Source organism: Arthrobacter psychrolactophilus (assembly GCF_003219795.1).
GTDB lineage: Bacteria > Actinomycetota > Actinomycetes > Actinomycetales > Micrococcaceae > Specibacter > Specibacter psychrolactophilus.
Map to the genome: position 1 here is coordinate 1 of NZ_QJVC01000015.1, position 57,671 is coordinate 57,671.

Sequence of the window (57,671 nt, forward strand, 5' to 3'; positions counted from 1 at the left end):
CGGGAGGGATAACGCCCTGGAAACGGGAAGCGACAGTAGTCACGAGAATTGCTCCAAAATTGTTTGTATTGAGTAGATAACTGCTGGGCCCGGGCTGTTGCTGGGGCTAGTGCGGCAGCAACAGCCCGGGACGAAAAGGGGATTAGATATGAAGCAGTGACGGCGCAGCGCCGAGAAGCTTCTTCGTGTAATCGTTGGTGGGATTGTCGAAGATCTGCTCAGCCGAACCCTGTTCCACGATCTGGCCGTAGTACATGACGCAGATACGGTCTGAAACGTAGCGAACAGTCTGGATGTCATGGCTGATGAAAACCATGCCCAGGTTCAGTTCCTTCTTCAGATCCGAGAGCAGGTTCAGCACCTGGGCGCGGACGGAAACGTCTAACGCGGAGGTAGGCTCATCAGCCACCATGATGTCCGGGCCCAAAGCCAGTGCGCGGGCAATAGCCACACGCTGGCGCTGTCCACCGGAAACCTGCGACGGCGTGACCTCGGCGGCCGACTGCGGCAAACCAACCAGCGCCAACAGATCGGCGACCTTGGCCAGGCGGGAAGCGCCGTTGCCAATGCCGTGAACAACCAGCGGGTCCAGGAGGATGTCCTGAATGGTCATGCGCGGGTTCAGCGCCGTCGACGGGTCCTGGAAGACCACGGAGACGGAGCGACCGAATTCCTTACGCATGGCTGCGTTGCGCTTGATGGCGGGCTTGCCATGGAACAACACCTGACCGGAGGTGGGTTCCTGCAGGCCGACCAAAACCGATGCCAGCGTGGACTTGCCACAACCGGATTCGCCCACGATGCCGACTGTTTCGCCACGGCTGATGGTGAAGTCAACGCCATTGACGGCCTTGACATAGCTGGGCTTGAACAGGCTACCGGCGCGGGTTCGGTGATGGACGTGCAAGTCCTTCAGCTCGATGACCGGGGCGCTGCCTTCAGTGGCGGCTGCTGTGTGCTTGCTCATGCTGCACCTTCCGTATCTGCTCCAGCGGAAACCGCCTGAGCATCTTCACGTTTGTAGCTGGCCCAGAAGTGATCCGTCGTCACGCCATCACGGGTGATAGGAACAAAAGCCAGCTTCTGGTTTGGATCAGCGTCGGGACGCTGCGAGCGGCTAGCGAATCGGTCACCGAAAGCGAATTCGCGCGGCGAGGGAACCGTGCCGGGAATCTGGTGCAGACGAACGGCGTCGGACTCGATGGAGAGCACGGCACCGAGCAGGCCACGGGTGTATTCGTGGGTCGGGTGGGTGAGGAGTTCGGCAGCCTGCGCGGACTCGACAACCTGGCCGGCGTACATGACGGTGATCTTGTGAGCCAAGGAGGCCACGAGGGCCAAGTCGTGGCTGACGAAGACCATCGCGAAGCCGAGCTGCTCGCGCAGTTCGTTCAGCAGGTCAACAACCTGCTTCTGAACTGTCACGTCCAAAGCGGTGGTGGGCTCATCGGCTACCACAATCTTCGGCGAGCGGGACAGGGCCATAGCGATCAATACGCGCTGACGCTGACCGCCGGAGAGCTCGTGCGGGTAGCTGTTGAGCGTACGTACAGGATCAAGCTTGACCATTTCCAACAACTCGGCCGGGGTCTTACGTCCGTTGCGGCGGGTCAGCTGCAACATCTGATCCTTGATCAACATGGAGGGGTTCAGGGAGCTCAAGGCATCCTGGTACACCATGGCGATCTGTTCGCCGCGCAAACCTTCGTAAGCCTTGACCGAGCTGTGCTTGGTGACAGGGTCCAGAAGTTCCTTGCCATCGAACTTGATGGATCCGGTGACAACAGCAGTCTTGGGCAGCAAGCCCATGATGGCTAGGGAGGTGATGGACTTGCCACAACCGGATTCACCCACGAGGCCCATGGTTTCGCCTTCGCGAACCGTGAAGGAGACATTCTCGACGATCGGGGTGTTATCGAAGCGAGCCGGGAAGCGGATGGAAAGATTCTTCACTTCCAAGATCACGCGGGCCTCGGGGCCCACCTGATCGAGACGATCCGTGCGGGTCTTTTCCACTGCCTGGAGCAGGCGCAACTCCTGATCGAGAGCCGCAAAGGGATCCTCGATGGCGGCGCGAGCGGCGGCATCAGCCTTGGCGAGTTCCAGAGCGGCAGCTGCCGAACCGTCGTCGTCCTTCACAGGAGCGGCACGCTTGAGCTTCGGGTTGACCATGGCATCGGTCAGGCCTTCAGCCAAGATGTTTAGTGAGAGCACCGTCAGGAGGATGACCAGACCAGCGAAGGTCGTTGCCCACCAGCCACCGGAGAGCACCAGGTTACGTCCGTAGGAGATGACGTTGCCCCAGCTGGGATCGGGATCCTGGATACCGGCGCCCAAGAAGGACAGCGAGGCTTCCAAGATGATGGCGTCGGCCACCATGACCGTTGCGAACACGAGCACGGGGGCTGCAGTGTTGCGCACAATGTGCTTGAGCATGATGTACAGGCGGCCGGCGCCGATGACGCGCTCAGCGCGGACGTAATCTTCACCGTACTGCGAGAGCACGTTGGCGCGAACCACGCGAGCAAGCTGCGGGGTGTAAATGATGCCGATGGCCAAGATGATGGTGGGAACCGAGTTACCAAAAGCCGTCAACAAGACAGCGGCGAGGGCGATACCGGGGAAGGCCATCAAGATGTCCATGATGCGCATGATGACTTCATTGACAGACTTCGACGACGTCGCGGCGAGAGCACCGAGGGTGGCACCGACAACGATGGCCAAAGCCACGGCGCCGAGGCCGATCATCAAGGAGGCCTGGGCGCCGTACATCAGACGAGACATGACGTCGCGGCCAATACGGTCGGTACCAAACCAGTGAGCTGCGCTGGGGGCAGTGGCGGGATCGCCGGTCTCCAGCGGGTCGTGAGGGGCAATCCAGGGAGCCAGGATGGCCACAATCACGATGAAGAGCAGGAAGATCAGGGCCAGCTTGGAACCCAGATTCAGGGCCTTGAAGCGCAGGCCTGGCGCGCTTAGCCGTTCGGCAAGTTTGCTTCGCATGACTTAGACCGTCCTGATTCGGGGGTTGATGAGCAGGTAAATAAGGTCAACCAAGATGTTCACAATCACGAACGTCACGGCGATGACCAAGACAACGCCCTGGACCAGGTTGGTATCAGAGTTCGTGATGCCGTTGAGGATCTGCTGACCCATGCCCGGCAGGGAGAAAATCATTTCAATCACGACGGCACCGCCGAGCAGGTAGCCAATGCGCAGACCCAGCACGGTCACCGGGGTGACAAGGGCGTTACGCAGGACGTTGCGGGAAACAACTGTGGTGTAGGGGACTCCGTTGCCGATGGCGGTACGGACGTAGTCCCGATCAAGCTCTTCCACCATGGAGGTACGGACTACGCGGATCAGCGACGCCGAGACCGGGATAGCCAGAGCCAAGGCGGGCAGGGCCATGGAGCTAATCCAGCCGACAAAACCTTCACCCTCGGTCAAGCCCCCTGAGGGGAACCAGGAGTTGTCGCCTAGGGCGAACCACTGGATGAGCAAGATACCCAGCCAGAAGGACGGGGTGGCAATAGCTGCAACCGAGAACACGCGGATGAGCTGATCAACCCAGGTGTCGCGGTAGAGAGCGGCCAGAACACCGAAGAGCAAAGAGATAATAACTGCGATGATCACGCCGACGAAGGTCAGCTGCAAGGTCACGGGGAACGCGCTGGAAATAACCTCAAGGATGGGCTTTTCCGGCGGGAGGGTGTTACCAAAGTTGCCCGTAATGAGCCGGCCTAGGTACTGGAAATACTGAATGAAGAGGGGATCGTTGAGGCCGTTGACCTGGCGGTACTGTTCCAGTGCCTCAGGCGAGGCTCCTTCACCAAGTGCGGCAACGGCACGGTCGCCAGGAGCGAACTGCAACACGACGAAGACGAGAAGGGTGACGCCCAATATCATCAACGGCAGTGCTGCGAGCCTGCGTCCAAGCAGTCGCAAGAAATTTGCCAATGTACTTACTCCGGTTCTAATTGCAGCTTCTGGTTAGCATGAAACTGTGTGCTGCGTCATAGGGATTGTGGTGTGACACCTGAGGGCTGCGGCCAACTGGCCACAGCCCCCGAGGTGTGTGTCATGCAAGGTAAAGCGGTACTTCAATCAAAAAGGTGAAGCTACTCGGTGCGACCGACGCCCACGAAAGATACGCCAGTGGTCGGCAGCGGCTGGAAGCCATTGAGCTTCTTGGGGTCCCATGCGGTGGGCAGCTTGCGGTGGAAGATCGGGTACAACGGAGCTTCCTCGGCGATGATGTTGATGATCTCGCTGTAGAGCTTCTTTGCATCAGCTTCCGGGGCGGCCAGAGCTGCATTGAGCTTGGTCTGAACTTCCTTGTACTCCGGGGTTTCGTTCCATGCGAAGCGGTTCTTGGCCCAAGTATCTCCGCGGAAGAACCAGCTGAGGAGGATGTCAGCGTCGTTACCGAAGACGGACGGATCGCCGGGGGCGGCGACGACGTCGTAGTTCAGGCCGCCAACCTTCTCGGGTGCGTAAACAGCCGAGGAAGCCAAGGGCTCCAAGGTTGTCGAAACGCCAACAGCATCCCAGTTCTTCTTGATGAGCGGGATAACGTCCTTGACCCATGCGGTATCCGTGCTGGTCAGCGTCAGCTTCAAGCCCGATACGCCCGCTGCCGACAGCAGCGACTTGGCCTTCTCGGCGTCGTAGGCGTAAACCGTGGAAGCCTTCTGGTAGTTCGGGCTGCCTTCCTGGAAGTAGGAAGTGGCCGCGGCGCCGTTGCCCAAGAGAGCCGTCTTGATGATGGCTTCCTTGTCGAGTGCGTAATGCAGCGCCTGACGAACTTCCTTCTTATCAAAGGGAGCCTTGGTCAGGTTGAACATCAAGAACATGAGGCCGAATGACTGAACCGACTCGACGGTGACCTTGCCCTTGAGCGAGTCAACATCCAAGTAGGGAACATCTTCAATGGCCTGAACGCGGCCGGACTGCATAGCCGTGACGCGCGCGCTGGCATCAGAGAGCAGGTACCAGGTCATGTCCTTAGCCAAGGCGGGCTTGGGGCCGTTGTAGTCGTCGTTGCGAGCGAAGACGATCTTGTCGTCCTTGGCTGCGGAAACGAACTTGTACGGGCCGGAACCGATCGGCTTAGCGTCAAAGGCCTTCTGGTCTGCGGAAGCAACGGCCTTGGGGACAACCTTGACGACGGAGATGCGGGGACCGAAACCACTGAACGGGGTCTTGAGCTTGAACTCAACGGTCTTCTCATCGACAACCTTGACGGAATCGATGAAGAAGATGAACTGTGCGAACAAGGCCTTGTTGGCCGGGTCCAGCACGCGCTCGAAGGAGTAGGCAACATCCTCGGTGGTGACAGGGGTGCCGTCATGGAACTTGGCGCCGTCGCGGATGGTGACCTGGTAGGTCGTGTCGTCGATCTTCTTGGGATCTTCCTTGGCAAGTGCGTTGTACGGTTCACGCGTTGCCGGGTGGAGTTCCACAAGGCCTTCGAAGATGTGAAGATTTGCAGCCAGCGGGGTTGCACCCGAGGAGCTCATGGGATCGAAACCAGTAGAGAGGGAGTATGAAATGCCCGCTTCAATGGAGAGATCCTTGTTGACTGCAGCAGCGGAGCCGCTGGTCTCGGTGCCCTTGTCGGACGAACCGCAGGCTGCGAGGCTTGCGGTGAAAGCAGTTGCTGCCCCAAGGACGCCAGCGGCCTTGAGGAACGTGCGCCGTGATGCGGTGCTGGAAGGCAGGTTCTGAAGAGAATTGCTCATTCTGTTGACTCACCATTTCGTCTAAGTAGTTATCGGATGTAGGACGTCCGATGCTTATGGTAAAACTGTAATAGCCATCACAGCGATTGGTCAAGTATGGCTTTGGTCTCAATTTGATATCGGCGCCCATCGGGAAGAATGTCCCTCTGTGGGGTGGTCCCTATTGCTAGATTTAACGCGGCCGGCAGCGTGCCAAACTTAACTGCTTGTAGGCAAGTGGTCGGACATCCGATATTCTATGTTTCACATCACGTTGGTGGGATTTGGGTAGTTTACCAAAACCCGCGAGGCGAGGTGAGCTTGAACGACATGATGCACAGGTGCCTTCGATTCTGTTTACGCCACTAAAGTGAGAAAAGCGGAGTAGCTGCGCCACATAATTTCTGAGGAGTTTTGTTGTCCAACTCGACGGTAACGCCGAAGGCACGGTTCAGTGCCCAGGTAAGGCTTCGCGCACTTCAAGCTGACATCATGGAGCTCATTTTGAGCCGTGACCTTGACGCCGGCGACCCCATGCCCACAGAAAATGAACTCTGTGAAGTTCTCGGCGTTGGCCGAAATACCTTGCGAGAGTCCTTGAAGGTCTTGCAGGCACTGGGCGTCATTGAGATCCGCCATGGTTTTGGCATGTTTGTAGCGCCGAGCAACTTTGATGCCTTGGCGGATGGGTTGACCTTCCGGGGCCGCCTGTCGTTGCGCCACGAGGGTCTAGAGGCGCTGCAGCTGGTGGATATTCGCCAAGCTCTCGAAGCCGGCCTCATGGGTGCTTCCATCGCTCAAATGTCGGATGAGCACCTGGTGCTTATTGGGACTGCCGTTGCCAAGATGGAAGATGCGGCCAACCGCGGGGAGTCCTTCGCTGAAGCGGATGCAGAATTCCACCGACTACTCTTTGAGCCCTTGGGGAATGATCTCCTCATGAACCTCATGAGTGTGTTTTGGAAGGTTTATCGCAAGATTCACGTTCAAGTCGGCACTGGCGGAACGGACCTCCTGCACACAGCGAGCGAACATCGGAGCATTTACGAGGCTGTTGTTGCCAAAGATGCACTCACGGCCGCGGCGCTGCTCAACTCGCACTTTAATGGCATCCGGACCAAGATCAAGGTCTTTGTCGATCCGAACCAGCCTCAGAACCTAGCTCCTTAAAGGAGTCACATCCAGCTCGGCACATAGTGCTGGCTAAGTCGGAAGGAACTCTGACGGTATGAGTGTGCGCTCGATGTTGGTGGGAGAGCACGAAGTTGTCGTCACAGACACCGAGCAGGCTGCCCCGCGGACCTTTCTCTTGGTGCATGGCATTGGCATGGGGGCCTCGTACTTTGCGCAACTGAGTGAAGAGCTGGTTCGCTATGGTCGCGTTGTGGCGATAGACCTGCCCGGATTTGGTGAGGCACCCGAGTCGCTTACCGTGCTCTCGATGGCCCAAACAGGAGCGCTACTGATTGACTTCGTGGAGCTGGCAGGGTTAGAGCAAGCCATTCTTGTGGGACATTCCATGGGAACTCAGGTTGTTGCGGAAGCTGCCGCTCAACGCCCAGACCTTTTTCCGAATTGGTTCTCGTGGCTCCCACCGTCAATCGTCAAGAACGTACCATCGCCCGGCAGACGTGGCGCATGATCCAGGACCTCTTGGGGGAGAGTCCCCGAGTAATCTTCATTGGCGCCCAGAACTATGCCAAGACTGGACCTCGTTGGTTCATTAAAAAGCTGCGACACATGATGGACCACTCCCTCGAGGACATCCTGCCAAGCATCAGCGCTCGCACCCTCGTGATTCGCGGCAATCGAGATCGGGTGTGTCCGAGTGCTTGGGTGGCGGAGGTGACCGCACTGATCCCTGATGCGACCATGGTGGAGGTTCCCGGACGCGGGCACGAGACGATGGTCAAGGATGGCGTTTGCGTAGCCGAACGCATCATGAAACACCTTGGTGTTGCGGCCTAAAGATTCAACTCTTAAACGAAAAAGTCCCAAACGCAATGTTTGGGACTTTTTCTTGAAGTGCGCGCGAAGGGATTCGAACCCCCAACCTTCTGATCCGTAGTCAGATGCTCTATCCGTTGAGCTACGCACGCATATTTAGTTTCATTTTCTTCATTGGCCCGTAGGCCGTCAACAACTATAACCTATGCCTACCCGAATGCACTAATTGGCCAAAGTTCGCGCCAATATTGGGGCATTTCATGCCTGCGAGTCGTGGGTGATACCGGGAAGGTAGGGCTCGTCGTTCGAATGAATGTTAAACGAAAAAGTCCCAAACGCAATGTTTGGGACTTTTCCTTGAAGTGCGCGCGAAGGGATTCGAACCCCCAACCTTCTGATCCGTAGTCAGATGCTCTATCCGTTGAGCTACGCACGCATATTCTGTTTCTTTGTTGGCCCTTGAGCCGTGAATAACTATAGCCCAGGAATGATCTAGGGGACAAATTGAAAGGGGTGGATTACGGAATGTTCTGCACCACTATACCGGACTAGGTGATGTGGCTCACAAAAGTGACCCATAACAAAGTTGAGAAACCCCGGAAAATCAGGGTTTTTCAACTCGTGACTTGGGGTACATCCCATGTCCGGTGCTCAAAAGGCCCTGATTTTCGGTCATAGCATTTAGACACCACCTACCACCCAATGAAGGGAAACACGATGGGCCACGCGCCAGTGCAGGAACACGTCGAGCAGGCAATGACCACCCACGAGGGCTTGGCCTCCTGGGTGGCAGAGGTTGCGGCTCTAACCTTGCCGGATACGATCCGCTGGGTAGACGGGTCTGCGCAGGAGTATGCCGAACTGACCGATCAGCTCGTTGCTGACGGAACTCTGACACGGTTGAACCCAGAGCTGTTCCCCCAGTCCTTCGCAGCTTTCTCGGACCCCAAAGATGTGGCCCGAGTCGAAGGACGCACCTTCATCTGCTCCGAAAAGGAGCGCGACGCCGGATTCACCAATAACTGGATGGAACCGACGGAGATGAAGGCGATCTTGAACGAGAAGTTCGCCGGCTCCATGCGCGGTCGCACCATGTACGTCATTCCCTTCGTCATGGGCCCCCTTGACGCACAGGATCCCAAGTTTGGCGTGGAGATCACCGACTCCGCCTACGTTGTGACCTCCATGCGCATCATGGCCAACATCGGCGCCGAGGTGCTGCGGGCGATCGAGGAACGCCAGGCGTTCTTCGTGCCTGCCCTGCACTCCGTGGGTGCGCCTCTGGCGCCCGGCGAGAAGGATGTTGCATGGCCGTGCAATGAAGAGAAGTGGATCGTGCACTTCCCCGAGGAACGCTCCATCTTCTCCTTCGGCTCCGGCTACGGCGGAAATGCCTTGTTGGGCAAGAAGTGCTTTGCCTTGCGCATCGCCTCGGTCATGGCTCGTGACGAAGGCTGGCTTGCCGAGCACATGCTGATCTTGAAGCTCACCAGCCCGGAGAACAAGGACTACCACGTCGTTGCCGCGTTCCCTTCGGCCTGTGGCAAGACCAACCTTGCCCTGCTCGAGCCCACCATCCCCGGCTGGAAGGCCCAGACCCTGGGCGATGACATCAACTGGATGCGTTTCGGCAAGGACGGCGAGCTGCGTGCCGTCAATCCCGAGGCCGGCCTCTTTGGTGTGGCTCCCGGAACTGGCTGGTCCACGAACCCGAACGCCATGGCCGCCATTGCGAAGGGCAATTCCATTTTCACCAACGTTGCCCTCACGGATGACGGCGGTGTCTGGTGGGAGGGCATGACCGATGAGGTGCCCGCTCACCTGACCGATTGGCAGGGCAATAGTTGGACTCCCGATTCGGAGACCCCCGCTGCTCACCCCAACTCACGCTTCTGCACCCCCATCGACCAGGTGGACATGCTCTCCCCGGACTACTTCTCCCCGGAGGGTGTTGAAATCAACGCCATCTTGTTCGGTGGACGCCGTAAGACCACGATTCCCCTGGTGACCCAGGCCCGGGATTGGAGCCACGGCATCTTCATGGGATCAACACTTTCCTCGGAGACCACGGCGGCCGCAACGGGTGCCGTTGGTGTGGTTCGCCGCGATCCCATGGCCATGTTGCCGTTCATCGGTTACGACGCAGGGGACTACCTCAAGCACTGGATCGACCTCTCTGCCCAGGGTGACCAGGCACGTTTGCCGCAGATCTTCCTGGTCAACTGGTTCCGCCGCAACTCAAGTGGCGGATTCGCCTGGCCTGGCTTCGGCGAGAACAGCCGCGTCCTGAAGTGGATTATCGAGCGCATCGAAGGCACCGCCGCAGCCGTGGAGACACCTATTGGCTTCGTGCCTGCCGAAGGGTCGCTGGATCTGAACGGATTGGACGTCGCCGCATCGGATCTGGAGGACGCACTCAAGGTGGACGCCACCGAGTGGGAAAGTGAATTGGCTGGAATTGACGAATGGTACGAGCGCTTCGGCGATTCTCTGCCGGCTGAAATGTCTGCCGAGTTGAGCAGCCTCAAGGCCCGCTTCTCTGCCTAATGACAAAAGTGCGAGCCGCGGTTCCCTCTACAAGGGAACCGCGGCTCGCACTTTTCCGTAGCTCTTAGTTGGTGCCGGCGAGCCACAGGTCCGGGCCGAAAACCTCGTAGTGGATCTTCGTGGACGGAATGCCCGCCTCGATGGCTTGATTGCGCATGGCCTTCATGAACGGCAGCGGCCCACACACATACATAGAGGCGTCGGTTGGAAGGTCCAGACCCTCCAGCGACATGAATCCCGTATGGAAACCGGCGGTGGGCTCCTCGAGCCACAGCTGCAGCCGCGCACCATCGATGGACTCGATATCGGCGGTCATCTGATCGCGCAGGGCCCACGCCTCGAGATTCTTCTCGGCGTGCAGCACCAGAACCTCGCGGTCTTCACCCGCCGTGACCAATGCACGCAGTGCCGATGCAGAGGGGGTGCAACCAATTCCTGCCGTGGCAAACACAACAGGACCTGCGCCGTCGAGCGTCACATCCCCATAAGGATTGGAAAGTTCGACGGCGTCCCCCACCTTCACATCTCGATGCAGGACCGGCGAAACCTCGCCACCGTCGTCGCGCTTGGTGGTGAAAATGCGACGAGAGATCGACTCAACGTCGGCGCTGAGTGAGTACTGACGGCACTGGAGCAAGCCGTCGGGGAGCGCCACACGGACGCTGACGAACTGTCCGGGACGGGCGATCGTGACGGCGGTGTCGTCAGCCGGTTCCAAGACAAAGGTGATGGAATCCGTGCCGGCCTGGTTCTTCTCAACAACCGTCCACGGCATCCAGATCTTGTCATTGGCCTGAAATGCGTAGAGGCCCTTCTCAATTTTGATGAGGGCGTTGGCCATGAGCCAGTAGACCTCGCTCCAAGCCTCGGCGATTTCGGCCGTGATGACATCGGCAAGTTCTTCGGCGATGGCATCGAAGAGGTGCCTGTAAACCACCTGGTATTGATCTTCGGTGATGCCCAAAGAGGTGTGCTTGTGGGCGATGCGGCTGAGCATCTGCTCGGGAAGCAGTTCCGGGTGGGCAACCAGAGCCGTGGCAAAACCCGCAATGGATCCTGCCAGGGCCTTCTGCTGCTCGCCATTACTTTGGTTGGCACGGCTGAAAAGACCGTTCAAGAGTTCGGGGTGCGCGGCGAACAAGCGACGGTAAAAGTTCGGGGTGATAGCACCCAGCCGCGAGCCCACCAAAGGGAGGGTGGCAACGATGAGAGGCCGTGATTTTTCCGAAAGCATCTTTACTCCTTGGATCAAAGTCATGGTGACAATCCAAAAGTAGCATTTCAAATGCCACATTTAAGCGACAGGTAGACACTAAGTTCTACATCTTGTAGAAAATTGTGCGGAATGCCGCGTATTAGTTCGCGGGGCGGGTGCTTAAGGTCACAGAGACAGGCCCGCCTTGTGGCTTCTTACTGAGGCTGTCAAGGGAGACATCGTCCAGAGAAGCGTAAAAAGCTTCCCGTGCCTGGTTGAGCGCGCCGCGCAGCCCGCAGCCATGGGCCAGCGGGCATTCGCCGGCAGCAGTTTCGCAGGCGGCGACGTCACTGTGGTCGTCCAAAACGCGCAAAACACCACCCACCGTGGCATTTCTGCCAGCGAGGGTGATGCGCACGCCACCGCCGCGGCCACGGATCGCTTCAATCAGACCCATCTGCCGCAGCTTGAGAGCAGCCTTACTGACGTGGTTGTAGGGCGTCCCCACGGTCTCGGCCAGCTCGCGCGTCGTCGGCAATTCCTCGCCCGACGCCGCGCACAAGACCATCAGGAGACGCAGGCTCACATCAGAGAAGCTGGTGATACGCACTAAGCAGGCCAGATGACTTTCTCGCCGGCTTCCAGGAAAGGCTCGCTGAATTCCCAGCCTTCGGCACCCTGACGGTATGGGCGAACGGCGGAGACCGCAACACCTGTGCTGTGCTCGGCCATGACGTGGATGGCATCCGTGGCATCTTCCGGCAGGTGAATGTCACAGACGACGGCGGCCGCCCGGTTTTGCTCGCGCTGTTGGCCTAGCGCTTCAAACAAGTCAGCGACCATGGCGTCCGCGTCAAGGTCGCTTTCCTCTTCGCCATCCACAGTATTGGGTGCGACAGCCACCATGTTGAGTTCGTCGTCGTGCGTGAGAATGAGGCCAACCGGGAGGAAGGCTCCGTGAGCCTCCAACTGCTCGGCTGCGACGCCCAAGGCGGTGCCGAGCAGCTTGTTCAAATCGTCCTGAACGAGTTTGTCATTCTCGGACTGTTCCGGCTGCGGTGTTTGCGGTGTTGCGAGATCCATGGGGGCTCCTGCGGGTGTTATTTGCGGATGAGGTTCAGGACGGTGTCGCGCAGGGTGGTCAGGGTGGTGGTGTTGAGGGCTTCGGCGTTCAGGCGCAGGAAGGGCTCGGTGTTGGAGGCTCGGAGGTTGAACCACCAGTCGCCGTTGGTGGCGGTGAAGGTGAGTCCGTCGAGTTCATCGATGGTGACGTCGGGGCGGGTGTAGGCGTCGCGGACGCGGGCCACGGCGGCCGGGACATCCTCGAGCTGGGAGTTGATCTCGCCGCTGGAGACGTAGGGCTCGTATTCGCGGCCGAGCTCGGACAGCGGGCCTTCTTGCTCGCCGAGGGCGGCGAGGACGTGCATGGCGGCGAGCATGCCGGTGTCCGCGTTGAAGAAGTCACGGAAGTAGTAGTGCGCGGAGTGCTCTCCGCCGAAGACGGCGCCTTCTTCTGCCATGGTGGTCTTGATGAAGGAGTGGCCCACGCGGGTGCGGACGGCGCGGGCGCCGTCGTGTGTGATGAGTTCGGGGACGGCGCGGGAGGTGATCAGGTTGTGGATCACGGTGGGCCGTTCCTCGCCGGCGGCCTTGGCGCGGGAGATCTCGCGGCGGGCCACGAGTGCGGTGACGGCCGAGGGGGAGACGGGGCCGCCGAGCTCGTCGATGACAAAGCAGCGGTCCGCGTCGCCGTCGAAGGCCAGGCCAATATCGGCGCCGTGCTTGATAACGGCGGCCTGCAGATCCAGCAGATTGGCCGGTTCTAGCGGGTTGGCCGGGTGGTTCGGGAAGGTGCCGTCGAGCTCGAAGTAGAGCGGAACGATGTCGAAGGGCAGGCCCGGAAGGAGGGCATCACCGAGGACGGCGGGGGTGGTCATGCCGGCCATGCCGTTACCGGCGTCGACCACGATCTTGAGGGGGCGTGAGCCGGTGAGGTCTACGAGTTTGCGCAGGAACTCGGCATAGTCCTGCAAGACATCTGCTTCGCCGATCGTGCCGGGGGTGTCCACGGCGGCGGGGAGGCCATTATCTAGGTAGGACTGGGCGAGGTCACGGATCTCGGCGAGACCGGTCTCGGAGGACAGGGGCACGGCGCCAGCCTTGGTCATTTTCATGCCGTTGTACTGGGCAGGGTTGTGGCTGGCGGTAAAGACCACGCCGGCGGCGTTGAGGATTCCCGAGGCGAAGTACAGCTCGTCGGTGGAGATCAGGCCCAGAAGTTTCACGTTCGCGCCACGGCTGGACGCGCCTGCTGCGAAGGCTTGAGAGAACTCGGGGGAGGAGGGGCGCATATCGCCACCGATCAACACGGTTTCTCCCGCGAGGCCAAGGACTTCTACGAACGCGGCACCAACGGCTTGCACCGAGGCAGCGGTGATGGTGTCGCCCACGAGGCCGCGGACGTCATAGGCCTTAAACGAATCGGATAGATTAACCGGCGAAATTTCTTCAGTAGTCACCCCACCATGCTACCGCCGCTGTTCCATGGCAATGCCGCAACGGTGTCGTTCGGAGGTTATCCACAGCCATTTCAGGGTGGAGCGTCAGTTGTCAGAGGACGCTGGAATACTGGGAGACATGACAACGTACCCAGCACAAGGAACTTCCTCCGCCGTTTCCTCCGGAGACCCGGACGGGCAGGGGACCTCGTCGAGCACTCGAGACCAGGCGCTTGCCGTACTCCGGGCGCTCGTGGGTCGGCCCGACGCGGTGTTCCACGACGGCCAGTTCGAAGCCATCGAGGCACTCGTCGATTCCAACCGTCGAGCCTTGGTGGTGCAACGCACCGGTTGGGGAAAGTCTGCCGTGTACTTCGTGGCCTCCTTGTTGTTGCGGGCCAGGGGTGCCGGCCCCACCCTGATTGTTTCGCCCCTGCTGGCATTGATGCGTGACCAGGTTGCCGCGGCCGAGCGTGCCGGGGTCCGGGCCATGGCCATCAACTCCGCCAACGCCACGGAATGGGATTTAGTCTCCGCCGCCTTGGCCGCCGATGAGGTGGATGTGTTGCTCGTGTCACCGGAGCGGCTGACCAATCCGTCCTTCCGTGAAAACCAACTGCCGTCCCTGATCCAACGCACGGGTCTTCTGGTGGTTGATGAGGCGCACTGTATTTCTGACTGGGGCCATGATTTCCGCCCTGACTACCGCCGCATTGCCGATCTGATTGCCCAGCTACCTGCCACGGTACCTGTCCTGGCCACCACGGCCACGGCAAATTCGCGTGTGGTGGCCGATATTGAAGAGCAATTGGGCACGAATGTGTTCACGATCCGCGGTCCTCTGGCACGAAAGTCTTTGCGCCTTGGTGTCCTGCGATTGGCCGATTCCCGCGACAGGCTGGGGTGGCTATTGACGCATCTGGCCGAGCTGCCCGGCAGCGGCATCATCTACACCTTGACGGTGTCCGCGGCGGAAGACACCGCGCGACTGTTGGCCGAGGCCGGACATGTGGTGAAGGCGTACACGGGACGTACCGACACCATGGAACGCGAGTCGCTCGAAGAGGCCCTGAAGAACAATCAGGTCAAGGCGCTCGTGGCGACAAGTGCTTTGGGTATGGGGTTCGACAAGCCTGACCTGGGCTTTGTTGTGCACTTGGGGGCGCCATCGTCTCCCGTTGCTTACTATCAGCAGGTAGGCCGTGCCGGTCGTGGCAGTGCCAACGCCGATGTGTTGTTGCTGCCGGGCAGCGAAGACGCCGAGATTTGGCGGTATTTTGCCACGGCCTCCATGCCCGATCGGGACAAGGCCATGGCTGTGTTGACGGCGCTGGGGGAGTCCGTCAAACCCATGTCTACCCCGGCGTTGGAGGCGCGCGTAGATCTGCGACGCACCCCGCTGGAGCTTCTCCTGAAGGTCCTTGCCGTTGATGGTGCCGTGCGGCGAGTGTCCGGTGGTTGGGAGTCCACCGGGCAGCCATGGAGTTATGACGAGGAACGATACCGGCGCATTGCCCAGGCCCGGGTGGACGAGCAGCAGTCCATGATCGAGTACGAGCGGATGTCCGGGTGCCGCATGGAATACCTGGCCTCAGCCTTGGATGACGCCACGGCAGAGCCTTGCGGTCGGTGCGATAACTGCACGGGCCGTTGGTTCAATGCCGAGGTAGCGTCCGGGGCGGCCGACGCCGCGGGTGATGCGCTGCGGCATGCCGGACTTCCGCTGGATCCTCGGGCCATGTGGCCTACAGGAATGGACCGGCTGGGTGTTCCTGTTAAGGGCAAGCTGAAGGCCGATGAACTGGTCTCATCAGGAAGGGCCCTGGCCAGGCTCACGGACCTCGGGTGGGGTAATGCGCTGCGGGCCATGTTCGCCTCGGGCGCCCCCGATGCTCCCATTGATCCGGCCATGGCGCATGCCGTTGTGGCAGTGTTGCGCGAATGGGGCCAAAGCGGCTGGGAAGGCGCGGGACGGCCGATCGCTGTTGTCTCGATGCCGTCACGGACTAAACCGCTGCTGATGCGTTCCTTTGCGCAGGCCATCTGCGAGATTGGGCGCCTGCCATATCTGGGCGAGATGTCCCTTGAATTTGGTGGCCCCACGGGTTCCCGCGGAGGAAATAGCGCTTACCGCCTGGCGGGGGTGTGGGAACGATTTGCCGTTGGCTCCGAGCTGCAGGCACTTCTTGCATCTGGCCCCAACGGTCCGATTCTGTTGCTCGATGACCTGGTGGACAGCCGGTGGTCCTTGACCGTGGCAGGACGCGCCCTGCGCCAAGCAGGTGCGGATCAGGTGCTCCCGCTCGTTCTGGCCCAAGCAGGCTAGCCCTCCTCCAACGCGGCATCACTTTCGGGCGTGTTTTCGCCAACGCCGCATCACTTTCCGGCGAATCTTCGTGCAGCTTCTTCGCCTTCAATTGAGCGAAACGGGAGCAACCCCCGAAAGTGATGCCGCGTCAGAGGAAAACGGCCGGAAAGTGGTGCGGCGTTGGGGAGGTTAACCGACGGGACGCAGGCGCAGGGCCTGCATGCCGCCATCAACAGCGATGGAGGTTCCGGTGGTTGAACCGGACAGCGGGCTGGCCAGGTAGGCCACGGCACCGGCAACCTCTTCGGCTGTTACGAGGCGACCGTGCGGCTGGCGGGCATTCAAGGCTGCGCGTTCCGCGGCCGGATCGTCGGCCTGGGACAGGAGTCGGCCAACCCACGGGGTGTCGGCCGTGCCGGGGTTGACGCAGTTGACGCGAACGCCTTCACGCAGATGGTCGGCTGCCATGGCCTGCGTCAATGAGAGCACGGCGCCCTTCGTGGCTGAGTACAGTGCACGCTGGGGCAGGCCCGCGGTGGCCGCGATGGAACAGATGTTCACGATCGCTGCTCCGCTGGACTGGCGCAGATGGGGCAGTGCCGCACGGGAAACCCGGACCATACCCACCACATTGATGTTCCAGACGCGCGCCCATTCGGCGTCGTCATTGTCTTCCACCGAACCGATGGCGCCAATGCCGGCGTTGTTGACCACAATATCCACGCCACCAAAGGCAGCGACGGTGCCGTCGATCGCGGCCTTGACGGAGGCGTCGTCGGACACATCGCAGGCAAAGCCGAGCTGGCCCTCGGGGAGATCCTGCGGGTTCAGGTCAAGCACGGCAAGCTGCGCGCCCAGGCCCTGTAATTTTGCGGCGATGGCGGCACCAATGCCGGATGCACCGCCGGTCACGACGGCTGTGAAGCCTGAAAGTTCCTGGCTCATTTAGACCCCTTGGTTGTTGGTGCCGGCGGTGGTGATGCCTGCGCGGAAGAACTCCTGGCGCTGGCGGCCTAGTCCGGCAATTTCAACTTCCACAACGTCGCCGTCTTGGATGTAAGGGAAACGGCCGGACAAGGCGACGCCCTCTGGAGTTCCTGTCAGCACCACATCGCCCGCTTCCAGCACCATGTACTGGCTCAGATGGTGAACGATCGTGGGGACGTCAAAAATGAGGTCTGCCGTGTTGGAGTCCTGACGAGGTTCGCCATTGACCCAACTCCTGAGCTGCAGATTATTAGCGTCCGTGTCTTCCTTCGGGACGAACCACGGGCCCAACGGGGTGGACTTCGGCAGAGACTTGCCCTTAGTCCACTGACCTGCGGCACCGGGAATCTGGTATTCGCGCTCAGAAAGGTCATTGGCAATGACATAACCGGCGACGGCGTCGGCGGCCTCCTCGAGCGTGGAGAGGTAGTTGACCTCACGGCCGATGACCACCCCGAGCTCCACTTCCCAGTCGTACTTGGCGGCTAGCGGCGGGATCGGCGCAGCGTCAAAGGGGCCGGCAACGGTGTTGTTTGGTTTGAGGAAGACCACGGGGATCTCAGGTGGCAGGGCGCCGGATTCTGCTGCGTGGGCGGCGTAGTTCATGCCGATGCAGATGACGTTATTGGGTCGGGCAATGGGGGATCCGATGCGTAGCTCGTCGGCGTTCTCCAAGACAGACAAGGTGCCGTTGTCCAAGGCATCGCGCAGGGCGGCGAGTCCGCCGCCGGCCAAGAATGCCCCGTCGATGGTGGCCGTGACCGGGCGGGCGTCGTAGCTAATTTCGGTTCCAGCGGAGTCGGCGGCAATGACAACGGGAATCTCCCGTCCCAGCTCGCCAAGGCGTGCAATCTTCATGAAATTCTGACCTCTAACGTGCGGTGCGATTTTGGTATGAGGGCCCTCCAGAGGACCCTAACATCTGAGCTTTAGAGTAACTTTATCCAAACCTTACGGCTATTTCCGTCCTATCTCTAATATTGACACAGAAAACATCCGATGTTTAGCTGTGTGTAGCTTTTTAGACTTCCCATCCCCAGCCAGGAGTAGCCCGTGAGCACCATCATTGCCGTCGAGACCAGCGACGTCCGTTTTCCCACGTCGCGTGATCTAGATGGTTCTGACGCCATGAATCCGGACCCGGATTACTCGGCGGCGTACCTGCGGGTTGTGACGGACAGCGGCGACGGGCATGAGGGTCACGGCTTCGTTTTCACCATCGGCCGCGGCAATGACGTGGAAACGGCAGCCATCAAGGCATTGACCCCTTACCTGTTGGGACGCAACGCGGAGGAACTCCTGGACGACATGGGTGGCACATGGCGCGAACTTGCCCATGATTCGCAGCTCCGCTGGCTCGGGCCGGAAAAGGGTGTCATGCACATGGCCATCGGCGCCGTGATCAACGCACTGTGGGACCTCAAATCCAAACGTGCCGGTCTGCCACTGTGGCAGCTGTTGGCAGAAATGAGTCCCGAGGAACTCGTTGACCTGGTTGACTTCCGGTACCTCACCGACGCCCTGACCCGTGAGGAGGCCCTCGAGATCCTGCGCAAGGCAGAAGCGGGTCGCGGCGCACGCACGGCCACCTTGTTGGCCGAGGGCTACCCGGGCTACACCACAACACCTGGCTGGTTGGGCTACTCCGATGAGAAGCTGACGCGACTAGCTCACGAAGCTGTTGCCAGTGGTTTCAAGCAGATCAAACTAAAAGTAGGTGCGGATCTCGAGGACGACATCCGCCGCCTGCGTACGGCACGCGCCGCTGTGGGGCCGGATATCAAGATTGCTGTTGACGCCAATCAGCGCTGGGACGTGGGGCAGGCCATCGAATGGATGAGCCATCTGGCACCCTTCGATATTGCCTGGATCGAAGAGCCCACCAGCCCAGATGACATCCTCGGCCACGCTGCCATTGCCCGAGGTGTGGCCCCCATTCCGGTAGCCACCGGCGAACACGTGCAAAACCGCGTGATGTTCAAGCAGATGTTGCAGGCCAATGCGCTGTCGGTCCTGCAGATCGACGCAGCCCGCGTGGCCGGTGTCAACGAAAACATCGCCATTTTGCTCCTCGCCGCCAAATTCGGTGTCCGGGTCTGCCCGCACGCCGGCGGCGTGGGCCTGTGCGAGGCTGTCCAGCACCTCTCGATGTTTGATTTTGTAGCCGTCTCGGGCCAAAAGCAGGACCGCATGATTGAATTCGTGGATCACCTACACGAACACTTTGTGGCCCCGATCGACGTCCATGACGGCTGCTACTGGCCCCCGCTGGTTCCGGGTGGTGGAAGCGAGATGCACGCGGCATCTATTGCTGAATACACTTTCCCGGACGGCGCTTTCTGGCTGGCCGACGCGGCAGCCGCAGCCGAAGCAATAGGCGAGGTGGCCGCCGTCGAACTTTCCGTTGCCGCACCACAAAAGGATCTGGTCTAACCTCATGCCTGCCCTGCCCGCACCCACCCAAGTCACCATCGAGCATGCGCCCTGGTTTACCCATGACAGGCTTGGCATGTTTGTGCACTGGGGACTGTACTCCCTGGCCGCCCGGCATGAGTGGGTCATGTATCGGGAGAATATGGACGTGGGGGAGTACCGCAAGTACTTTGAGCATTTCGACCCCGATCTCTACGATCCGAGGGAGTGGGCTGCCGCCGCGAAGAATGCCGGCATGAAGTACGTGGTGCTGACCACCAAGCACCATGATGGGTTCGCGCTGTGGGATTCCGCGCTCACGGAGTACAAGGCCACGAACACGCCGTGCGGGCGGGATCTGCTGACGCCCTATGTTGCGGCGCTGCGCGAGGCCGGGCTGAAGGTGGGCTTCTATCATTCGGTCATTGACTGGCACCACCCGGACTTCACGATCGACGGCAACCATGCTGCGCGGAACAACCCGCAGTGGCAGGAACTGAACAAAACTCGCGACGTCGCCCGGTACCGCGAATACCTGCACGGCCAGGTGCGCGAACTGCTCAGTAACTACGGACAGATTGACTACCTGTTCTTCGATTTCTCCTACCCGGATGAGGCCACGGCCAACCCCGACGGCGGAACCACGTTCCGCGGTAAGGGCGCCGAGGATTGGGGTTCCGTAGAGCTCATGGAGATGATCCGGGAACTCCAGCCTGGGATTATCGTCAACGACAGGCTCAACGTGCCCGGTGACTTTGTCACTCCGGAGCAGTATCAACCCGCCGGTGCCATGCTTAGCGGCGGTAAGGAAGTTCCGTGGGAAGCTTGCCAAACACTCAACGGCAGCTGGGGCTATGACAGGGACAACCTGGATTACAAGTCCGCCGAGCAGCTGATCCGCATGCTCATCGATGGCGTGTCCAAGGGTGGCAATCTGCTGCTCAACGTTGGCCCCACGGCCCGGGGTGAGATCGATCCCCGGGCTTCCGCGGCCCTCAGCGGAATGGGTGAATGGATGCGCCTGCACGGCCGCTCCATCTACGGATCCGGCGCGGCCGGAATGGCCGCCCCACAGGACGCACGATTCACGCGTCGCGGAGACCGCCTATACCTGCACTTGTTCGCGTGGCCGTTCCAATTCATTCACCTGCCGGGGCTGGCAGACAAGGTGCGATACGCCCAGTTGCTCAACGACGCCTCGGAAATCGCCATGATGGTGCTGGATCCCGGCCAGGCCGCGGGGCATATGACGCCCGCAGGCCAGGCCCCCGGAACGTTGACTCTGAAGCTGCCCGTGCAGCGCCCCGGGGTGGCCGTCCCTGTCATTGAGTTGTTCCTCAACCCCGAAAGCGATGCGACATGAGCCAGAAGATTGCCCTGCATACCCGGTTGAAGCCAGGCAAAGAGGCGGAATACGATTCCGTCCACGCCCGAATCGGCGACGAGCTGGACGCTGCTTTGCGCGCGGCAGGAGTCACTGGCTGGAGCATTTGGCGCAGCGGGCGGGAGCTTTTTCACGTCGTGGAGGTCGCCGACTACCAGGCCATGCGCAAGGAATTGGCCCTCAACCCTGTCAACATCGAATGGCAGGCCGTCATGGCCGAGCTCCTCGAGGTTGCGGACGATTACTCTGGTGCCGACATGGGCCTGCCGAAGGTATGGGAACTGCCATGACGCTCCCCGAACTGGGTCGGCTGGGATTTGGTGCCGCCGGCGTCGGTAACCTGTACCGCGCCATGTCCGACGACGTTGCTACCGCCACCGTCGCTGCCGGGTGGGACGCGGGCATCAGGTACTTTGACACGGCACCGCACTATGGCATCGGCCTTTCCGAGCGGCGTCTCGGCGAGTTCTTGGCCACCAAGCCGCGCGAGGAATTTGTCATTTCCACCAAGGTGGGACGCGTCTTAGAGCCTGTGGCGAATCCCTCCGGGGCAAGGGACGCCGAGGGATTCGATGTTCCCGCCGATGTTGTCCGCCGCTGGGATCCCTCCGAAGCCGGGATCCGACGCAGCATCGAGGATTCCCTTGAGCGGACCGGCCTAGACCGGATCGACATCGCCTATCTACACGATCCCGATGTCTACGATCTCGAAGCAGGCATCAGGCAAGCCCTGCCCGCCCTGGAAAAACTCCGATCGGAAGGTCTGATCAAGGCCATTGGCGTGGGCGCCAACTCCGCGGACGCGCTGCGCGACTGCGTGGCTGCCGCCGATCTCGACGTGATCATGCTTGCAGGGCGATACACCTTGTTGGAGCAGCCGGCGGCCGAGGATCTCCTGCCGTTGTGCCTGAAGCGCAACGTTGCTGTGGCGAACTGCGGGGTCTACAACTCGGGTTTGTTGGCCCGCACTGCGGTTCCTGACGACGCCCACTACAACTACGCGCCAGCCCCGGCCGAGATCCTTGCCCGTGCCAAGGCACTCGCGGCCTGCTGCGACGAGTTCGGTGTGGAACTTCCCGCCGCGGCGTTGCAATTCGCCCTCACCCACCCGGCCGTAGCCACTGTTGTGGTGGGCGCCTCCAACCCAGGTCAGATCGCTCAAACGGCGGCCCGCATGGCCGCGGAGATTCCGGCCGAATTGTGGCTTGCCCTGGTATCGCGCGGTTTGTTGGACGAGCGCCTTGTCCACGCCTGACACGGTGGTTCGCCTCGACGCGCACGTCCACCTGTGGGAGGTGGGTTCCGGACAGTATTCTTGGCTGACCCCAGAGCACGGGATCCTGTTCAACACCTTCACTGCCGAACAGGCAGGCCAGACGCTGGCGGATGCCGGCATTGATCAGGCCATCTTGGTACAGGCAGATGACACCGCGGCCGACACCGAGATGATGCTGTCCGCAGCGGCTGCGCATAACTGGATTGTGGGTGTGGTGGGCTGGGTCCCGTTGGAGGATCCGGCTGCTACAGCGACGCTATTGGAAAGGTGGGGCCATCACGACGCCCTATGCGGGGTGCGCGCCTTGATTCACAATGATCCGCGCCCGCATTTCTTGGCCCTCGAATCTGTTCGTGAATCCCTCGGGCTGGTGGCACAGGCCGGATTGTCCTTTGATGTTCCCGACGCCTTCCCCCGGTATCTGGACCAGGTGGTTGACCTGGCTCAAGCGTTACCCGGCCTGCGTGTAGTCGTTGACCATCTGGGTAAACCGCCGCGAGGCGGCCGCGACGAAGAGTTTGAGCGCTGGCAGGGGCAGCTGGCCGCCGTGTCCGCGTTGCCAAATACGACGGCGAAGCTCTCCGGGCTGCATGCCGACGGGGCCGAGTATTCTGCGCAGGCACTGGAACGCGTCTGGGATAGCGCGCTTTCGACGTTTGGTCCCGAGCGGCTCATGTTTGGCGGGGACTGGCCGGTCAGCCTGCTCGGCGGCAGCTACCGGGAAACGGTGGAGATCGCGGAGTCGCTGATGTCGTTGCTGAGCCCCACGGAGGCCCGCTCCATGTGGGCGGGCACCGCGCAACGCGTATATGATCGATAACATTTTAGGAAACATCCGATGTATTTCTCGGAAATACGTGTTTTTGTGGCGTGGGTAACATAACATGATGGAAGTTGAATTCCCTCGCAGACGCAGACGTCAGCGGGAAATAGCCGAGTTTCACGTCTTTGATGTAGAAGACAGGCAAGCCGGCCAGCCGTCTTGGATCTTTATATAGGTCTGATGTCGGATCAAGTGAAGAATCATTGAGAGGGTGGCATGAGCAAGAAACTCCTTCGGATCTCCGGGGTAAACAAGAGCTTCCCCGGAGTCAAAGCCCTATCTGAGATGCAGTTGGACCTCAACCACAATGAAGTGCTCGCGCTCGTCGGCGAAAATGGTGCCGGGAAATCCACCCTCATGAAGCTGTTGTCAGGCATTTATGTTCCAGATTCGGGCACCTTTGAAATTGACGGCCAAGAGGTGGCCATCAACGGAACCAAGCACGCCCAAGAGCTTGGCATCAGCATCATCCACCAGGAATTCAACCTGATGCAGGACCTCACGGTGGCCCAGAATATCTACATTGGGCGCGAACCGCGCCGCGCCGGCCTTTTCCTGAGCGAACGGGCGCTGAACCGCAAGGCCCGTCTGCTCTTTGACCAGATCAACATCGATCTGGACCCCAAGGATCGAGTCGGCGACCTGACCGTTGCCAAGCAACAAATGGTTGAGATTGCCAAGGCACTTTCTTACAAGTCGCGCATCCTAATCATGGACGAACCCACGGCGGCCCTCAACGATGCCGAAGTGGCCACCATGCATGATTTGATTCGCAACTTCACCAACGAGCAAACCGGTGTCATCTACATCTCCCACCGAATGGACGAGCTCAAGGCCATCTCCAACCGCATCACCGTGATCCGCGACGGTGCCTACATCGACACGGTCGATACGGAAAGCACCACGATGCGTGAGGTCATCAACCTCATGGTGGGCCGTGAGATCTCCGGCAACCAGCGTCCGGCGAGCCAGACGCCGTCGGACGAGGTAGTGCTGAAGGTCAGCGGTCTGGAAACCAAGGGCTTCCTGCGCGACATTAACTTTGAGCTGCACCGCGGAGAGATTCTTGGCTTCGCCGGCCTTATGGGTGCCGGGCGCACTGAGATTGCCCGCGCCATTGTTGGTGCCGACCGCATCTCTGCCGGAACCATCGAGCTCAAGGGGACGGAAGTTTCGATCGGCAACCCCGCCATCGCGGCGAGCCTGGGCGTGGGCTACCTGTCCGAGGACCGCAAGCACCTGGGACTGCTGCTCGAACGTGACGTCAAGGACAACATCGCGCTGAGCTCGCTAAAAATGTTCAGCAGGATGGGTGTCATCAACGACAAGGCCATGAAGTCAACGGCCGCAACATACATCGACAAGCTACGCATCAAGACGCCATCCAGTGCGCAGACGGCCAAAAACCTCTCGGGTGGCAATCAACAAAAGATTGTCATTGCCAAATGGCTCGTGAAGGACTGCGAGATCTTGATCTTTGATGAGCCGACTCGCGGGATCGACGTCGGCGCCAAGGAAGAGATCTACACACTCCTCAACGATCTGGTGGCGCAGGGAAAGTCCATCATCATGATCTCCTCGGAACTACCGGAGGTTTTGCGCCTGTCCCATCGCATCGCCGTCATGAGCGAGGGGCGGCTCACGGGATTCCTCTCCAACGCCGAAGCCAGCCAGGAAAACATCATGGAATTGGCAACACAAAACACCACCGGCGCGGTCCTGACGCCGCTCCCCGCCTCCAGCGCGCAGCGCTCCACCTCGTAAGAAAGTACGGCGAACAGATGACCCTGACAAAGGACGCTGCGCAGGCCGCCAAGGTTGCCAGCAACAAACAATCCGAATTCAACACCCGGCTCCGTGCCAGCTTCCAGCAGCTTCTGGCCTTTGCCAGCCTCCTGGCACTTGTCCTATTTTTCTCCGTGGCCAGCTCCAACTTCTACCAGGCAGCAAACCTCTCCAATATTCTGCTCTCCACCGTGGTGACGGGCCTGTTGGCGCTGGGAACCACCTTCGTCATCATCACCGGAGGCATTGACCTGTCCATCGGTACGGGCATGACGCTGTGCTCGGTCATGACGGCGGTATTCATGACGCAGCTGGGCATGCCCATGATCGTGGGTGTCCTGTGCGGCGTGCTCTTTGGTGCGCTGATGGGTGGCATCAACGGTTTCCTTGTCGCCTTCCTCAAGATTCCATCCTTCATTGCCACGCTGGCCATGATGATGGTTGCCGCGGGCCTTGCCCTGGTCATCTCTGGCACCAAACCGATCTATACCAATGAGGTCGCCGGGTTCCAGAAGATCTTCGCGCTGGGCAAGTCGATCCCGGGACTTGTCATTCCCAACGCCGTGTTCATCTTGTTCGCGGCGGCTATTGTCGCCGGGTTGCTGTTGTCAAAAACTATTTTGGGCCGCTACACCTACTCCATCGGCAGCAATATGCAGGCCACGGCACTCTCGGGCGTCAACGTCACCAAGTGGACGGTACTGATCTACACGGTGGCCGGCTGCTTCACTGGCCTGGCCGGGGTCATCGCCACTGCCCGCCTCAACTCGGCCCAGCCAGCAGGAGGGGCAGGCTTGGAGCTCCAGGCGATCGCCGCCGTCGTCATTGGCGGAACCTCATTGGCCGGCGGTAAGGGATCCATCATCGGCACGGTCATTGGTGCGCTGATCATGTCGGTCCTGACAAATGGTTTGTCCATCATGTCCATCCCGCAGGAATGGCAGCAGGTGGCGGTGGGTGTGGTCATCCTCCTCGCCGTGTACCTGGACATGATGCGTCGCAAGAAAGCCACCAACTAACTTTTCCCACCATCTGCTTTTCACCGCGTTTATACAAAGGAGTTAAACCCATGCAAAGAAGAAAATTCCTGGCCTTCGCCTCGGTCGCCGCACTGTCCTTGGGCCTTGCCGCCTGTGACACTGCAGCCGAAGCGCCGGTAGCTAATGGCAAGACCTACATCGCAATTGTTTCCAAGGGCTTCCAGCACCAGTTCTGGCAGTCAGTGAAGCAGGGCGCGGAGAAGGCTGCCAAGGAATTCGACGTCGAGATCTCCTTCGAGGGACCCGATAAGGAAACCAACGTTCAGCAGCAGATGGACCAACTGAACAATGCCATGGCCAAGAACCCGCAGGCACTGGCGCTGGCAGCACTGGATTCCAAGGCCGCAGAGGGTGTCCTGCAGGATGCCAAGGGCAAGAACATTCCGGTGATTGCCTTCGACTCCGGCGTTGACTCCGATATCCCGATTGCCACCGCCTCAACGGACAACAAGGCCGCCGCCGCAGAGGCCGCCAAACACATGGCCGAGCTGCTGGGCAACAAGGGTGAGATCGCAATCGTCGGTCACTCCCAGACAGCCACCTCGGGCACTGACCGTCGCGATGGCTTCGTAGACTATTTGAAGACCAACGCCCCGGACATCAAGATCGTTGACATCCAGTACGCGGACGGCGATCAGGCCAAGTCCACCGACGCCGCCAAGACCATCATGACCGCCTACCCGAACCTGGCTGGCATGTACGGCACCAATGAGGGTGCTGCGATCGGTGTTGTCAACGCCGTCAAGGAGGCTGGCAAGACCGGCAAACTGGTCATTGTTGGCTTCGACTCCGGCAAGGCGCAGATGGATGCGATCAAGGACGGCCTCATGGCAGGCGCAGTCACCCAGAACCCCGTCGGAATCGGGTACGAGACTGTCAAAGCCGCAGTTGCCGCCATCAAGGGCGAAAAGGTAGAGAAAGTCATCGACACCGGCTTCTACTGGTACGACAAGACCAACATCGCTGACCCCGATATCGCGGCGAACCTCTACGAGTAAAAATAGCTAGAACAACTCTGGGGTCTCGACGGCCTCGACCAGCGAAATTCTTCGGTGGCCGACGCTGTCGAGACCTTTGCTACGTCCCGGCCGGGAACAGCGCTGTGATGCCCAACAGAACTACGGCCAGGATTGGAAAGAGCCATTCGGTGATGAGCCCTAACCAGCGTGCCTTGAGCGTGGTGGTCGTGCCGTCCTCCAATGGGTGGATGACAGGATCTGGTTTCTCGCGAAGATTGAGGACAGTGCCGATCGTCGAGAGGAATATCAGCAGTCCGACGCTGATGAGTAACACTGGCGTGGGCGGGATGGACAGTAGTGCATCGTCGGCTGTATCTGGGGTCAGAATTGCAGAAAATACGCCGAAAGTGCCGCCAATCAATGGGACGGCAAGCACCGCCCAGAAGTGCCGGAGTAGAAACGGCAGATACAGCGGCAAAGCCACAACAATCGCGGCCAGGACAACCCAAAAGATCAGCTGCAAGCCGCCAATGAACAACTGCCCGCCCGCCAGCCACGGGGTCAGGGCCGCAGAGAATACGAGGAATAGGACCAGGCTAGTGGTGCCGAGCGCGAGGGTCCTACGCATATCCTTCCTAAAAGGCCGGACCGATCCGCCAGCTAGCTCGGCAGCGTATCTGCGGGGCGTGCCAAAGGCTTCCTCGGGGGACTGGCCGGAATCGGCCAGAAACTCCTCGACCGTGGCGAGAGTATCTCCGATCGACTTCCCCGAGACGTCGTTGAGGCGTAGTTCCAGGGTTAGCTCGTCCAGCCACTTCTTGTGGGACGCGGTCTTCATCGTTTGCTCCTTGGTCATTGCAAAACTCCTCGATCGGGGGCTGCGGCGAGGAACGCCGTCGTACTTTGAGTGAAGCTGAGCCATTGTTGGCACTGGTGTTCCAACTCGGTGCGTCCGGCCGAGGTCAGGGAGAAGTACTTTCTACCGGGGCCGCTTTCGCCGGCACGCCACTCGACCTCGACCCACCCCGCCGTTTCAAAGCGGGTCAGGAGTGGGTAGAGTGTGCCGCCCTTGAAGGTCCCAAGACCCGCCTGCTCCAATGCGGTGATGATGGCGTAGCCGTAACTGGGGCCGTCTTTAAGTGCCTGAAGGGCGCACAGCCCAAGGGACGCGCGGTTCCAATCCCCGGGCCACGGCTCTGCTGCTGATAAATCCATAACTAGATCGTATGTCTAACTAGTTAGTGTGACAACCCCTGAGACGCAGAAAGCCCATCGGTCAGGGGTGGCGGATGGGCTTTCTGGGTGTGATTGCGCCTAGAGCGCTTGGCGGAGCCAATGTTCAACGCCGCTGATGTGAACCGTCAGGAGTGCCTTGGCGAGCTCGGCGTCGCCGCGTTCCAGGGCCTCGATGATGGCGCCGTGTTCGGAGAGTGTGCGGTCGACGGCCTTCTCCTGGGTGAGTCCGCGCCAGATGCGTGCACGTACGGTGCCGCTGGAGAGTCCGTCCAGAACGCTGGAAAGATAGGCATTATTCGCCGCTGAGGTGATGAGCTGATGGAAAACAAGGTCGTGGTCCACGAGCTGTTCCACGCTGGTGGAATCGTCAATGTTTTCCATGGTAGCCCGAAGCCCGGCGATTTCTTCAGTGGTGATGCGCCCGGCGGCGATGGCGGCGGCTGCCGGTTCGAGGATGCGGCGAACCTCGAAGATTTCCAAGATGGATTCGTCCTGGTGGAGATCCACGATAAACGTCATGGCTTCCGTCAGCAGCTTGGGCTCCAGGCTTGTCACATAGGTACCGTCGCCGCGGCGAACGTCGAGCACCTTGATGATTTCCAGAGCCTTGACGGCTTCGCGTAAGGAGCTGCGAGATAGTCCCAGCTTTTCGCTGAGTTCCTTCTCCGGGGGGAGGCGATCGCCGGCGGAGAGCTCTCCGGAGATGAGCATGTCCTTGATTTTTGTGATTGCTTCGTCGGTTACGGCCATAGGGTCAGTCTAATGGTCGGATGTTTATTTGCTAAGCCGCGTGCCGACTAACATGACCAGACTTCTGCAGCTAAGTACGGTCATCCGGAGGATTGGAGGTCTGTTGTGATTGTGGATATTCGTCAGAGGGATCTAGCAGCTCTTGGATTTCAGCGTATGAGGTAGTAATTCCGCTACGTTTCTGGAATGCTGCCCAACTCGAGGGCGTCATAGTAGGGGATGCTGCGGGCTCGGCGGTGGCCTGTGTCTTTTCGGCTTGTTGCGCCCGACGTTTTAGGATCTTGGCTCTTATTGCGCGTTTGAACGCATGTGCCGCGAAGAGAAAGATTGCCATGAAAGCTATCGTTACGAATATCTCCATAAAGCACTCCTGAACTCTAGGTTTCTTTAAACGAATCTTATAAAAGTCAGGCCTCGTCGCGGCCTCTGACCCGCCGAGGTGACATACATGGTGGCCTCAGCCCACCATGTATGTCACCTGTGCATATGGTGCCTCGGCACAAGCATATTAAGAACTGCTCGGTGACTTCGTTAAGTCATCGGAGACAGAAAAGCACCCCCGATGAATCATCGGGGGTGCTTTTTCTCTGCGGAGACGGGGAGATTTGAACTCCCGGTGGAGTTGTGCCCCACACTTCATTAGCAGTGAAGCCCATTCGGCCGCTCTGGCACGTCTCCAGCACTGGCTAAGGTAGAAGCCCCTAACCAGCATCCCAAACTTTACCCACTAGTTGCCCCACAAAGCAAAACGAGAGGGCCTCTGAGTGAAAATCAGGACAAATTACAACTTTTCATTCAATGCCCGCCACAAGAATTCGTGCGAGGCTGTGTGCAATCGAGCGGCTTGCTCGTTGTTCCCCGCACCAGAATGGCCGCCCTCGAGTGCCTCGTGGAACCACACCGGGATGCCCATGGCCTCCATACGCGCCGCCATCTTGCGCGCCTGCACCGGGCCCACCCGGTCATCGGAGGTAGCTGTCCAGATGAAGGTCGACGGGTACTTAACCCCTGTGCGCAGCAGGTGGTACGGCGAGAAGGTCTTGATGAATTCCCATTGTTCGGGCACGTCCGGGTCGCCGTATTCGGCAATCCACGACGCGCCTGCCGAGAGTTTCGTGTATCGGCGCATGTCCAGCAACGGCACCCCGCACGAGATCGCGCCGAACAATTCGGGGTAGTGCGTGAGCATATTGCCCACCAAAAGTCCGCCGTTGCTGCCGCCCGCGCAGCCCAACTTTGCGGCAGTGGCGACCCCGCGTGCCGACAGATCCCTGGCCACGGCGGCGAAGTCCTCGTACGCGCGGTGCCGGTTTTCCTGCAGTGCGGCCGTGTGCCAGCTGGGCCCGTACTCGCCACCTCCCCGGATGTTGGCCACCACAAAGACGCCCCCGCGCTCCAACCAGCTGCGTCCTGTCGCGCCGCTATAGGCCGGCGTGCGCGACACCTCGAACCCGCCATAACCACTCACCAAGGTGGGGTTCCCGCCGTCGAGCTTTATGTTTTTGGGCCCGACCTGGAAGTACGGGACACGGGTGCCGTCGGCGGAGGTGACGAAGTGCTGCTCGACGCTGTACTTCTCCGCGTCGAAGAACGACGGCGCCTCCCGCACCAGTGCGGCCGGCGTCGCCTCGGTCGGGGGAACAGTCAGAGCGCCGCGGTACACGGTGGACGGGGTGAGGAACCCGGTCGCGATGAGCCAATAGTCATTGCCCGCCTCGGGATCCTCGTTGTCCACGGCATAGGCGTCCACGGAGTGCAGGGGTGGGCAGGCGTCAAGCTCCGTGGCCGCGAAATCGTCGGCGGGGGACAGGCGCAAAATCTTGGAGGAAACATCGGACAAGAGGTTCAGGAGCAGGTAATCGCGCGTCCAGCTCCAGGACTGCAACGATTGGGCAGTGGACGGGGCAAAGATGGTGCGCACCTCCCGGCTGCCGGCCATGAACGCCTCGAGCTCGATGACCAGCAAGGTGCCGGCGGCGTAGAGAGTCCCGCCAACAGTCCAGTCCGTGCGAGGCCGGAGCAGCAGCCATTCATGGTGCAGGGAGACGCTCATGTCGTCGGGGACCTCGATGTGTACCCACTCCTCGCCCACCCGCAGATAGCTGCGGCTGTTGTAGAAGTCCAGCACGTCATAGGCCACGTCCCGCTCAAATCCGGGCGTGCTGCTGTGCGAAACGCCACCGCTGAGGTGATCCAGCGGCACGGAGAACAGAGGCTCTTTGGCGGCCATGTCGCTCAGGGATTCGCCACGACGCAAAACCCGCGTGGCGGCCGGGTACGAGGACGCCGTCATGGAGCCCTCGCCCGTGTCTGTGCCGACGTACAACGTGTCCGCATCCAACCAGCCGAGGCGAGTCTTCGCCGTCGGAAGTTCAAAGCCGCCCGGCACAAAACTTAGGGTGGAGAGGTCAAACTCGCGGTAGGCCACGGCGTCTCCGCCATCGGGGGAGAGAGCCACCATGACGTGGCGGTATTCTTCCCCAGGAGCGGGGCGCAACAGGGTCGCGCCGGCCCAGAACCAATCCTTGCCGGAGCTGGCGCACAGGGCGTCGATGTCCAGGAGCACCTCCCATTGCGGAGCGGAACTGAGATAGCTCTCCCACCTAGTGCGGCGCCACAGGCCGCGCGGATTCGCCGCATCGCGCCAGAAGTTGTAATACCAATCCCCGCGCTTGGACACCATGGGAATCCGGTCCTTGGAGTCCAAGACCTCTAAAACCGAGGCCTCCAAATCCGTATAGGCAGCGTTAACCAGGGCGGCGTCAGTCCGGGCATTGCGCTCGCGGACCCACGCCATGGCGTCGTCGCCGTGGATGTCCTCGAGCCAGAGAAATTCATCGTGCGGTTGGTCGGCCAGGGCAAGGGGTGCGGCAGCTTCAGTCATAGCCACCATCCTAGGCACGACGGCGCAGGCTGCCCGGCATTGTTCTGTTCTGCGTAAAGTTCAGCGCCAACTTGCCGCAGAACAGTGTTGTGCGGCAAGTTCACGGCGAACTTTACGCAGAACCGAACATTCGCCCGCCGCCGGCCCGCCCAGCGCCCCGCACGCCCACTGGACGCCCGGACAGGGGCGGCTTGGGGCCATCCGTTAGGCTCAAAGGGTGGAATCTATGGGTGTGCAGAGCGTTGTCATTGTTGGGGCGGGTCCTCGCGGGACTTCCGTCATGGAACGACTCTTGGCGCACCACGCGGCCCAGCAAGATTCGGCCGCACGCAAGGAGCTCCGGATTCACCTCGTGGATCCGTTCCCGCCGGGCGCTGGCCACGTGTGGCGAACCGAGCAGTCGCGCCTGTACCTGATGAACACGCAGAGTTTCTTCCCCACGCTGATCCCGGATCAAGGCGTCGGCGCCCCGCCCCTGGCCGGCTGCAGCTTCAACGAGTGGCGCGCCGCCCAGCGAGCCACTCCCTGGGCCCTCCTCAGCGACGGCGACATAGATGAGCTGGCTGGCCTGAGGCCCAACAATTTCCCTAGTCGCGCCCTGTACGGCCGCTACCTGAGTTGGTGCTTTGAGCAGCTCACCCAAACCCTGCCCGACGGCGTGAGTCTCACCATTCACCGCACCGAGGCGAAGCGGGTGGCGAAGGACCATGTGAACGGGGGCTTCGTCGTCGGGCTTCAACACGGGGAGAAGTTGCACGCCGATCAGGTGGTGCTGGCCCTAGGTCATGTGGATTCCAAGCTCAGCCCTGCCCAGCGGGAACTGCGCGAGGAGGCGCGGTCGCACGGGCTCAGCTATTTCCCGCCGGCCGTGCCCAATGACGTGGACTGGGAGCTGCTGCCCGCGGGCGAAACTGTACTGGTCCGTGGCATGGGATTGAACTTTTTTGACGTCCTGGGTCAGCTGACGGAGGGGCGCGGCGGCGTTTTTGAGCCGACCGGACTGCCCGCGGGAGAGGCGCTGCGCTATGTGCCGTCGGGGCGGGAGCCGGTCATCGTGGGGGCCTCGCGCCGTGGCACGCCGTACCGGGCCAAGGCCGAGATGGACAGTTATTACCCGGCCAGCGTCACACTGCGCTTCCTCGGCGAGGATGCCGTCGCCGCGATTCGGGACATGGGCGCCACCGCCGGTTTCGACCACGACATCTGGCCGCTGCTGCACCGCGACACGCTTTGGGCGTATTACACGACGCTTGCCCGGACCCGCCCCGACGCGGTGAGTGCCGAGCTGCTGCCGGAGTTGGATGCGCTTCTCCCGGAAGGGCTCGACGGCGGAGCGCCGGCTTGGGCAACTCGGCTTAAGGAGCTGCTGGCCCGCCATGTGCGCGAGGACCAGATTCTGGATTTGGAGGGGCTGGCGCGGCCTTTGGCGCGGCACCCTTTGCGGGCTGGCGAGGAACATCGTTTTGCTTCCTATGCCGATATGGACGCCGCCGTTCTAGAGTATTTGGCCGCCGATGCCGCCGGGTCCGCACTGGGCGAGGACGACCCCGTGAAGATGGCGATTGGTGCCTTGAACGCCGGCCGCGCCATCATCAAATCCCTCGTGGCCGATGGCGGCATCACGCAGGGTTCATGGCTGGGCGAGCTGCGCGGCTGGTTTGAAAGCTTTGTCGAGGGCCTGGCCAGTGGGCCGCCGGCGGTTCGGATGGAGCAGTTGGCCGCGCTGGTACGTGCCGAGGTGGTGCACTTTGCCGGTCCCGATCCGTTGTTCCGGATCACACATGGAGTTTTTACTGCCGGTTCGCCGTGGGTGGCCGGTGCTCCCTGGGAGGCCCGGTACCTCGTGGAGGCGCTGGCTCCGGCCAATAACGTCACGTTCAGCGATTCGCCCTTGATGCAGAATCTTTTGGCCGACGGCTTGGCCCGCCCGCGCCACATGTTGGCGTCCGACGGCGAGCCCGTCGTGACGAGCGGTTGGGACGTTTCGGCGCCGCCGTACCGCACCCTGGACGGTGTGGGTGAACCGGTCGAGGGCCTGTACGTTGTGGGCTTGCAGCTGTCCTCGGTGCAGTGGGGCACGGCCATCGCCGCCGAGGCCTCGGCGAAGTACCGCAGTGGCTATCGCACGGTCCGCGACACGGACGCGATCGCCGCACACATCCTGCGCTGACACAGTGCCCAACATTGCACCCAAAAAATGATCCCGGTTCGGCTCCTCGCACCAGAAACAGTGCATGCGAGGAGCCGAACCGGGATCAGATTCTCAGGCTCAGTCCAATCAGAGACAAGCCTTCTTGCCCTGGTTGGGCTTGCACTGCTCATTCGGATTGGTGATGAGCAGGGGCAAGACCACCGTGGTGCCGCTCGGGGCGGCCTTGACGGTGATGGTGCCACTGGTACGTGCATCGGCCGGGAGGCTGAAGGAAACCTTCGCGGAACCATCACTCACGCCTACCGTGTCAACCACGGTGCGCTTTCCCTTGCTGTCGACGAACTCCACCGTGACAGCCGTGTTATCCGGGCTTCCCAAAGACGTCAGGTCGAGCTTTTTGAGCTGGAAGCTGACGGCGCCCTTGGCGTCGACACGGGCTGGATTACCGATGACCTCCACGCCGCGGCGGGCAAAGTTCGGAGCAATCGGTGCCGTGGCAGACTCCTTGCCGAGGTAAGAAATCCAAGCATCCCGGTCAATGAGGCCGGAATCCTTCGTGTTGGTGCCCTGGGTAAAGACACGGAAGTTGTCGCCGCCCGTTGCCAGGAAACTGAACGTGCCGACGCGGTAGGAACGCTCAAGTTCCAACGGGGCGCCATTGATGGTGACCGACGTGATGTGATCTCCCAGCTTGCGGGTGGAATCGTAGGTGTAATCCATATTGGAGGACAGCCCCAGGTTCAGGAACGGGCGGCTGGGGATGCTGCCGTCCGCGTTGGTCTGCCACTGCTGCTCCAGCATGGTCTTGACCTGGGCGCCCGTCAGCGAGGTGGTCCACAGGTTGTTGACGAAGGGCAGCACCGCGTTGGCGTTGGCGTAAGTCACCACACCGTCCTCGAAACCGGTGTTCTTGTAGAGCAGGTCCGCACGGAGTCCGCCCGGATTGACGACGCCGATCTCGGCCCCGCCAGTCTGCTCCGACTTGAGCGCGTCCAGAAGCGAATCGCCCACGAGGTTGCCCAGGGTGGATTCACTGGCACGGTCATCGCGGATGTACTTGCCGGTGACCGGATCAAGAGTCTGAGCGGTCGTGATGTCGGCTGCGATCTTGCCGACCGGAATACTGCCGGCCACCTTCGCATCGGCCAAGGCCTTGTCGGTGATGGTCTTGACCGCCTGAACACGCGGGAACGTGGCGAGGAGTGTGGCGTCGTCGGCCTTGGTGCGTGCAACGTTGGCCTGCGTGTAGGAAATAACCGCGTTGGTGGCGGTATCTACCGTCAGCTGGATCTGGCCAATGAACTCGCCGTAGCTTCCGGTCTGGAGGACCGGGCGGGTCTTCAAGGCGGCGTCAGCAGAAACTCCGGGGATGGGTGCATCCCAGGCATATTGCTTGTGCGTGTGGCCGGTAAAGATGGCGTCGACCGCGGCGCTGGTCTTCGTCACGATCTCCGCGAACGCGCCCCCGGCGGCTACTTCTGCCTCGAGGGTTGCCTGCTCGGGAGTTCCTGCACCGGCGCCGTCGTGGTATTCGGCCACGACGACATCGGCGAGCTTGCCGTCGGTGATTTTCTGGGCCACTCGGTTGACTGCCTCGACCGGGTCTCCGAAGTCCAAGGTGGAGATGCCGGACGGGGTCACCAGGGTGGGGGTCTCCTGCGTGATGGCGCCGATGATGGCGACCTTCACGCCGTCGACCGTGATGATCTTGTACTCATCGAGCACCGGGGTGGTGGTGCCCTTCACGTACACATTGGCACCGAGGTAATCCCAGTTGGCTGCGTCGCTGACACGGCCATCGAGGTCGGCGTATCCCTTATCGAACTCATGATTTCCGACGGCGGACGCCTGCAGTTCCAGCGTGTTCAAGACGTCGATGGTGGGCTTGTCGTCCTGAGATGCAGAGGCGAACAGGCTGGCACCAATGTTGTCACCGGCGGAGATGAAGGCCGTGTTGGCCTCGCCTGCCGCGGCGCGGAGCTGCTCCACAGTGCCGGCAAACTTCACCGTGTTGGAGTCGATGCGGCCGTGGAAATCGTTGATGTTCAGGAGGTTGATGTTCTTGGTGGCCTCTTCGACGCCTTCAAGGTTCAGGCCAACCACCACGGGATCGTGATCCGATGCGGAAAACGGCGAGCCATCGTAGAAGTTGGTGACGTTGTAGTTGTAGCGGCTGTAGCCCATCGCGATGGATTCGGCCGAGTTAATGTTCCAAATGTCCGCACCGGAAATGATTTTTTCGGCAGCGGGGGATGCTAAGACGTGATCGAGCGAGCCCACCATGCCGCCGTAGCTGTAGGAGTGCTTGCCCGTCTTGGGGTCCTGGTCGACGTAGCCGGCCTGGGTCATGACGTTGATGGGATCTTCAAAGCCGTATGCGTTGAAGTCGCCCATGAGCAGGACCTTGTCGGTGCCCTGCGCGGACTGCTGGGCAGAGGAGAACTTCACCAAGGCTTCGGCCTGTGCCACGCGGGCCAGGTTAGAGTTACCCTGCCCTTGGTCGGTGTCGTTGCCAATCGCCGAACCCTTGGACTTGAAGTGGTTCACGATCAGCAACACCTTGGATGCATCCTCGGCCCCCACGAGCTTGAATGCCTGGGCCAGAGGCTGGCGGGCAATTCCGGTGTACGCGGCGTCGTCGAGGATCACGGATGCGCCAACCGTTTCTGCGACAGCTTTCTTGTAGATAAAGGCTGTGCGGATGACGTCTTCAATGGCGACGGCGGGACGTTGGTCGGCAGCGGGGGAGCGGACGTAGTCCCAGACTCCCGGTGCGGCTGCGTTGAGGGCATCAACCAGTGTGGAGAGGGCGCTGTCGCGGTCCTTGCCAAACTTGGCGGAGTTTTCAACTTCCTCCAGGGAGAGCACATCGGCGCCTGAGGCGTTGATGCCGGCAACGATCTTGTCTTGCTGACGCAAGAGGTTCGCGGCGTTGGCCGCACCGCGCTGGTTACAGCCCGTGCGGACAGCAATCGGGTTGCCTTCGCGGTCGTTGTAGAACTGGCACGAGGCGTTCTTGTCACCGGTTTCGGTGAAGTAGTTCTGCACGTTGAAGGAGGCAACCTTGAGATTGCCGCCGACATCCTTTGGTGCCGCTGCCCGGTTGTTCCCGAACGCGATGGGCTGCACAGCGCCTGCGTTGGCAGGGGTGAGTGCTTCCAGGGGCTGGAACTTGTAGGAGTTATTGCGGTTATCAAAGATGACCGGAGCTATGAATTCCGAGGTGGAGCCAACGCGCATCGGCGTCTCCTGGCTCAACCACGGCAGCGGAACAGACTGGCCAGCGGCGTTCAAGAAGTTGGTACTGGCGCCGTCGTCAAGCTTGATGGCGCGGGCAGCGTTCTCGGTGACCTGTGCCGTGTATGCGGCCGAGCCGTAGGGTGCCACCGCGGTGGGCTGAACCAGGGGCGTGGTGCCCGTGGCCAAACCAATCTCGCCGTAGTTGTTCAGCGAGTAGTTATCCGTGATGGTGAAATCGCCCTGGGGTGCAACCAGCATGCCCTCAAGGGATTCGCGCTGTTCCACCGCTGCCGGCACCGTGATGACCGCGGCCTTGACCTCGGTCGTGGGTTCCGTGAGCGGCGTCAGGCCGCCCGCGGGAACGTCGATTTCCGTGGTGGTGGCGGTGTCTGAAGCGCCGCCGAATTCCTTGACCAGACCTGTTACCTGGACGTAGTCGCCGATGTGAACGGCGGCCACCGTGGCGGGAGAGTAGACAAAGACGCCGTCGGAGGCCTTGTGTGTTGCCAGGTCAAGGTCGCCGCCGGTACCCGGGGTCTGGATGAAGTAGCCGTTGAAACCACCGGTGGGGTAGGCCGCGGTGACCTTGCCCTTGGTGGTCACGGTGGTCCCAACGAGGGGGCTCTGGAGGCCCTCGCCCTGAATCTCGGCGATGGTTTTGCTGCCCGAATCAACGGGAGGCGCAGGCGGTTCATCGCCTCCGCCGGTCCCCACGGGTGAGGGTGCAGCCGTGGTGAAGTCTGCCGAGTTGCTGTCCGTGTCGACAAAGTCGGTGCGGTTCAGCGACGAGGTGGCATTGGCAGCGGAGGACGCCGCAGTTTCAAAGGTGTTGGAGGAGCCGTAGCCAAGGAGGTCAACCACGCCGGCTGTGCCGACCAAGGATCCGGTAGCCAGGTTGGCCGGCAACTTGGCCGCCGTGTTAGAAAGGATCAGCGTGCCGCCGCCACCAGCGAAGGAGAAGCCGCTCGCGTCTGCATCGCTGGCAGGCAATGCGCTGCCCGCTGTCCCATTCGAGTTGCCCTTGATCAAGTAGTAATCGTTGGCCTTGATGGTGCCGGACAGGGCGGCGAATCCGGTGGGAGCTACCAGCCCGGTCGCGGAACGGTACTGCAGCGACCAACCGGTCAAGTTAATGTCGGCGCTCGTGGGGTTATAGAGCTCCACGTACTTGTTCGTGTACGTGGCATTGGCACTGCCGCCGTTGAGGTAGGCCTCATTGATGATGACATGAGGCGAGGCGAGGGCGCCTGCCTCGGTGACAGCGGCCGGGAGGGACCCACGTGGCGCAAGTTCCGCCGTCGAACTTTCTTCAGTGGGGGCAACCGCAGCTGCCGATTCGTCTGCGGCAATGGCCGGCGAGATCGCCAGCGGTGCCACGACCAGACCAAGGGCCAGTGCGGCCCCCAATCCGGCCTTGATGAAGGTATTGCTCGTCATGTCTCCAACTCTCAAAAGTGTGGCGCCCCCATGCGTCCTGAGTGATGATCCGCAGATGTCGTGGAGGGAAGAAGGTAATTGACCGCCCCCCAACAGGCCGCAACGGGCCTCGCGGTAACGTGTTTGAGCCAAACACATAGATGTGAATCATTCATGAACGTTCTGTTTCGGTCAAGGAAACTTGAGGGTTTTGAGCGAAGTTGAAAGAAATCTTTATGAGGCGCCTCACAACGGCGATTTAAAAGCGTTTGAGAGGTTAAACGCAAAAGGAAGCGGCCTCGTGATGAGACCGCTTCCTTTATCAGCGCGGAAGGTAAGAGATTCGAACTCTTGGTACGGGGTTACCGCACACTGGTTTTCAAGACCAGCTCCATCGGCCGCTCGGACAACCTTCCTTACCCTAGTAGTGTTTCATAGGCAGGGCCATGCCACCAAAATGAGTATCGGCCCGGCTAGAATTTTTGAGTGCAAAAAGGCGATGGAGAAGTCTCATGAAGGCAATTGTTACAACGGGTGCAGGTGGACCGGAGGTCTTGGCCATGGCCGAGGTTCTGGCGCCCGTTCCAGGCCCGGGCGAGGTCCTCATCGACGTGATTGCCGCAGGAATCAACCGTGCAGACGTGCAACAGCGCCGTGGTTTCTACCCGCCGCCGCCCGGAGCCTCGAGCGTTTTGGGGCTGGAAGTCTCCGGTCGAATCGCCGCTTTTGGGCCCAATGTGACCCGACCCTTTAGCCTCGGCGAGAAGGTTGTGGCATTACTCACAGGCGGCGGATATGCCTCTCAGGTGGTGGTTCCGGCAGGTCAGGTGCTCGCCTTGCCGGAGGGAATCGATGTGATCTCCGCCGCTGCCTTGCCGGAGGTTGCCGCCACGGTGTACTCGAATTTGTTCATGACGGCACAGCTGCAGGCCGGTGAAACCGTTCTCATTCACGGCGGCGCTGGTGGTGTCGGTGCCATGGCCATTCAACTCGCCAAGGCTGCCGGTGCGCGCGTCATTGCCACGGCCGGCAGCGATGAGAAGGTCGCCATGCTCACCGGCTACCTCGGCGTCGACGCGGCGGTCAATTATCGTACCGAGGATTTCGTGGAGCGAGTCGAGGGCTTCACGGAGGGGCGCGGGGCCGACGTCATCCTCGACGTGGTCGGCGCCAAATACCTCTCCCGCAATGTTGCGGCGCTCGCCACCTACGGTCGCCTGATCGTGATCGGCCTTCAGGGAGGTGCGACGGCGGAACTCAACTTGGGTGCCTTGCTCACCAAGCGGGCGGCCATCATCGGCACGACCCTGCGTGCCCGGTCGATCGAGGAAAAGACGGCCATCATGGAGCAGGTTCGTATTCATGTTTGGCCCCTGGTCAGCAGCGGAGCCGTCAAGCCCATGGTGGATAAGACCTTCCCTCTGACTCACGTCGCCGCAGCCCATGAGTACCTGGACTCGGGATCGCATGTAGGCAAGGTCCTGCTGACGCTCTAGCGAAAATCGTGGCCGCCACGCAGTAAGCGTGGCGGCCACTTTTCCGCCCCTCCTCCATTCTGTGTGGCAGTAGATACGGAAATTCGGCGATTTTCGGCGGTTTTTCGGTAACTACTGCCATGCAGATTTTCAGGGGACCCGTAGCCGACCATCTCGGGTGAATGTCGCTGCTAGGTTGAAAATCTAGTAGACCGTTCGTCTCATAAAAAGTACCGTTGACAGCATGGTTTGCATGATTCACACCACAATGTCGATGTGACGTGCATTATGTGCGTAACGTCAAGGTGCCGTATTTGAAGTCTTTATAACGTAGGGAAGAACATGACAGTGCCGTCAAACAGGGCTGATAACTCAGCCACGGTCTTAATTCAGGATCCGGAGCTGCCCCCCGTGGCCGTGGATCTTGAAAAGGAAGCGGAAAAGCCCACCTGGACCCCGCTAAAGATCGCCCTGTGGGCGGCCATCGCATTGCTCGGTGGCGTTGCATGGGTCATTCTGGCCGTGGTGCGTGGCGAAACCGTCAACGCCATCTGGTTCGTCTTTGCCGCGGTCTGTACCTATCTGATCGGCTACCGCTTCTATTCCAAGGTCATCGAGAAATTCCTTGTTCGGCCCAATGACTTGCGAGCCACACCGGCCGAGTACAAGGCTGACGGTAAGGACTTCGTCCCCACCGACCGCAACGTCCTCTTCGGACACCACTTCGCTGCCATCGCAGGTGCAGGCCCGCTGGTGGGCCCCATCCTGGCAGCCCAGATGGGTTACCTGCCCGGCACGATCTGGATCATCGTCGGCGTCGTGCTTGCTGGAGCGGTGCAGGACTACCTGGTACTTCACTTCTCCATGCGTCGCGGTGGACGCTCACTAGGCCAGATGGCTCGTGAAGAACTCGGCGTCGTCGGCGGAACAGCCGCACTCATCGCCACCCTGCTGATCATGATCATCATCGTGGCCATCCTCGCTCTGGTGGTTGTCAATGCACTCGGCGAATCCCCGTGGGGCGTCTTCTCGGTCTCAATGACCATCCCGATCGCACTGTTCATGGGCGTCTACCTCCGCTTCCTGCGCCCGGGCAAGGTCATGGAAGTCTCGCTGATCGGCGTCGTGCTGTTGCTTGCGGCCATCATCGGCGGCGGCATGGTTGCGGCCACCGAATGGGGTGCTGACGTCTTCCACCTCGACCGCACGACCCTCGCCTGGTGCGTCATCGTGTACGGCTTCATCGCCGCCATCTTGCCGGTCTGGCTCTTGCTGGCTCCGCGCGATTACCTCTCTACCTTCATGAAGATCGGCACCATCGTGATGCTGGCCGGCTCCATCGTGCTGGTTCGACCCACCATCAACGTCCCCGCCTTCAGTGAATTCGCCGGACGCTCCGACGGCCCCGTCTTCTCGGGCTCGCTGTTCCCGTTCCTGTTTGTCACGATCGCCTGTGGTGCGCTCTCCGGCTTCCACGCCTTGATCGCTTCGGGCACCACGCCCAAGTTGATCGAAAAGGAACGTCAGGCCCGCTTCATCGGTTACGGCGGCATGATCATGGAATCCTTCGTGGCCATCATGGCCCTCGTCGCCGCACTCTCGATTGACCGCGGTATTTACTTCGCCATGAACGCCTCCGGCGCAGCCACCGGCGGCACCATCGAAGGCGCCGCGGCGTTCGTGAACTCGCTCGGTCTGACCGGCGTGCACGTTGATCCATCGCTCCTGGCGCAGACCGCGTCCGATGTCGGCGAGGAGTCGATCGTCTCCCGCACCGGTGGCGCACCCACCCTCGCCGTGGGTCTCGCTCACATCATGCAGCAGGTGGCCGGCGGTCAGGCCATGATGAGCTTCTGGTACCACTTCGCCATCATGTTTGAGGCGCTCTTTATCCTCACGGCGGTCGACGCCGGAACCCGTGTTGCTCGCTTCATGCTGCAGGATTCCATCGGTAACTTTGTTCCGAAGTTCAAGGACACCTCATGGCGTCCGGGCATGTGGATCACCACCGCCATCATGGTGGCCGGTTGGGGCGCCATCCTCATCATGGGTGTCACCGATCCTCTCGGAGGCATCAATACGCTCTTCCCGCTCTTCGGTATCGCGAACCAGCTTTTGGCAGCCATTGCGCTGGCCGTATGCCTCGTGATCATCTCGAAGAACACCCACGTGAAGTACCTCTGGATGGTGGCCTTGCCGCTGGTCTTCGTCACGGTTGTCACTGTCACCGCATCCTTCCAGAAGATCTTCTCCACCGTTCCGGCCGTGGGTTACTGGGCGCAGCACGAGGCATTCAAGACGGCTTTGGCCAACGGTGAGACCAGCCACGGCACGGCCAAGACGGTTGCCGCTATGGAGGCCGTTGTGCGCAACACCTTCGTTCAGGGCACCTTGTCGATCATCTTCGTGGTCCTGTCACTGATCGTGATTACGACGGCGATCATCGTCACCATCCGCTCCATCAAGGCCGGTGGCGGCCCCAACATGGAGGACCCTGCTGTGGCGTCTCGCGTCTTCGCGCCAGCGTCCATCGCGGCAACTCCGGCGGAGAAGGCCATCATGAAGGAATGGGCTGAGTCCGGCAAACAAGCGGTTCGGAGCGGGCACTAGCCATGAAGATCCTGCGCCGTGCAGCCAGTGGTTTGAGCGCTGTGAGCCGTTACCTCAAAGGTGTCCTGGGGGAGGATGCTTATGAGCGCTACCTCGAGCATCACCAAGCCACGAGCTGCACGGCACAGCCCCTGACAGTGAAGGAGTTCTGGCGGGACAAGATGGACCGCCAGGACGCCAACCCGGAGGGCCGCTGCTGCTAGCAGCCCCCTCCCCTCGATGATCTGTGTGGCAGTAGATACGAAAAAATCGCCTTTTGAAGCCGAATTAGCGCATCTACTGCCACACAGAAATATTGGTGATCGTGAGAGACTGGCTTCATGAATGACAAGGGGCAGAAACCGGCCGAGCAGCCGGCTACAGGAATCGTCATGGACAGTTCACCCACAGCGACAGGGCAGAATGCATCCGGCCCTGCGCATCACCCCACGGTTGCGGACATGGTAGACCAGCCAGACAAGGTCATGCGCGTCGGGACCATGGTGAAGCAGCTGCTGGACGAGGTCAAGAGCGCGCCCCTCGATGACGCCGCCCGGGCACGCCTTGCGGAGATTCATCAGGCCTCTATCGCGGAGCTGGAAGACGGCCTCGCGCCGGAACTCGTCGATGAACTACACCGGCTTAGCCTCCCGTTCTCGGACAAGAGTGCGCCCTCTGATGCCGAGCTGCGCATTGCCCAAGCTCAGCTGGTGGGTTGGCTCGAGGGGCTCTTTCACGGGATTCAAACGGCTCTCGCCGTCCAGTCGATGGCCAATCAGCAAACCGCGGCCCGACTGGCCCAGCATCAGCTGCCGCCAGGGACCATGATCGCATCTGGCGTGGTGGTGGGCGACAACGGAGAGCCGCAGCGAGCACCGTCCGGTCCGGGATCGCAGCCGGGCGTGCCGGGACAATATCTATGAGCGGGCTCTTCAAAGGGCTTTTCGCGGCCTCTCGGCAGGCCAAGCGCGACGACGCCGAACTTGGTAAAGGCGTCTGGCGGCGCGCCCACGATCGATTCCAACGCGGCCTCGACCGCTTCCACCAGATGCTCGAGGGTCTCGAGGAAGCCGGACCCGGCCCGCACCAGAGTGCCGAACAAGCCCAGGGCGACTACGAATCAATGGTGGCCGTGGCGAATGATCTGGCCGAACTGCTCCCCGAGGTACGGAAACTGGCCATGGCGGCTCAGGCCGCCGGACCCAGCGAGGGTATGGAGATTCCGCTAGGCACAGGCGGCTACCTCAACGACGTCCATCGTGAACTCTCGCGCGCCGGTAACGCACTCGCCGCAACAGCCGAGTCCCTCGCCTTGGTGAGACTAGGCGCGGGGGCGATCTCCGGAGTCGAGCTTAAGGCAGCGATAGTGCACGAGAAAGTGGACCGGGCCCGAGAGCTCCTCAACACAGGGAAATCTACCGGCGAGTAGCAGCTTCTGTGCAAGAAAACTGCACATTAAGGCGTGAGCTGCATCACATTAGGCGCTTTAGCGAGGGTAGCCTGCCCTGCGGTGGATTACGATCAATTTGCATTCGCTAATTACTAATGACGCCGAAGGGCTCCCATGAAGACCTGGTTTACCAAGAAGCAGTTCAGCAAGACGGCCGTGACTTTGCTCGCTGGAGTATCTGCCTTGACCTTGGCCGCCTGCAGCGGTTCAACGACCCCGGCGGAAAGCACCGGAGCAGCTGGCGGCGCGGGCGATACGATCACCGTGTACAACGCGCAGCACGAATCCCTCACACAGGCGTGGGTGGACGCGTTCACAAAGGAAACCGGCATCAAGGTCACCTTGCGCAACGGTGACGACCTCGAGCTCAGCAACCAGATCATCGCAGAAGGCGCCAAGTCGCCCGCCGATGTCTTCCTGACCGAAAATTCCCCCGCAATGACGCAGGTGGAAAACGCCGGCCTGTTCGCCGACATCAACTCCACGATTCAGGGACAGGTTCCGGCCGAGTACCGCCCCTCCACGAACAAGTGGACCGGCATTGCCGCCCGCAGCACCGTCTTTGCCTATGACAAGACCAAGCTGACCGAAGACAAGCTGCCCAAGTCCATCATGGACCTGGCCTCACCCGAGTGGAAGAGCCGCTGGGCCGCGTCGCCGTCGGGCGCTGACTTCCAGGCCATCGTTTCGGCCATGTTGGAACTCAAGGGCGAAGCCGCTACGGCTGACTGGCTCAAGGCCATGAAGGAAAACTCCAAGGCCTACAAGGGCAACTCCACGGCGATGAAGGCCGTCAACGCCGGCGAAATCGAAGGCGCCGTCATCTACCACTACTACTGGTTCGGCGATCAGAACAAGACCGGCGAGAACTCCAAGAACGTAGGCCTGCACTACTTCAAGAACCAGGATCCGGGCGCATTCGTCTCCGTGTCCGGCGGTGGCGTCTTGGCCTCCAGCGCTCACCAAGAGAACGCCCAGAAGTTCCTCGAGTTCGTGACGGGCAAGGCCGGCCAGACCGTGCTGCAGACCGGAACCAGCTTCGAGTACCCGGTTGGCTCCGAGGTTGCCGCGAATAGCAAGCTCACCCCGTTGGCTGATCTTCAGGCCCCCGCGATCGACGCGGCCAAGTTGAACTCGAGCAAGGTCACCGAGCTGATGACCGCAGCAGGTCTACTCTAGTTTCAATGACTTCTTCACAAAGCACGACGGCGGCAGTTGCGTCGGGTGCCAAAAAATCACCAAAGTTGGCCAAGGGTCGGGGCACACGCCTCGGCCCTTGGCCCGTTGTCGTCCTTTGTGCCCTGATTGCCGCGTTTTCCCTGATTCCCTTGGGTTTCGTGGCGGTTGCCACCGTCAACGCGGGGTGGGATACTGCCGTCGCGATGGTGTTCCGGCCGCGTGTTGGCGAGTTGTTGCTGAACACGCTCAAGCTGGTGCTGATCACGGTGCCGTTGTGCGTGGTGATCGGCGTTGGCGGGGCGTGGCTCGTGGAGCGCACCAGCCTGGCCGGGCACAAGGTCTGGGCCGTGCTGCTCGCGGCTCCGCTGGCCATCCCGGCGTTCGTCAACAGCTACGCCTGGGTCAGTGCCATTCCGTCCCTCGGCGGGATCTTTGGCGGCGTACTGATCTCCGTGTTGTCATACTTCCCGCTCGTGTATATTCCGGTGGCGGCCGTTTTGAGCCGGCTGGATCCCGCGCTGGAACAATCGGCAGCTTCCTTGGGTCTGGGCCCGTGGCGGGTTTTCTTCCGCGTCATCTTGCCGCAATTGCGTATCGCCACGGCCGGTGGTGCACTGCTGGTGGCGCTGCACCTTCTGGCCGAATATGGCGCGTTCGCCATGATCGCCTTCGATACCTTCACAACTGCCATCTACGATCAATTCCGCTCGACCTTCAACGGCGCCGCGGCCAATATGCTGGCCAGCGTGCTGGTGCTGTTCTGCCTCGTGCTGCTTCTGGCCGAGTCAAAATCGCGCGGTAGCGCCCGCTACGCCCGCATTGGTTCGGGTGTGCAATCGAATCCGCGCCGGATGGCCTTGGGGCTGTTCCAGATCCCGAGCCAGCTGCTGTTGATGGCCGTGTCCGTGCTGGCGCTGGGCGTGCCGCTGTGGCACGTGGGACGCTGGGTCCTTGCCGGTGGCGCCACCATTTGGGAAGGCCCCGTCTTGATCAACGCCCTCCTGCAGACGTTGGGGTATGGACTTGCCGGAGCTATCCTGACCACCGTGCTCGCCTTCCCTCTGGCCTATCTGGTCATCCGGCATCCTGGGCCGTTCAGTAAGCTCCTCGAAGCCGCCAACTACATCTCAAGCTCCATGCCGGGCATCGTGGTGGCGCTGGCCCTGGTGACGATTACCGTGCACAACGTGCCGGCGATCTACCAAAGCTCCTTTGTTTTGGTGGCCGCTTACGCCCTGCTATTCATGCCGCGCGCCCTGGTGAACTTGCGAGCCGGCCTCGCGCAGGCTCCCGTTCAGCTGGACGAGGCCGCGCGGGCTTTGGGTAAACCGCCTCTGCTGGCCTTCATCCTCGTGACCCTGCGGCTCTCCGCTCCTGCTGCCGCGGGAGGTGCCGCGCTCGTCTTCCTCGGCATCGTCAATGAGCTGACGGCCACCTTGCTGCTGGCGCCCAACGGCACCCGCACCCTGGCGACCCAATTCTGGTCGCTCAGCAACGAAATTGATTACATGGGTGCGGCGCCGTATGCCTTGTTGATGATTGTGCTCTCGGCACCCATGACGTACTTACTTTTTGTGCAATCCAAGAAAGCCGCAGGCCAATGACCATCCAGCCCAACAATTCCCCGGCTCATCTGCAGGTCAGCGAGATTCGCAAGAGCTTTGGTGGAACGGATGTCCTCAAGGGTGTCGATCTTGCCGTGGCACCTGGGCGCACCACGGCCATCGTGGGCCCCTCGGGCTCGGGCAAGACCACGCTCCTACGCTTGATCGCGGGCTTCTCGGCACCGGATGCGGGCCGCATCGCCCTTGCCGGATCCGAGGTTGCCGGAGCCGCACATTGGGTGCCCGCGCATAAGCGCAGCGTTGGCTACGTTGCCCAAGACGGAGCCTTGTTCCCGCATCTGAGCGTTGGTGCGAACATTGCCTTTGGCCTGCCCCAGCGCGGCAAGGCTGCCGCGCTTCGGGTGGGGGAGTTGCTGGAGATGGTCTCCATGGATCGCTCCTACGCCAAGCGCCGCCCCCACCAGCTCTCCGGCGGGCAGCAACAACGCGTGGCCCTGGCCCGAGCCCTGGCCCGGCAGCCCGAGCTGATGTTGCTGGACGAACCCTTTAGCGCCCTCGATGCGGGTTTGCGAGTTGCTACCCGCCGGGCTGTTTCGCAGACGCTCGAGCAGGCCGGGGTCACCACGATCCTCGTGACGCACGATCAGGCCGAGGCGCTGAGCTTCGCGGACCAGGTTGCCGTCATGCGCGACGGGAAGTTGGCCCAGATCGGTAGTCCGTTCGTTGTGTACACTCGCCCCACGGACCGGGCGACGGCGGAGTTCCTAGGTGACGCCGTCGTACTTGAGGCGTGGATGGAAGGGTCACTGGCGCTCTGCTCGCTGGGTGGCATTCCGGTGCGTCGACCGCCGGCACAAGGCAAGGTGCATCTGATGCTGCGGCCGGAGCAGATTCGGATCGCGACGGGTGGGCCGATTCGTGGGCGCGTGGTGGACACCGACTACTTTGGGCCCGAGACCACTGTGCGCATCCAGCTGGAGCCCATGAAGGGTGACGCCGAGCATCCGCTGGATCCGCATCAGCCGGTGGGTGGCGAGATCATCACCATCAGGCACTGGAATGCGATGTTGGCCCGCCCCGGCACCGAACTGTCCCTGAAAGTGGTGGGCGAGGGCGTCGTATTCCCATGGAGCGACTGACGTGTACGTGTTCTCGCCCTGTGGGGGCCGCTCGGGAGCCTCAGGGAGCGTAATTGCGGCACCTCGGCGCGCTACCGTGGCACGGCGGAGCGATAACGCCATAGTTGGGCATTCTCGCTATAGGTCGGCTTGTAGCGAGAATTCCTAGCTGTGGCGAAAGTGCCCAACTATGGCGTTTCCTGTAGGGGCGGGTGCGAAAGAGGGCCCGCGGTCGCCCAAAAAGGGTCATGTTAACCAAAAAACCCCGCCGTGGCGGGGTTTTGCTGGAGCCTCCAAACAGAATCGAACTGTTGACCTTTTCATTACGAGTGAAACGCTCTACCAACTGAGCTATGGAGGCCTGTGTCCCGCTACAACCCGAAATGGATTGATGTGCTGAACACAAGAAACAACTCTAATATGCGAGGGCCCGAAGTACAAAATCGACGGGCCCCCACAGCACAAAAAAGTTAACAGCTCGTTCCGGCGGCGGGGACTTTGCCATCCACGAAGTAATCATCAACCGTGCTGGTGATGCACTCGTTGGAACGACCGTAGGCTGTGTGGCCCTCGCCCGTCCACGTCACCAGAACACCGGAATCTAGCTGATTAGCCAGTGCTTCCGCCCAGACATACGGCGTGGCGGGATCTCCCGTGGTGCCAATGACCAGGATGGGTCCGGCGCCGGATGCGGAAATAGCTCCCTGCGTGCCCGTGGCTTTAACCGGCCAGTACTTGCAGGACAGCCCGGAGTACGACAACAGGTCACCAAAGGTGGGTGCCGCCTTTTTCAACAACTCGGCCTGTTCCCGCATGTGCGCGGGGTCCCAGTTCATGGAGTAGTCGAGGCAGTTGATCGCGGTGAAGGCGGCCGAAGTGTTGGAATTGTAAACGCCGCTGGAATCACGGTCCGCGGAGTAGTCAGCGAGCATGAGCATCCCGGAGGCGTCCCCGGCAAAGGCTTGCGCCAAGGCGGCTTTCAACGGCTCCCACAAATCGGTTGAGTACATGGCGAAAGCCAGAGCGCCGGTGAACTCGGTGCCCGTCACCACGCGGCCCTCAGGGGTTTGCTGCGGGGTCGCCGTGTAAACGGCCTGCAGCGTCTGGATCTGCACCATGGCCTCATCCACGGTTCCGGACACAGGGCAGTCGCTGCCCGTGAGGCAGTTGGCCACCCAGGCCCGGAGCGCGTTTTCAAAGCCCACGGCCTGGCCCATGGACACCTCGTCAATGTCCAGCGAGGGATCCATGGCGCCGTCGAGGGAGAACTTGCCCACGCGGTCCGGGAACAGCCCGGCATAGGTGGCGCCGAGCTTCGTGCCGTAGGAGAAGCCCATGTAGTTCAGCTGCTTGTCGCCGGCGATGGCACGCAGGATATCCATGTCCTTCGCTGAGCTGACGGTGTCGATGTGGCCTAGCTCAGATCCTGAGTTTTGCTGGCACAGCTCCGTCTGCGTTTTCGTCTCGGCGTCTGCCGCAGCGAGCCCGGCGTCGGTGGACAGATCGAAGTCCACCTGGCGTGCGGCGTCCATCTGGGCATCGTCCAGACACTTCACACCGGCCGAGCGCTGCACCCCACGCGGATCAAATCCCACAATGTCGTAGGCGCCGCGGAGCTTCGCGGAAAAGTACGACTTTCCCCCGTCCTTGACCATATTCACTCCGGAACCGCCCGGCCCGCCGGGATTGATCAGCATGGCGCCGAGTCGTTTGCCCGTGGCTGGCAGGCGAATCGCGGAAAGCTTGATGGAATCGCTGCTGGGCTTGTCGTAGTTCAGCGGCACCTTCACCTCGGCGCACTGATAGCCGCCGTTGCACGAACTCCACGTGACGGGCTGCGTGTAAAAGTCCATCAGCGCAGCGGGCACGTCGCCCACAATCTCGGCCGACGCCGAGGTCTCCGTGTTCTTATCGGGCGCCAGCACGGAACACGAGCTCAGCAGGAGCGCCCCGATACTGGCCGCGGCCATGAGAATCAGGCGGTGGCGCCGTCGGACGGGGGCAGTGGGCATGCGGGATTCCTTTACGGGTTAGAGCAGGCTGACGGCCATGGCTTCAAGGGCCAATAGCGGGGCAGCATTGGTGGTGGTGAGTCGACGACGGGCCGCATTGATCGCGTCCAGCCGTTGGAGGGTGACCTCGGGTCGAGCCCGGCCGGCGAATTCCACGAGGGGACCGCGCAGGGTCTCGTTGACGAGTTCAACCGATGAATGCTCGACGTCGGACCCTCCTCGGGCGTCTAGCTGAAGTACCAGCACATCCCGGTAGAAGGACAAAAGGTCGGTCAGTGCCCGGTCCAGATGATCCGTCACGGAGCGCTTGGCCCGGCGCTTCTGGTCTTCCTCCAGGGCACGGACCTGACTGCGCAAGGAAGGTGGCAGCGTCCCGGTCTCGGGTGCGCCAAGGTTCCGCAACAGCGTGGCCTTTTCGACGGCGTCGCGCTCTTCATTGGAGGAGGCGGCCTCGGCCTGAGCCAACTCCAGCAGTGAGGCCGCGGCCTGCACGGCGGTGGTGACATCGCGGAGGTTCAAGGGGAGCCGGACTGTGGTGTCGCGGCGCTCCCGGGCCCCGACATCGCTGGCGAGGCGCCGGGCAATGCCGATGTGGCTCTGCGCGGCGCGGGCGGCGATCAGGGCGAGCTCGGGGTCGATACCATCGCGGCGGACCAAGAGGGCGGCAACGTCGGCCACGGGTGGCAGGCGCAGGGTCAGGGTGCGGCAGCGCGAACGGATCGTGACGAGCACATCGGCGGGGCTGGGCGCGCACAGGATCCAGATGGTGCGAGGCGGCGGTTCCTCGATGGCCTTGAGGAGGACATTGGTGGTGCGCTCGGCCATGCGGTCGGCGTCGCCAACAATCATGACCCGCCATCGGGCAGAGGAGGGGCTGTCATGCGCCTTGCGCACCAGGGAGCGAGCCTCCTCGATCGTGATGGTGGTTTTCTCGGTGGCCACGAAGGTCACATCGGCGTTGGTGCCGCTCATCGTGGTGTGGCAGGCCTTGCAGGCGCCGCAACCACGGGCGGCGAGCTCGGGCTGCTCACAGACCAGGGCCGCGGCAAAGGCGAGCGCCGCATTGGAACGGCCGGATCCGGGAGGACCCGTGAGGAGCCAGGCGTGCGTGGGGGCGCTCGACTGGGCGGCACGGCGCAACTGCGCTACGACCGATTCCTGCCCTTGCAGATCAACCCAGACGCTCATGCTGAGCCAAGCAGCGTAGTGACCCGCTCGTGGATCGCCTGCGCGAGCTCTGCGATGGAGTTCTCCGCTGGCAGGACCAGGTAGCGCTCCGGGTTGGCATGCGCCAAGGCCAGGAACGCGGCCCGGATGGTGGCGTGGAAGTCGTCGGGTTCGGACTCCATCCGGTCCTCTGCGGCATCCCCGGCCGTGCGACGGTCCCGGCCCTGGGCAGGGGAGACGTCCAGCAGGACGGTGAGATCGGGCCACAAGCTGTTCGTAGCCCAGTCGTTGAGCTTCACGATGGCCTCGGTTCCGAGCCCGCGGCCCGCGCCCTGGTAGGCAATCGAGGAATCCGCATACCGGTCGCTGACAACAATCTCGCCACGGGCCACGGCGGGGGTGATGACCTGAGCAGCGTGGGCGGCACGGGCGGCGGCAAAGATCAGCGCCTCGGTCTTGGCATCAATCTCACCCTGACCGTGCTCAAGCACTAGCGAGCGTAGTTTTTCACCTACGGGAGTCCCGCCTGGTTCACGGGTCCGGAGAACTGTTCGTCCGGCGTCGGACATGGCCTGGGTGAGCAGGGCGGCCTGAGTGGATTTTCCGGCACCGTCGCCGCCTTCAAAAGCAATGAAGAGGCCCGGCTGCGCGGTAGTAAAAAGAGTCACTCCACTACCCTACCGGCCTTAGCTGGGTGCATCCTTGGCCAGGTGGCAGCTTGTCCAAGGATGCAATATTGAGCGCCCCTGTCATATTGGCGGACGTGGCGCCGCTCGCGGTCTACGCTGGACGGTATGACGTACGATGCCTCCGCACACCCCGAAAACCTTAGCCCCGACACCCTCGTGGTGGCGGCGGGACGGCCCGGCCGGGAGCATGACGCCCCCGTGAACCCGCCGATCGTGCTGTCCTCGACGTATGTGGGCACGGGAACTGTGGTGGACGGCGACCGGGCCTATGGGCGGTACTCCAACCCCACCTGGGATCCGCTGGAGGAGGCCTTGTCCGCGCTAGAGGGCGCCACGCTTCCTGGGTTGATCTTCAGCTCGGGGCTGGCCGCCGTGTCCGCAGCGCTCTCCCTGGTTCCGAGCGGTGGTGTGCTCGTCATGCCGATCCACTCCTACCAGGGTGCCTTGGTGATGGCGCAGGAACTCTCGGAGAAGGGCATGTTCACGCTGCGCACGGTGGACATTGCCAATAACGACGAGGTCATTGCCGCCCTGACCGGATCCGGCGAGAAGGCCGCCGACATGCTATGGCTCGAGAGTCCCACGAACCCCATGCTGGAGGTCGCCGACATCCACGTCCTCGCCCGCTCCGCCCAGGCCGTTGGAGCCATCGTCGTCACCGACAACACCTTCTCCACCCCGCTCGTACAGAAGCCGCTCGAGCTGGGCTCCGACATCGTGCTCCACTCGGTCACCAAGTACCTCTCCGGCCACTCGGACGTCATCATGGGCGCCCTCGTGACCTCCAGCCCGGAGCTGCGCGCCACGCTCCTGCACCACCGCTCCATCCATGGCGCCATCGCCGGCCCCTTCGAGGCCTGGCTGGCCCTGCGCGGATTGCGCACCCTGGCATTGCGTGTGGAGCGCTCGCAGGCCAGTGCGCTGACGCTGGCCACGCGTTTAGACGCGCACGACGGCGTGAGCCGGGTTTTGTTCCCCGGCCTAGCTACTGATCCGGGTCATGTTCGGGCCACGGCGCAGATGACGGGCTACGGCTCGGTCCTCTGCATCGAGATTGCCGGTGGAGAGGCCGCCGCCGAGGCCGTGGTTGAGGCGCTGCGCCTGTGGACCCCGGCCACCTCGCTCGGTGGTGTGGAGTCCTTGATCGAACGCCGTCGCCGCCACGCCAACGAGCCAGTTTCGGTTCCCGCGAATCTGCTGCGCCTGAGCGTGGGTATTGAAAACGTTGAGGACCTGTGGTCCGATCTGGAGCAGGCGCTGGCCACGGTGGGAACCGCCGAATAAGCCTCTGGCTAAATGACAAAAAGGCGCTGTCATCTGGGGTGTTGAGCTGTACGCTGGTGGTGTGCTGACTTTCGTAAACTTCGTGTCGTTCCTCATCCTGATGGCTCTGGGCCTAGTAGTGCTGGGCATCCAGATCTGGGCCTTCAGCGATTGCCTGCGCACGGCGCCCTCAGATTTTGACCGCGTGTACAAGCGCAGCAAGTCATTCTGGCTGGCCCTGACGGGCGGCGGCATGTTCTTCGGCATCCTGTATGTGCTGCCCTCCCTCATGACTCTGAGCACACCGCCGCTGGGCATGAGCCTGATCCTGACCCTCGGAGGAGTTGTTGCGGCCGGAACCTACCTCGCCGATGTGCGCCCCATGCTGCTCGAGGTGCGTGGCCGCGGTAAGGGCCAGCAAAACCGCGGCTCGTCTTGGTAACTTCTGATCGGCTTCCTCAGTAGTCAGATCAACGCACGACGGCGGCTGTTCCCGAAACCGTGATGCCGCCTGTGGCGGGGATGGTGACCTGCAGAATGCAGGGACGGCCCACATGCCTGCCTTGCCGAATGATCAGAGATGCCGGTGGAGCCACGGTGCCGATAGACCTCAGATAGGCGCCTGTTGAGGCGGCGGCCGAACCCGTGGCCGGGTCCTCCGTGATGTCACCGACCGGGAATAGGTTTCTGGATTCAATCTCCACCGTCCCGGAGCTGGTGGTTCCCGCGAGCCACATGACGGTCACGGTGCCAGCCCACCCCTGCTCATCCATCAGCGTCCGCAGCCCAGCGGCATCGAAGCTAAAACCGTCCAGGTCCGCCTTCGTGCGCACGGTCAGGATGGGGTGCGTATTTCCCGTAAAGGACTGCTGCGCCGGATAGTGAGGGTCCAGAGCGGTTTCCGAGAGGCCCAGCAACGCCAACAGGCGGTCCAAGCCCCCCGGAGCAAGCTCGGTGACGGACGGCTCCACGGTCGTGAACGAGGCCGTCATACCGTGTGCGGATGCGCTGGTCTCCAGAACGATCTCCCCGACCGAGGTGGCAAATGAGAAGGCGCCGGGGCCATACTTTTCGGCCAGGGCAACGGCGGTCGCCACGGTCGCATGTCCGCAAAAGGGAACCTCAGCACCAGGGGAGAAGTAGCGGATTTGCACGTTTCGATCACTGCCCAGAGCCGTAGTGACGAAGGCGGTTTCGGAGTAACCCAGCTCGCGTGCACACTGCTGCATGTGCTCGTCGCTGAGTCCGGCGCCGTCCAGAACCACCCCTGCCATGTTGCCGCCGCCGGGGCCATCGGCGAAGGCGGCAAGGTGGAGAACCTCGGGAAAGTCATTGCCGGTCATGGTGTGTTCCGTCCCTCGCTGCGCTGTCGAAAATATCTAGACAGTGTTGCCGATCGAAGCATCAGCAGCAACGGCCGTCCACGCTACGGTCAACTCTCCCAAACGCCACCGTGACGGTGCGCGCACGACGGGCCAGCCGTCGTCGTGCATCCCCTGGCACATGCGCAACCAGCGCTGCCTGTTGCCGAAGGGGGCCAAGGTGGCGCCGGCGAGCCAATGCTTGTCGAGGGCCTGCAGGAAGGTGTGGATCTTCTCGCCCGGGACGTTGTGATGGATGAGCGCCTTGGGGAGCCGTTCGGCCACATCCGAGGGCAGTTCGAAGGCGCCGAATCGCAGCGAGATGGTGAACGATTGCGGACCGTCCACGCCGAGCGCGACCCAGGTGCTGCGGCGGCCAATCTCATCGCAGGTGCCGTCGACGAAGATGCCGTGGGGGCTCAGGCGTGAGCAGACGGTGGCCCAGATGAGTTTGACGTCGGCCTCGTCATATTGGCGCAGGACGTTGAAGGCACGGACCATGGTGGGCTGACCGGGCACGGGAATTTCAAAACCGCCCACGCGGAAATCCAGCCCCTCATGCTCGAGCGGCTTGGCGATGCGGACGCGTTCGGGCTCAATCTCGATGCCGGTGACGTGGGCGCTGGGGCAGACGGCGTGAATGCGCGAATATAGTTCCACGGCCGTGGCAGGGGAGCCGCCATAGCCGAGGTCCACCACGAGCGGTGCGGCCTCGGAGCGCAGGCGCCACGCCTGCGGTCCGGCCAGCCAGCGATCCACCCGCCGTAAGCGATTGGTGTTCGTGGTGCCGCGCGTGACATTGCCAAAGGGCTTATTGCGTTGGCGGGCGGCCCGCATTGCGGGGTCGTTGGAAGAACTCTTGACCCGCTGCGCACGTTGAACCACGTGGTTAAGCGTAAACGCCAGCCCCACCTGGCCGGACCTAACGTGCCGACCATCACGACTGTGCTCCGACGAATTCCTGGCGCGGCATTCGCCCGTCACGTCCGTGGGTCTCCGCAGGAGGTGAGGGTAGATGTCCACATTTTGCGTAGCAATTCGAGCCGCCCAGCGCTGCCCGGTAGGATGAAAGCATGACTTATACGTTGATTTTGCTACGCCATGGCCACAGTGAGTGGAATGCCAAGAACCTGTTCACCGGTTGGGTGGATGTAGACCTGAACGAGCAGGGTCTCGCCGAAGCCGCACGCGGTGGTGAGCTGCTGGTCGAGAACAACATCCTTCCGGACGTGCTCTACACCTCGCGCCTCAAGCGCGCCATCAACACCGCCAACATTGCCCTCGATAAGGCCGATCGCGGCTGGATCGACGTCAAGCGCGACTGGCGCCTGAACGAACGCCACTACGGCGCTTTGCAGGGCAAGGACAAGGCTCAGACCTTGGCCGAGTTCGGTGAAGAGCAGTTCATGGAATGGCGTCGCAGCTACGACACCCCGCCGCCGGCCCTGTCCGACGACAGTGAATTCTCGCAGGCCCACGATCCCCGTTACGCAGACCTCGGCGACGCCCTCCCGCGCACCGAGTGCCTCAAGGACGTCCTCGTGCGCCTGCTGCCGTACTGGGAATCCGACATCAAGGTTGACCTGAAGGCCGGCAAGACGGTTCTCGTCACGGCTCACGGCAACTCGCTGCGCGCCCTCGTCAAGCACCTCGACGGCATCTCCGATGACGCCATCGCCTCCTTGAACATCCCCACGGGCATCCCGCTCGTGTACGAACTGGACGAGAACTTCGCCCCCATCACCCCCGGTGGCAAGTACCTGGACCCGGAAGCTGCTGCAGCGTCCATCCAGGCAGTCGCCAACCAGGGTAAGAAGTAACTAACACTTCCCCAAGAACGACGGCAGGACGGTACCTTCCCTCTGAAAGGTACCGTCCCGCCGTCGAGCTTTAAGCGAGGCCATGTCACACGCCGGAAGTGTGCCCCGATGAAAAATGCGCCCGCCTCCCAAAAAATGCACCCCGTAGACCGGGGGCATTAACGGGAGGCGGGCGCATTTTTGCGCGCAAGCCGCGAAACTTAGCCGGCGAGGAAGTCCTCGGGCTGCCATTCGCCGGTGACCAGGTAAGAGACCTTGCGAGCCACGGAGACACCGTGATCGCCGAAGCGCTCGAAGTAGCGGCTGGCCAGGGTGACGTCCACGGTGGTTGCCGGGGTCTCGGCCCATTCGGGGGAGGCCATCGTGGCGAAGACGCTCTTGTGGAGCTTGTTGATCTCGATCTTGGCCGTGGAAATGTCAGCCACGAGTTCCAGATTCCGGGATTCCAGAAGCTCGGAAACCTTGGCCGCGATGATGATGTCCTGGCGGGCGAGCTCGGCGAAGGTTTCGCGCAGCTGTGCCGGGATGACGGTGTTCGGGAAGCGCAGGCGGGTCAGCTGGGCGATGTGCCGGGCCAGATCGCCCATGCGTTCCAGCGAGGCGCTCATGCGCAACGAGCCAACGATCATGCGCAGATCGCTGGCCACGGGACCCTGCAACGCCAAAACGTCGATGGCGCGCTCATCCAAATCATTCTGCAGGAAGTCGATGCGGGCATCCGCGGCAATGACTTCCTGGGCCGCTTGGAGATCGGCCGCTGCGAAGGCTGCAGAGGCCTTGGAGACGGCTTCTTCAACCAGAGCGGAGATCTCGATGAGTCCTTCGCCAATCTGGTGAAGCTCGGCCTGGAAAACTTTACGCACGCGTGTGTCCTTTCATGGGCAGGGCAAAAGGCGCCCTAACTAAGTCTCAGCATGACAGCCGAAGGTAAACGTGGCAGCCCTTAAAGGTGAACGTTAGTTGAACGGGGCCCGCCAAGTGCCTGTTTTGCCCATTTTTACCCGGGCACAGCTTAGGCTGGTTCCGTGGATCCCTTGGTAGTTGGACTAATAGCCGGGCTCATTGGCTTAGCCGTGGGCATCTTCGGCATGGGCGCGTTTGGCGTCAGCGATCGTTCGCGAAAAAATATCGTGGAGATTACCGAACCCACCTTGCCTGACGGCGCCGCCGAGGTGCTCTCCGTGGTTGGGAAAGCGTACATCGTCATCGACACGGTCGACGGCGTGGTCCGAGCCAGTCCTGGCGCCTACGCCTACGGTCTGGTTCGCGGGCACACCGTGGTTCACAAGGAACTCTTGGATCTGGCCCATCGCGTTCGGCGAGATGGTGTCATCGAGGAAAAAGACCTCATTTTGCCCCGGGGTGCCTTGCCAGCGGCCAGCAATTCAGCCCCGCAGTCCGGTGGTCACACTGAGGCGCAC

The 57,671-nt window shown here is 61.5% G+C and carries 47 protein-coding genes and 5 tRNA genes (1 of these 52 running past the window's edge); 26 read left to right on the plus strand and 26 right to left on the minus strand.

The window, feature by feature from the left end; all coding sequences use genetic code 11:
- Positions 1 to 142 precede the first annotated feature (142 nt).
- From CVS30_RS13010 to CVS30_RS13025, 4 genes are all read right to left on the minus strand, one after another.
- Positions 143 to 967 (minus strand): ATP-binding cassette domain-containing protein, encoded by an 825-nt coding sequence (locus CVS30_RS13010; protein WP_110485769.1) that lies wholly within the window; start codon positions 965 to 967, stop codon positions 143 to 145.
- The gene (locus CVS30_RS13015) at positions 964 to 3,003 is read right to left on the minus strand and encodes a dipeptide/oligopeptide/nickel ABC transporter permease/ATP-binding protein (protein WP_110485770.1); all 2,040 of its coding nucleotides are present in this window, start codon (positions 3,001 to 3,003) and stop codon (positions 964 to 966) included. The genes CVS30_RS13010 and CVS30_RS13015 overlap by 4 nt, the downstream gene beginning before the upstream one ends.
- 3 nt (positions 3,004 to 3,006) lie before the next feature.
- The gene (locus CVS30_RS13020; RefSeq protein ID WP_110485771.1) at positions 3,007 to 3,960 is read right to left on the minus strand and encodes an ABC transporter permease; all 954 of its coding nucleotides are present in this window, start codon (positions 3,958 to 3,960) and stop codon (positions 3,007 to 3,009) included.
- A gap of 161 nt (positions 3,961 to 4,121) precedes the next feature.
- A complete protein-coding gene (locus CVS30_RS13025) occupies positions 4,122 to 5,744 on the minus strand; it encodes an ABC transporter substrate-binding protein (protein ID WP_110485772.1) in 1,623 nt (540 codons plus the stop codon).
- A gap of 396 nt (positions 5,745 to 6,140) precedes the next feature.
- Here CVS30_RS13025 and CVS30_RS13030 point away from each other — a divergent pair, with 396 nt between their 5' ends.
- Genes CVS30_RS13030 through CVS30_RS13040 form a run of 3 tightly spaced genes read left to right on the plus strand, consistent with a single transcriptional unit; the run spans position 6,141 to position 7,691 of the window.
- A complete protein-coding gene (locus CVS30_RS13030) occupies positions 6,141 to 6,893 on the plus strand; it encodes a FadR/GntR family transcriptional regulator (protein ID WP_110485773.1) in 753 nt (250 codons plus the stop codon).
- A gap of 58 nt (positions 6,894 to 6,951) precedes the next feature.
- Positions 6,952 to 7,365: an alpha/beta fold hydrolase gene (locus CVS30_RS13035; protein WP_110485774.1), complete on the plus strand. Its 414-nt coding sequence runs from the start codon at positions 6,952 to 6,954 to the stop codon at positions 7,363 to 7,365.
- The gene (locus tag CVS30_RS13040; RefSeq protein ID WP_110485775.1) at positions 7,362 to 7,691 is read left to right on the plus strand and encodes an alpha/beta fold hydrolase; all 330 of its coding nucleotides are present in this window, start codon (positions 7,362 to 7,364) and stop codon (positions 7,689 to 7,691) included. Before CVS30_RS13035 ends, CVS30_RS13040 begins: the two co-directional genes overlap by 4 nt.
- 58 nt (positions 7,692 to 7,749) lie before the next feature.
- Here CVS30_RS13040 and CVS30_RS13045 read toward each other — a convergent pair.
- Together CVS30_RS13045 and CVS30_RS13050 are read right to left on the minus strand one after the other, a co-directional pair.
- Positions 7,750 to 7,822, minus strand: a tRNA-Arg gene (locus CVS30_RS13045).
- A gap of 211 nt (positions 7,823 to 8,033) precedes the next feature.
- A tRNA-Arg gene (locus CVS30_RS13050) sits at positions 8,034 to 8,106 on the minus strand.
- 281 nt (positions 8,107 to 8,387) lie between these two features.
- Between CVS30_RS13050 and CVS30_RS13055 the strand changes: the two genes are divergently transcribed.
- Positions 8,388 to 10,217, plus strand: coding sequence for a phosphoenolpyruvate carboxykinase (GTP) (locus tag CVS30_RS13055; protein ID WP_110485776.1), 1,830 nt, complete (start codon positions 8,388 to 8,390; stop codon positions 10,215 to 10,217).
- Positions 10,218 to 10,281: 64 nt separating this feature from the next.
- On the opposite strand, the gene CVS30_RS13060 is transcribed toward CVS30_RS13055, so the two are convergent.
- From CVS30_RS13060 to CVS30_RS13075, 4 genes are all read right to left on the minus strand, one after another.
- Positions 10,282 to 11,451 carry a globin domain-containing protein gene (locus tag CVS30_RS13060; protein ID WP_110485777.1) on the minus strand — a complete coding sequence of 390 codons (1,170 nt, stop codon included), beginning with the start codon at positions 11,449 to 11,451 and terminating at the stop codon, positions 10,282 to 10,284.
- A gap of 121 nt (positions 11,452 to 11,572) precedes the next feature.
- The gene (locus tag CVS30_RS13065; protein ID WP_110485778.1) at positions 11,573 to 12,022 is read right to left on the minus strand and encodes an RrF2 family transcriptional regulator; all 450 of its coding nucleotides are present in this window, start codon (positions 12,020 to 12,022) and stop codon (positions 11,573 to 11,575) included.
- Complete coding sequence (locus tag CVS30_RS13070) at positions 12,022 to 12,495, minus strand: hypothetical protein (RefSeq protein ID WP_110485779.1); 474 nt, start codon at positions 12,493 to 12,495, stop codon at positions 12,022 to 12,024. Before CVS30_RS13070 ends, CVS30_RS13065 begins: the two co-directional genes overlap by 1 nt.
- Before the next feature lie 17 nt (positions 12,496 to 12,512).
- Positions 12,513 to 13,931: a phosphomannomutase/phosphoglucomutase gene (locus tag CVS30_RS13075; protein WP_110485780.1), complete on the minus strand. Its 1,419-nt coding sequence runs from the start codon at positions 13,929 to 13,931 to the stop codon at positions 12,513 to 12,515.
- 118 nt (positions 13,932 to 14,049) lie between these two features.
- On the opposite strand from CVS30_RS13075, the gene CVS30_RS13080 reads away from it, so the two are divergent.
- The gene (locus tag CVS30_RS13080) at positions 14,050 to 16,236 is read left to right on the plus strand and encodes a RecQ family ATP-dependent DNA helicase (RefSeq protein ID WP_110485781.1); all 2,187 of its coding nucleotides are present in this window, start codon (positions 14,050 to 14,052) and stop codon (positions 16,234 to 16,236) included.
- 171 nt (positions 16,237 to 16,407) lie between these two features.
- On the opposite strand, the gene CVS30_RS13085 is transcribed toward CVS30_RS13080, so the two are convergent.
- A complete protein-coding gene (locus tag CVS30_RS13085; RefSeq protein WP_110485782.1) occupies positions 16,408 to 17,163 on the minus strand; it encodes an SDR family NAD(P)-dependent oxidoreductase in 756 nt (251 codons plus the stop codon).
- Positions 17,164 to 18,063 (minus strand): fumarylacetoacetate hydrolase family protein, encoded by a 900-nt coding sequence (locus CVS30_RS13090; protein WP_110485783.1) that lies wholly within the window; start codon positions 18,061 to 18,063, stop codon positions 17,164 to 17,166.
- Positions 18,064 to 18,258: 195 nt separating this feature from the next.
- Between CVS30_RS13090 and CVS30_RS13095 the strand changes: the two genes are divergently transcribed.
- The 8 genes from CVS30_RS13095 (at position 18,259) to CVS30_RS13130 (ending at position 26,923) form a co-directional block, all read left to right on the plus strand.
- Positions 18,259 to 19,638: an L-fuconate dehydratase gene (locus tag CVS30_RS13095; protein ID WP_110485784.1), complete on the plus strand. Its 1,380-nt coding sequence runs from the start codon at positions 18,259 to 18,261 to the stop codon at positions 19,636 to 19,638.
- A gap of 4 nt (positions 19,639 to 19,642) precedes the next feature.
- The gene (locus tag CVS30_RS13100) at positions 19,643 to 20,980 is read left to right on the plus strand and encodes an alpha-L-fucosidase (RefSeq protein ID WP_110485785.1); all 1,338 of its coding nucleotides are present in this window, start codon (positions 19,643 to 19,645) and stop codon (positions 20,978 to 20,980) included.
- Complete coding sequence (locus CVS30_RS13105; protein WP_110485786.1) at positions 20,977 to 21,291, plus strand: L-rhamnose mutarotase; 315 nt, start codon at positions 20,977 to 20,979, stop codon at positions 21,289 to 21,291. Before CVS30_RS13100 ends, CVS30_RS13105 begins: the two co-directional genes overlap by 4 nt.
- Positions 21,288 to 22,256: an aldo/keto reductase gene (locus tag CVS30_RS13110; RefSeq protein ID WP_110485787.1), complete on the plus strand. Its 969-nt coding sequence runs from the start codon at positions 21,288 to 21,290 to the stop codon at positions 22,254 to 22,256. The genes CVS30_RS13105 and CVS30_RS13110 overlap by 4 nt, the downstream gene beginning before the upstream one ends.
- Positions 22,243 to 23,097: an amidohydrolase family protein gene (locus CVS30_RS13115; protein ID WP_245934594.1), complete on the plus strand. Its 855-nt coding sequence runs from the start codon at positions 22,243 to 22,245 to the stop codon at positions 23,095 to 23,097. Before CVS30_RS13110 ends, CVS30_RS13115 begins: the two co-directional genes overlap by 14 nt.
- 219 nt (positions 23,098 to 23,316) lie before the next feature.
- Positions 23,317 to 24,864: a sugar ABC transporter ATP-binding protein gene (locus CVS30_RS13120; protein ID WP_110485788.1), complete on the plus strand. Its 1,548-nt coding sequence runs from the start codon at positions 23,317 to 23,319 to the stop codon at positions 24,862 to 24,864.
- A gap of 17 nt (positions 24,865 to 24,881) precedes the next feature.
- On the plus strand, positions 24,882 to 25,904 hold the full coding sequence (locus CVS30_RS13125) for an ABC transporter permease (protein ID WP_110485789.1): 1,023 nt from the start codon (positions 24,882 to 24,884) through the stop codon (positions 25,902 to 25,904).
- Between the two features lie 50 nt (positions 25,905 to 25,954).
- Positions 25,955 to 26,923: an ABC transporter substrate-binding protein gene (locus tag CVS30_RS13130; protein WP_110485790.1), complete on the plus strand. Its 969-nt coding sequence runs from the start codon at positions 25,955 to 25,957 to the stop codon at positions 26,921 to 26,923.
- A 79-nt stretch (positions 26,924 to 27,002) separates the two neighbouring features.
- Here CVS30_RS13130 and CVS30_RS13135 read toward each other — a convergent pair whose 3' ends face one another.
- The 5 genes from CVS30_RS13135 to CVS30_RS13160 all read right to left on the minus strand — a co-directional run bounded on the left by CVS30_RS13135 (position 27,003) and on the right by CVS30_RS13160 (position 31,754).
- Positions 27,003 to 27,740 carry a hypothetical protein gene (locus tag CVS30_RS13135; RefSeq protein WP_110485791.1) on the minus strand — a complete coding sequence of 246 codons (738 nt, stop codon included), beginning with the start codon at positions 27,738 to 27,740 and terminating at the stop codon, positions 27,003 to 27,005.
- Entirely contained in the window at positions 27,737 to 28,099 is a 363-nt protein-coding gene (locus CVS30_RS13140) for a PadR family transcriptional regulator (RefSeq protein WP_110485792.1), read from the minus strand. Before CVS30_RS13140 ends, CVS30_RS13135 begins: the two co-directional genes overlap by 4 nt.
- A 99-nt stretch (positions 28,100 to 28,198) precedes the next feature.
- A complete protein-coding gene (locus CVS30_RS13145; protein ID WP_110485793.1) occupies positions 28,199 to 28,870 on the minus strand; it encodes a FadR/GntR family transcriptional regulator in 672 nt (223 codons plus the stop codon).
- Positions 28,871 to 29,460: 590 nt separating this feature from the next.
- Positions 29,461 to 29,548 (minus strand) — tRNA-Ser (locus CVS30_RS13155).
- Positions 29,549 to 29,651: 103 nt separating this feature from the next.
- Positions 29,652 to 31,754: a prolyl oligopeptidase family serine peptidase gene (locus CVS30_RS13160; protein ID WP_110485795.1), complete on the minus strand. Its 2,103-nt coding sequence runs from the start codon at positions 31,752 to 31,754 to the stop codon at positions 29,652 to 29,654.
- A gap of 226 nt (positions 31,755 to 31,980) precedes the next feature.
- Between CVS30_RS13160 and CVS30_RS13165 the strand changes: the two genes are divergently transcribed.
- Positions 31,981 to 33,924 (plus strand): FAD/NAD(P)-binding protein, encoded by a 1,944-nt coding sequence (locus CVS30_RS13165; RefSeq protein ID WP_110485796.1) that lies wholly within the window; start codon positions 31,981 to 31,983, stop codon positions 33,922 to 33,924.
- 108 nt (positions 33,925 to 34,032) lie between these two features.
- Here the strand turns inward: CVS30_RS13165 and CVS30_RS13170 are convergent, their stop codons facing one another.
- On the minus strand, positions 34,033 to 38,583 hold the full coding sequence (locus CVS30_RS13170) for an ExeM/NucH family extracellular endonuclease (protein WP_110485797.1): 4,551 nt from the start codon (positions 38,581 to 38,583) through the stop codon (positions 34,033 to 34,035).
- A gap of 307 nt (positions 38,584 to 38,890) precedes the next feature.
- Positions 38,891 to 38,978, minus strand: a tRNA-Ser gene (locus CVS30_RS13175).
- A 96-nt stretch (positions 38,979 to 39,074) separates the two neighbouring features.
- On the opposite strand from CVS30_RS13175, the gene CVS30_RS13180 reads away from it, so the two are divergent.
- The 8 genes from CVS30_RS13180 (at position 39,075) to CVS30_RS13215 (ending at position 47,959) form a co-directional block, all read left to right on the plus strand.
- Positions 39,075 to 40,058: an NAD(P)H-quinone oxidoreductase gene (locus tag CVS30_RS13180; protein ID WP_110485798.1), complete on the plus strand. Its 984-nt coding sequence runs from the start codon at positions 39,075 to 39,077 to the stop codon at positions 40,056 to 40,058.
- Between the two features lie 321 nt (positions 40,059 to 40,379).
- Positions 40,380 to 42,647, plus strand: a complete 2,268-nt coding sequence (locus tag CVS30_RS13185) for a carbon starvation CstA family protein (RefSeq protein ID WP_110485799.1) — start codon at positions 40,380 to 40,382, stop codon at positions 42,645 to 42,647.
- 2 nt (positions 42,648 to 42,649) lie between these two features.
- Complete coding sequence (locus CVS30_RS13190; protein WP_110485800.1) at positions 42,650 to 42,850, plus strand: YbdD/YjiX family protein; 201 nt, start codon at positions 42,650 to 42,652, stop codon at positions 42,848 to 42,850.
- 117 nt (positions 42,851 to 42,967) lie between these two features.
- Entirely contained in the window at positions 42,968 to 43,549 is a 582-nt protein-coding gene (locus CVS30_RS13195) for a bacterial proteasome activator family protein (RefSeq protein WP_110485801.1), read from the plus strand.
- The gene (locus CVS30_RS13200; protein ID WP_110485802.1) at positions 43,546 to 44,055 is read left to right on the plus strand and encodes a hypothetical protein; all 510 of its coding nucleotides are present in this window, start codon (positions 43,546 to 43,548) and stop codon (positions 44,053 to 44,055) included. Before CVS30_RS13195 ends, CVS30_RS13200 begins: the two co-directional genes overlap by 4 nt.
- Before the next feature lie 135 nt (positions 44,056 to 44,190).
- Positions 44,191 to 45,255 carry an iron ABC transporter substrate-binding protein gene (locus tag CVS30_RS13205; protein ID WP_110485803.1) on the plus strand — a complete coding sequence of 355 codons (1,065 nt, stop codon included), beginning with the start codon at positions 44,191 to 44,193 and terminating at the stop codon, positions 45,253 to 45,255.
- 5 nt (positions 45,256 to 45,260) lie between these two features.
- Positions 45,261 to 46,859, plus strand: a complete 1,599-nt coding sequence (locus CVS30_RS13210; RefSeq protein ID WP_110485804.1) for an ABC transporter permease — start codon at positions 45,261 to 45,263, stop codon at positions 46,857 to 46,859.
- On the plus strand, positions 46,856 to 47,959 hold the full coding sequence (locus CVS30_RS13215; RefSeq protein ID WP_181419801.1) for an ABC transporter ATP-binding protein: 1,104 nt from the start codon (positions 46,856 to 46,858) through the stop codon (positions 47,957 to 47,959). Before CVS30_RS13210 ends, CVS30_RS13215 begins: the two co-directional genes overlap by 4 nt.
- Positions 47,960 to 48,223: 264 nt before the next feature.
- On the opposite strand, the gene CVS30_RS13220 is transcribed toward CVS30_RS13215, so the two are convergent.
- The 4 genes from CVS30_RS13220 to tmk all read right to left on the minus strand — a co-directional run bounded on the left by CVS30_RS13220 (position 48,224) and on the right by tmk (position 51,785).
- Positions 48,224 to 48,299, minus strand: a tRNA-Thr gene (locus tag CVS30_RS13220).
- A 109-nt stretch (positions 48,300 to 48,408) separates the two neighbouring features.
- A complete protein-coding gene (locus CVS30_RS13225) occupies positions 48,409 to 49,950 on the minus strand; it encodes an alpha/beta hydrolase (RefSeq protein WP_110485805.1) in 1,542 nt (513 codons plus the stop codon).
- An 18-nt stretch (positions 49,951 to 49,968) separates the two neighbouring features.
- Complete coding sequence (locus tag CVS30_RS13230; protein WP_110485806.1) at positions 49,969 to 51,138, minus strand: DNA polymerase III subunit delta'; 1,170 nt, start codon at positions 51,136 to 51,138, stop codon at positions 49,969 to 49,971.
- Positions 51,135 to 51,785 carry a dTMP kinase gene (gene tmk / locus CVS30_RS13235; protein ID WP_110485807.1) on the minus strand — a complete coding sequence of 217 codons (651 nt, stop codon included), beginning with the start codon at positions 51,783 to 51,785 and terminating at the stop codon, positions 51,135 to 51,137. The genes CVS30_RS13230 and tmk overlap by 4 nt, the downstream gene beginning before the upstream one ends.
- Before the next feature lie 126 nt (positions 51,786 to 51,911).
- Between tmk and CVS30_RS13240 the strand changes: the two genes are divergently transcribed.
- On the plus strand, positions 51,912 to 53,090 hold the full coding sequence (locus tag CVS30_RS13240) for a trans-sulfuration enzyme family protein (protein ID WP_110485808.1): 1,179 nt from the start codon (positions 51,912 to 51,914) through the stop codon (positions 53,088 to 53,090).
- Between the two features lie 61 nt (positions 53,091 to 53,151).
- On the plus strand, positions 53,152 to 53,511 hold the full coding sequence (locus CVS30_RS13245) for a DUF2516 family protein (protein ID WP_245934595.1): 360 nt from the start codon (positions 53,152 to 53,154) through the stop codon (positions 53,509 to 53,511).
- A 28-nt stretch (positions 53,512 to 53,539) separates the two neighbouring features.
- On the opposite strand, the gene CVS30_RS13250 is transcribed toward CVS30_RS13245, so the two are convergent.
- Together CVS30_RS13250 and CVS30_RS13255 are read right to left on the minus strand one after the other, a co-directional pair.
- Complete coding sequence (locus CVS30_RS13250; RefSeq protein ID WP_110485809.1) at positions 53,540 to 54,412, minus strand: PhzF family phenazine biosynthesis protein; 873 nt, start codon at positions 54,410 to 54,412, stop codon at positions 53,540 to 53,542.
- Between the two features lie 36 nt (positions 54,413 to 54,448).
- Positions 54,449 to 55,315: a class I SAM-dependent methyltransferase gene (locus CVS30_RS13255; RefSeq protein WP_370801047.1), complete on the minus strand. Its 867-nt coding sequence runs from the start codon at positions 55,313 to 55,315 to the stop codon at positions 54,449 to 54,451.
- A 188-nt stretch (positions 55,316 to 55,503) separates the two neighbouring features.
- Between CVS30_RS13255 and CVS30_RS13260 the strand changes: the two genes are divergently transcribed.
- Positions 55,504 to 56,250 carry a phosphoglyceromutase gene (locus CVS30_RS13260; RefSeq protein ID WP_110485811.1) on the plus strand — a complete coding sequence of 249 codons (747 nt, stop codon included), beginning with the start codon at positions 55,504 to 55,506 and terminating at the stop codon, positions 56,248 to 56,250.
- 200 nt (positions 56,251 to 56,450) lie between these two features.
- On the opposite strand, the gene phoU is transcribed toward CVS30_RS13260, so the two are convergent.
- Positions 56,451 to 57,113: a phosphate signaling complex protein PhoU gene (phoU, locus tag CVS30_RS13265; protein WP_110485812.1), complete on the minus strand. Its 663-nt coding sequence runs from the start codon at positions 57,111 to 57,113 to the stop codon at positions 56,451 to 56,453.
- A gap of 162 nt (positions 57,114 to 57,275) precedes the next feature.
- On the opposite strand from phoU, the gene CVS30_RS13270 reads away from it, so the two are divergent.
- On the plus strand, positions 57,276 to 57,671 hold the beginning of the coding sequence (locus tag CVS30_RS13270; RefSeq protein WP_370801049.1) for a sensor histidine kinase. Its footprint extends 873 nt past the window's final position; only the first 396 of its 1,269 coding nucleotides appear in the window; it begins with the start codon at positions 57,276 to 57,278; its stop codon lies off the right edge, out of view.

Bases quoted from the DNA above. Each gene is read 5' to 3' on its own strand.
- CVS30_RS13190 (WP_110485800.1), top strand. From the start codon at position 42,650: ATGAAGATCCTGCGCCGTGCAGCCAGTGGTTTGAGCGCTGTGAGCCGT.
- CVS30_RS13110 (WP_110485787.1), top strand. From the start codon at position 21,288: ATGACGCTCCCCGAACTGGGTCGGCTGGGATTTGGTGCCGCCGGCGTC.
- CVS30_RS13130 (WP_110485790.1), top strand. From the start codon at position 25,955: ATGCAAAGAAGAAAATTCCTGGCCTTCGCCTCGGTCGCCGCACTGTCC.
- CVS30_RS13090 (WP_110485783.1), bottom strand. From the start codon at position 18,063: ATGAAGATTGCACGCCTTGGCGAGCTGGGACGGGAGATTCCCGTTGTC.
- CVS30_RS13230 (WP_110485806.1), bottom strand. From the start codon at position 51,138: ATGAGCGTCTGGGTTGATCTGCAAGGGCAGGAATCGGTCGTAGCGCAG.
- CVS30_RS13200 (WP_110485802.1), top strand. From the start codon at position 43,546: ATGAGCGGGCTCTTCAAAGGGCTTTTCGCGGCCTCTCGGCAGGCCAAG.
- CVS30_RS13125 (WP_110485789.1), top strand. From the start codon at position 24,882: ATGACCCTGACAAAGGACGCTGCGCAGGCCGCCAAGGTTGCCAGCAAC.
- CVS30_RS13120 (WP_110485788.1), top strand. From the start codon at position 23,317: ATGAGCAAGAAACTCCTTCGGATCTCCGGGGTAAACAAGAGCTTCCCC.
- CVS30_RS13195 (WP_110485801.1), top strand. From the start codon at position 42,968: ATGAATGACAAGGGGCAGAAACCGGCCGAGCAGCCGGCTACAGGAATC.
- CVS30_RS13105 (WP_110485786.1), top strand. From the start codon at position 20,977: ATGAGCCAGAAGATTGCCCTGCATACCCGGTTGAAGCCAGGCAAAGAG.
- CVS30_RS13170 (WP_110485797.1), bottom strand. From the start codon at position 38,583: ATGACGAGCAATACCTTCATCAAGGCCGGATTGGGGGCCGCACTGGCC.
- CVS30_RS13035 (WP_110485774.1), top strand. From the start codon at position 6,952: ATGAGTGTGCGCTCGATGTTGGTGGGAGAGCACGAAGTTGTCGTCACA.
- CVS30_RS13025 (WP_110485772.1), bottom strand. From the start codon at position 5,744: ATGAGCAATTCTCTTCAGAACCTGCCTTCCAGCACCGCATCACGGCGC.
- CVS30_RS13080 (WP_110485781.1), top strand. From the start codon at position 14,050: ATGACAACGTACCCAGCACAAGGAACTTCCTCCGCCGTTTCCTCCGGA.
- CVS30_RS13240 (WP_110485808.1), top strand. From the start codon at position 51,912: ATGACGTACGATGCCTCCGCACACCCCGAAAACCTTAGCCCCGACACC.
- CVS30_RS13225 (WP_110485805.1), bottom strand. From the start codon at position 49,950: ATGCCCACTGCCCCCGTCCGACGGCGCCACCGCCTGATTCTCATGGCC.
- CVS30_RS13145 (WP_110485793.1), bottom strand. From the start codon at position 28,870: ATGGCCGTAACCGACGAAGCAATCACAAAAATCAAGGACATGCTCATC.
- CVS30_RS13135 (WP_110485791.1), bottom strand. From the start codon at position 27,740: ATGACCAAGGAGCAAACGATGAAGACCGCGTCCCACAAGAAGTGGCTG.
- CVS30_RS13015 (WP_110485770.1), bottom strand. From the start codon at position 3,003: ATGCGAAGCAAACTTGCCGAACGGCTAAGCGCGCCAGGCCTGCGCTTC.
- CVS30_RS13185 (WP_110485799.1), top strand. From the start codon at position 40,380: ATGACAGTGCCGTCAAACAGGGCTGATAACTCAGCCACGGTCTTAATT.
- CVS30_RS13210 (WP_110485804.1), top strand. From the start codon at position 45,261: ATGACTTCTTCACAAAGCACGACGGCGGCAGTTGCGTCGGGTGCCAAA.
- CVS30_RS13160 (WP_110485795.1), bottom strand. From the start codon at position 31,754: ATGACTGAAGCTGCCGCACCCCTTGCCCTGGCCGACCAACCGCACGAT.
- CVS30_RS13100 (WP_110485785.1), top strand. From the start codon at position 19,643: ATGCCTGCCCTGCCCGCACCCACCCAAGTCACCATCGAGCATGCGCCC.
- CVS30_RS13205 (WP_110485803.1), top strand. From the start codon at position 44,191: ATGAAGACCTGGTTTACCAAGAAGCAGTTCAGCAAGACGGCCGTGACT.
- CVS30_RS13180 (WP_110485798.1), top strand. From the start codon at position 39,075: ATGAAGGCAATTGTTACAACGGGTGCAGGTGGACCGGAGGTCTTGGCC.
- CVS30_RS13060 (WP_110485777.1), bottom strand. From the start codon at position 11,451: ATGCTTTCGGAAAAATCACGGCCTCTCATCGTTGCCACCCTCCCTTTG.
- CVS30_RS13010 (WP_110485769.1), bottom strand. From the start codon at position 967: ATGAGCAAGCACACAGCAGCCGCCACTGAAGGCAGCGCCCCGGTCATC.
- CVS30_RS13250 (WP_110485809.1), bottom strand. From the start codon at position 54,412: ATGACCGGCAATGACTTTCCCGAGGTTCTCCACCTTGCCGCCTTCGCC.
- CVS30_RS13040 (WP_110485775.1), top strand. From the start codon at position 7,362: ATGATCCAGGACCTCTTGGGGGAGAGTCCCCGAGTAATCTTCATTGGC.
- CVS30_RS13055 (WP_110485776.1), top strand. From the start codon at position 8,388: ATGGGCCACGCGCCAGTGCAGGAACACGTCGAGCAGGCAATGACCACC.
- CVS30_RS13260 (WP_110485811.1), top strand. From the start codon at position 55,504: ATGACTTATACGTTGATTTTGCTACGCCATGGCCACAGTGAGTGGAAT.
- CVS30_RS13085 (WP_110485782.1), bottom strand. From the start codon at position 17,163: ATGAGCCAGGAACTTTCAGGCTTCACAGCCGTCGTGACCGGCGGTGCA.
- CVS30_RS13165 (WP_110485796.1), top strand. From the start codon at position 31,981: ATGGGTGTGCAGAGCGTTGTCATTGTTGGGGCGGGTCCTCGCGGGACT.
- CVS30_RS13070 (WP_110485779.1), bottom strand. From the start codon at position 12,495: ATGGATCTCGCAACACCGCAAACACCGCAGCCGGAACAGTCCGAGAAT.
- CVS30_RS13215 (WP_181419801.1), top strand. From the start codon at position 46,856: ATGACCATCCAGCCCAACAATTCCCCGGCTCATCTGCAGGTCAGCGAG.
- CVS30_RS13140 (WP_110485792.1), bottom strand. From the start codon at position 28,099: ATGGATTTATCAGCAGCAGAGCCGTGGCCCGGGGATTGGAACCGCGCG.